Raw genomic sequence first — 57,671 nt, forward strand, 5'->3', positions numbered from 1 at the left:
CCCGCGACGCTGTGGCTGATCACGCACGGTGTCTTCGAGTCGGCCACCGAGTCGGCGCTGCGTCAGAGCCCACTGTGGGGGCTGGCCGGTGTCATCGGCGCCGAGCAGCCGCAGCTGTGGGGCGGTCTGATCGACATGCCCGACGCCGACACCGACGCCAGTGCGCTGACGGGGCTGATCTCCAGCCCGGTCAAGTCCGTGGCCGTATGGCGCGACGGCGCTCTGCTGACCCCGACGCTGGCCGAGATCGCCGAACCGCCGACACGTGCGGCGCTGCACTGCCGGCCCGACGCCGCCTACCTGATCACGGGCGGTATGGGCGCGCTGGGTCTGCTGATGGCCGACTGGCTCGCCGACCGGGGTGCCCGCCGCATCGTGCTGGCCGGCCGCACCGCGCTACCGCCACGACGTGAGTGGGCTGAGGCCACCGAGCCCGACCTGCGGCACAAGATCGACGCGATCCGAGCGCTGGAGCTGCGTGGAGTCAGCGTCGACACCGTCGCAGTCGACATCGCCGATCGCGATGCGGTGGCCGCGGTGCTGGATCGCCGCGACGCCGACGGCGCGCCGCCGATCCGCGGCGTCATCCACGCCGCCGGTATGACCGAGGCGCAGCTGCTCACCGAGCTGGCACCCGAGCGCGTGCACCGCACGGTGTGGCCGAAGATCGCCGGCGCCCAGGTGCTCGCGGATCTCTTCCCACCCCAGGCTCTCGACTTCCTGTACCTGGCCGCCTCGGCGGGTGCGGTGTTCGGTATCCCGGGTCAGGGCGCCTACGCCGCGGGCAACGCCTACCTCGACGCGCTGGCCCGCGCCCGGCACGCCCAGGGCGACAACACGGTCAGCCTGGACTGGGTCGCCTGGCGCGGCCTCGGGTTCGGCAGCGAGGCGCAGGTCGTGGTGTCCGAACTGGAGCGGGTGGGCTCGCGTCCCGTCGCAGCCGGCGAGGCGTTCGCGGCGTGGGACCACGTCACCCGGTTCGACATCGACCAGGTCGTGATGGCCCCGATGGACTCGGCGCAGGATGCGGCCGCGGTCACCGCAGACCGCCCGGCCGCGCCGACGCGGAACTGGGCGGCGCTGGACCGCGACGAGTTGCTCGCCGAGCTGCGCGACGGGCTGCGCGGCATCCTCGCCACCGAGCTGCGGCTGCCGGAGAGCGACGTGCTGACGGATCGGCCGTTCGCCGAGATGGGGCTGAACTCGGTGATGGCGATGTCGATCCGCCGGGAGATCGAGCGGCTGGTCGGGCTGGAGTTGTCGGCGACGATGCTGTTCAACCATCCGACGATCGACAGCTTCGCGGGCTATCTGGCGCAGCAGCTGAACCCCGACGCCGGTGGCGACGATGCCGCGGCCGACGACGATGACGACGAGGACAGCCTGCTGGACTCGCTGTTCGACAGCGTCGAGTCGAACTGACCGCACGAGCGTGCCGATGCGACCGAACCACCAGAATTTCCCGGATCGACCCGACACGCGAGACCATGTCGGGAGATGTTTGCGAAAGGACCACTGATGCCAGCACTGACGGCGCCCACCGTGACGACCATTCCCGCGCTCCTCGCCGACCGTGCGCAGCAGCAGCCCGACGATGACGCCTACACGTTCTTCGACTACGAGGCCGACCCCGCGGGCATCGCCGAGACGCTGACCTGGTCCGAGGTGCACCACCGGGTCCGCGTGGTGGCCGCGAAGCTGGCCACCCTCGGCTCTCCGGGCGACCGCGCCGTGATCCTCGCGCCGCAGGGCCTGGAGTACATCATCGGCTTCCTCGGCGCCATCGAGGCCGGGTTCATCGCGGTGCCACTGACCATGCCGCAGCTGCGTCAGCACGACGAACGTGTCACCGGCGCGATGAAGGACTCTCAGCCCGTCGCCGTGCTGACCACCTCGGCCGTCGTCGACGACATCCGTCACTACGGTCAGCTCGACCGCCAGCGCGCGCCGAAGTTCCTCGAGGTCGACACGCTGGACTTCGATTCGCCGCTGCGGCCGGCCGCGCCGGTGGCCCTGCCGAAGACCGCCTACCTGCAGTACACGTCGGGCTCGACCCGGCTACCCGCCGGTGTGGTGGTCAGCCACCGCAACGTGCTGGTCAACGTCGCCGAGCTGCTCACCGACTACTACGAGGCCTACCCGGACGGGCGGGCGCCCGAAGACACCACGGTGGTGTCGTGGCTGCCCTTCTATCACGACATGGGCCTGATCGTCGGCGTGTTCATCCCGATCATGCTGGGCACCCCGGCCGCGCTCATGAGCCCGATCTCGTTCATGCAGAAGCCGTCCCGGTGGATGCAGCTGCTCGGCTCGCACCCCAGCGCCTTCACCGCGGCCCCGAACTTCGCGTTCGAGCTCGCCGTCAAGCGGACCAGCGACGACGACATGGCCGGCAAGGACCTCAGCACCGTCGCGGTGATGATCAACGGCGCCGAGCGCGTGCACGGCACCACCGTGCGTCGGTTCAACGAGCGCTTCGCCGCGTTCGGGCTGTCCGATGCCGCGATGCGGCCGTCGTACGGTCTGGCCGAGGCGACGGTCTACGTGGTGGCCACGGCGGGCGGGCGGCCTCCGACGTCGGTGCGGTTCGACTACGAGAAGCTGGCGGCGGGGCAGGCCGTGCGCAGCGAGGTCGCCGATGACGGTACCGAGCAGATCGGGCTGGGCGTTCCGCGGACCACCACGGTACGGGTGGTCGATCCGGAGACTCTGACGGAGAACCCGGCAGGCACGATCGGCGAGGTGTGGCTGCACGGTGAGCACGTCGCCGGCGGCTACTACCAGAACCCCGAGCTGACCCAGAAGCTGTTCTCCGGGCAGCTGGCCGAGCCGAGCGCAGACACCCCGAAGGGCCCGTGGCTGCGCACCGGCGATCTCGGCGTGATGTTCGACGACGAGCTGTTCATCGTCGGTCGCATCAAGGACCTGCTGATCGTCGACGGCCGCAACCACTACCCGGACGACATCGAGGGCACGGTCGCGGAGTTCACTGGAGGCCGCGTCGCGGCGATCTCGGTGCCCGACGGCGCGAGCGAGAAGCTGGTGGTGATCGCCGAGCTGAAGAAGCAGGTCGATCCGGCGCAGCTGGATGCGGTCACCCAGCAGGTCACCTCGGCGATCTCGATGACCCACAGCGTGCGCCTCGCCGACTTTGCGCTGGTGCCGCCGGGTTCGCTGCCGCTGACCACCAGCGGCAAGGTGCGCCGCGCGATGAGCGCCGACCTGTACCGCGACAACAAATTCAACCGGTTGGACGCCACTAGATGACCTCTGCTTTCGACGAGGCTGCTGTTCGTCGCTGGTTGACCGACTACCTGGTTGAGAACAACGGTTGCAGTCCTGAGCACATCGCGCGCGGCGCCTCCATGCATGACCTGGGGGTGGGCTCGCGCGACGCCGTGGTGCTGACCGGGGTCCTGTCGGAGTACCTGGGCAGGCCGGTGTCCCCGGTGGATTTCTGGCAGTACCCGACGGTCGATGCGTTGGCGAAGTTCCTCACCGGCGGCGAGGTCGAGCCGGTCGAGGATGCTGTCGGCGCGCGTGCCGGGGCCTCGGCCGACGAGCCGATCGCCGTGGTCGGGCTCGGGCTGCGGCTCCCGGGCGGCGCTGAGTCCGACGGCAACATCGAGGGCCCGGATGCGTTCTGGGACTTCCTGACCGAGGGCCGGTCCTCGGTGGTCGAGGTGCCCGCCGAGCGCTGGGCGCCGTTCGACGACGGCACCGCCGACGGCGCCTCCGCGCTGGCGAACACCACCCGCTGGGGTTCCTATCTGCGCGACGTCGACGCGTTCGACGCCGAGTTCTTCGAGGTGATCCCGCGCGAAGCCATGCGGATGGATCCGCAGCAGCGGCTCCTGCTGGAGGTCACCCACGAGGCGCTGGAGAACGCCGGCATCCCCGCCGACACGCTGGCCGAGACCCGCACGGGCGTGTTCGCGGGTGCGAGCGCCGCGGACTACGCGCAGCTCGGCGCTGCGGACCTGAGTGCGATCGACGCCTGGTACAGCACCGGCGGGTCGATCAGCATCATCGCCAACCGCGTCTCCTACTTCTTCGATTTCCGCGGCCCGTCGGTCACCGTGGACACCGCGTGTTCGTCGTCGCTGGTCGCGATCCACCTGGCGTGCCAGAGCCTGCGAACCGGCGATTCGGATGTTGCGCTCGCCGCGGGTGTGAACCTGCTGCTGTCGCCGGCGGGCACGCGCAGCCTGGACCAGGCCGACGCGATGTCGAAGACCGGGCAGTGCCATGCGTTCGACGCCTCCGCGGACGGGTTCGTGCGCGGTGAGGGCTGCGGGGTGGCGGTGCTCAAGCGGCTCTCGGATGCGCAGCGCGACGGCGATCGAGTGCTGGCGGTGATCCGCGGCTCGGCGGTCAACCAGGACGGCCGGTCCAACGGTCTGATGGCGCCGAACCCGTCAGCGCAGATGGCGGTGCTGCGCGCCGCGTATGCCGCCGCCGGAGTGGATCCCCGCGAGGTGGACTACGTGGAGGCGCACGGCACCGGCACGCTGCTGGGTGATCCGATCGAGGCGCGCGCGCTGGGCACTGTGCTCGGCAAGGGCCGGCCTGCCGACCGTCCGCTGCTGGTGGGCGCGGTGAAGTCGAACCTCGGGCATCTGGAGGCCGCGGCCGGTATCGCCGGATTCGCCAAGGCGGTGCTGTCGCTGCAGCACAACGTGATTCCCGCCAACCGCGGATACGAGACCCCGAACCCGCACATCCCGTTCGACAAGCTGCGGCTGGCCGTGGTCGCCGAACACACCGACTGGGCGCCGGCCGGCCGGCCCCGCCGGGCCGGCATCTCGTCGTTCGGTTTCGGCGGCACCAACGCCCACGTCGTCATCGAGCAACCGCCGGTTGCCGCGCCCGTCGAGCCCCCGGCCGAAACTGCGGTGACCACGCTCGTCGTGTCGGGCCGTACGCCCGAGCGCGTCGCTGCACAGGCGGGGATGCTGGCGGAGTGGATGGCCGGTGCCGGCGCGGAGGCGTCGCTGGCCGAGGTCGCGCATTCGGTGAATCACCACCGCTCGCAGCATCCGACGTTCGCGACCGTGGCAGCGCGTACCCGCGCCGATGCGATCGCGGGTCTCGAGGCGCTGGCCGCCGGTCAGTCCGCTGCCGGGGTGGTCCCCGCCGGCGCCGCCGTTCCGAAGCCGGGCACGGTGTTCGTGTATTCGGGTCAGGGGTCGCAGTGGGCCGGGATGGGTCGGCAGCTGTTGGCCGATGAGCCGGCGTTCGCGGCGGCGGTGGCCGAGATCGAGCCGGTGTTCGTGGAGAAGGTCGGTTTCTCGCTGCACGAGGTGATCGCCGAGGGCCGTGCGGTCAGCGGAGACGCCGAGGTGCAGCCGGTGCTGATGGGTCTGCAGCTGGCGTTGACCGAGTTGTGGCGCTCGTACGGGGTGCATCCGGATGCGGTGATCGGGCATTCGATGGGCGAGGTCACCGCGGCCGTGGTCGCGGGCGCGTTGAGCGTGGCCGATGGTTTGACGGTGATCGCGGCCCGCTCGTCGATCATGTCCCGGCTCGCCGGCCAGGGCGCCGTCGCGCTGCTCGCCGTCGACGAGGACACCGCGGCCGCGCACATCGCGGCCCATCCGAGCGTCGAGATCGCCGGCTATCTGTCCCCGCGCCAGACCGTGGTCGCGGGCCTACCGGACGAGGTCGACGCCGTGATCGCCGCCGTCGGCGCGCAGAACGCGTTCGCGCGCCGCGTCAACATGGTCGTCGCCTCCCACACCGCGCTGATGGACCCGGTGCTCGCCGACATCAAGGCCGCGCTGTCGGGCATCACGCCCGCCGCGCCGACACTGACGTTCCTGTCGACGGTCACCGATCCCGGTCAGACGCCGGCGCTGGACGCCGACTACTGGGTGGCCAATGTGCGCCGGCCGGTGTGGTTCAGCCGCGCCGTCGCGGCCGCGGCTGCCGACCACGGCACGTTCGTGGAGATCAGCCCGCACGCCACGATGGGTCAACCGATCGCCACGACCCTGGCCGACGAGGCCGGCATCCTCTCGATCGGCACGCTGGCCCGCGACGCCGATGACACCGTCACGTTCCACACGAACCTCAACGCGACCCACACCTCCCGGCCGCCGCAGACCCCGCACCACGGCGAGCCGCATGTGGTGCTGCCCGCGACCCCGTGGCAGCACACCCGGCACTGGGTGGACGTGCGGCCGCTGCGGCGCGCCACCGAGGGGGTCCAGGGCACCCTCCCGGCCGACGCCACGGTGCCGGCGGAATGGTTCTGCGATCTCACCTGGCCGGTGAAACCGCTTGTTGCGCAACCCCATACGGCTGAGCAAGGCCGGTGGTTGGTGGTCGGTGACGTCCGCGTCGGAGACGCGATGGCCCACCTGCTGGGCAGCCCGGTCACCACCCGTGCCGCCGCCGACGACGGTCTCGCCGAGGCCATGGCCGCTGCCACCCACGTGCTCTACGCGCCGGACGCCGGCGACGCGGGCGACCTGGGTTACGGCCTGTTCGAGACCGGGCGCGCCATCGCCGCGGCCGCTGCTGAGAGCACGTCGCCGCCGGCGGTGTACCTGCTCACCCGCAACGCCCAGCCTGTCAACGAGGGCGACCGGGCCGATCCCGCCCAGGCGGTGCTCTGGGGGCTCGGCCGCACGCTGGCCCTCGAGCATCCCGACATCTGGGGCGGCCTGATCGACGTCGACGCCTCGGTTCCGGCCCCGGTGGCCGCCCGCTGGCTGCTCGCCGAGGCGCACGCCGGCGACGGCGAGGACCAGGTGGTCTACCGCGCCGGGGCACGGCGGGTCGCGCGGCTGGTGCACCAGCTGCCCACCGCCCCGGCGAGCGCCGGACTGAACCCGGACGTGGCGCACCTGGTGATCGGCGCCACCGGCAACATCGGGCCCCGGCTGATCGAGGAGCTCGCCCGGATGGGCGCGAAGACCGTCGTCGCCGTGTCCCGGAACCCCGGCGGCCGGCTCGACGAGCTGACCGCGCGGCTGGCGGCGTCGGGCACCACGGTGGTCACCGCGGCCGCCGACGCCGCCGACGAGGCGGCGCTGAGCGCACTGTTCGACCGGTTCGGCAAGGATCTGCCCCCGCTGGGCGGCATCTACCTCGCCGCGATGAGCGGCGGACCGGTGACGCTGGCGGACATGACCCACGACGACGTGGTCGCGATGTTCCGCTCCAAGATCGACGCGGTCGCACTGCTCGACACGCTGTCGCTGGACCACCCGGTCGAGCAGTTCGTGCTGTTCTCCTCGATCTCGGGCATCCTGGGCTCGCGGTGGCTGGCCCACTACGCGGCGACGACGACGTTCCTGGACACGTTCGCGTTCGCGCGGCGCGCCGCGGGGTTGCCGGCGTGCGCGATCAACTGGGGGCTGTGGAAGTCGCTGGCCGACGTGCAGACCGGTTTCGAGAAGCAGGCCACCGCCGAGTCCGGTCTCGAGCCGATGCCCGATGACGTCGCGATCTCGGCGCTGCGGCTGTTCACCGGGCCGGGCGCACCCGCCCGGGCGACGGTGGTCGCCGCCGACTGGCCGCGCCTGGCGGCGGCCTATCACACCCGTGCGCAGCTGCACATCCTCGACGACCTGCTGGCCGAAGATCCCACGACGACGGCGTCAACCGGGGACACCGCGTTTCGGACCGCGTTGCGTGACGCGCGGCCCGAGCAGCGCAAGGATTTGCTGGCCGACCACGTCGGAGCGCAGGTCGCGGCGGCGATGGGCCTGGCCTCGGCCCACACGCTGGACCCGACGGTGGGCTTCTTCCAATTCGGCATGGATTCGCTGATGAGCGTAACGTTGCAGCGCTCGCTGAGCGAAAGTCTGGGGGAGGTGCTGCCCGCTTCGGTCGTCTTCGACTATCCGACCATCGAAGCGCTCACCGATTATCTGGCGTCGGTGCTGCCTGAGATAATCGAGACCGCCGGTAACGACGACGAGGTCGCCGGCGCCCCCCAGGACGGTGACCTGGACGGGGATGACGAAGACGCCTACGACGACCTGGCCGAGGACGAACTGCTGGCCAGGCTCTCGGAACGACTGAATTGAGTGTGATGACCGCAAGCTCAGGATCGCCCGGTTCGGGCGCCGCGCCGGACCGTCGGGCGATCATCACCGAGGCGCTGCGCAAGATCGACGACCTCACCGCGAAGCTGGCGGCGGCCGAGAAGGCCGAGACCGAGCCCATCGCCGTGGTCGGTATCGGCGCGCGCCTGCCCGGCGGCGTCGACGATGCCGACCAGTTCTGGCAGTTCCTGCTCGACGGCGGCAACGGCGTGATCCGGGTGCCGGCCGACCGCTGGGACGCCGACGAGTACTACTCGCCCGACCACAGCGTCCCCGGCACCATCTGCAACCGCGAGGGTGGCTTCCTCACCACGTGGGCGCCCGGCGAGTTCGACGCCGAGTTCTTCGCGATCTCGCCGCGTGAGGCCGCAGGCATGGATCCCCAGCAGCGGCTGCTGATGGAGGTCGCGGTCGAGGCGCTGGAGAACGCGAACATCAGCCCCCGCAGCCTGCGCGGCTCGTCGACCGGTGTGTTCGTCGGCCTCACCGCCAACGACTACTTCCGCTCGATCATCGGCAAGCTCAACCCCGACGAGATCGACCCCTACATCCCGTTCGGCAACGCGCCCAACTTCGCGGCGGGCCGGCTCTCCTACTTCCTCGGCGTGCGCGGTCCGGCCGTGGTCAGCGACACCGCGTGCTCGTCGTCGCTGGTGTCGATCCACCTCGCCTGCCAAAGCCTGCGCCGCGGCGAGAGCGACCATGCGCTGGCCGCCGGGGTGAACCTGATCCTGAGCCCGGAGAACAACATCGCGTGCTCGCGCTGGGGCATGCTGTCGCCGGCGGGCCGGTGCGCGACGTTCGATGCCGGCGCCGACGGCTACGTGCGCAGCGAGGGCTGCGGGGTCGTGGTCCTCAAGCGCCTGTCCGACGCGCAGCGCGACGGCGATCGGGTGCTCGCGGTCGTCCGCGGGTCGGCAGTGAACCAGGACGGCGCCAGCAGTGGGCAGACCGTGCCCAACGGGCCGGCCCAGCAGGAGCTGATGCGCACGGCGCTCAAGAACGCCCGGCTGAATCCGTCTGACGTCGACTACGTCGAAGCGCACGGCACCGGCACCGGGCTGGGCGATCCGATCGAACTCGACGCGCTCTCGGCGGTCTACGGCGACCGCAAGGACGCCGCCCCGCTGGTGCTGGGCTCGGTGAAGACCAACCTCGGCCACCTGGAGTCCGCGGCAGGCGTCACCGGCTTCATCAAGACCGTGTTGAGTGTGCAGCACGGCCACATCCCGAAGATGCTGCACTTCTCTGCGCTCACCCCGCAGGCCGGCGAGGGTGCGAAGAAGTTCCACATCGCCGCCGAGGAGATGCCGTGGCCGGCCCACGACGGGCCACGCCGCGCCGCCGTCTCGTCGTTCGGGGTCAGCGGCACCAACGCCCACATCGTCATCGAGCAGGCGCCCGAGCCGAATGCTGTTGAGGCGCAGCCGGAACCGCCCGTCAGCACGCTGGTGGTGACCGGCAAGAGCCCGGCGCGAATCGCGTCGCTGGCCGGTGTCCTGGCCGACTGGCTGGCCAGCCCGGCGGCCGACGGCGTCAGCCTGGCCGACGTCGCCGAGACGTTGAACCACCGCCGCGCGCAGCACCCGCGGTTTGCCACCGTCGCCGCTACTGATCGCGCCCAGGCCGTCGCCGGTCTGCGCGCGCTCGCCGAGGGCTACCCGGCGCCGGGGGTCGTGCCCGTGCACGACGGCGCCTGCGGAACCGGCGCCACGCCCGGCACCGTGTTCCTGTACTCCGGGCAGGGCTCGCAGTGGGCCGGCATGGGCCGCCGCCTGCTCACCGAGGAGCCCGCATTTGCCGCGGCGGTCGACGAACTCGAACCCGACTTCGTGGCCCAGGCCGGTTTCTCGCTGCGTCAGACGCTGGAGTCCGGGGAACCGGTGGTCGGCATCGACCGGATCCAGCCGGTGCTGGTGGGGGTGCAGCTGGCACTCACGGCACTGTGGCGGTCTCACGGCGTCGTTCCCGATGCGGTGATCGGGCACTCGATGGGTGAGGTGACCGCCGCCGTCGTGGCCGGCGCTCTGAGCCCGGCCGACGGGCTGAAGGTGATCTCCACCCGGTCCCGGCTGATGAAGCGGCTGTCCGGGCAGGGTGCGATGGCGCTGCTCGAGCTCGACGCGGCGGCCGCCGAAGAGCTGATCGCGGGCTATGACGGGCTGACCGTCGCGGTGTACGCGTCGCCGAACCAGACCGTGATCGCCGGCCCGCCCGATCAGGTGGACGCCGCGATCGCGGTGGTCGACGCGCAGGACAAGCTGGCGCGCCGCGTCGACGTCGACGTGGCCTCGCACCACCCGATCATCGATCCGATCCTCGACGAGCTGCGCACCGAGCTCGCGACGCTGACACCGCGCACGCCGACGATCCCGGTGCTCGTCACCACCGACGGCAGGCCGACCGACGGCACCAATGTCTTCGACGCCGACCACTGGGTGGCCAACCTGCGCAACCCGGTGCGCTTCGCCCGTGCCGTCGCGACGGCGGGCGCAGACCACAGCGTGTTCGTCGAGGTCAGCCCGCACCCGCTGCTGGGATATGCGATCAAGGACACGCTCGCCGGCCTCGTCGCAGACGAGAAATCGGGCCTGAGCCATCACCACAGCCTGGGCACGCTGCAGCGCGATGCGAACGACACGCTGACCTTCCGCACCAACCTCAATGCCACGCACACGACGCGGCCGCCGAAGACGCCGGTGCGGCCGGGTCCGCGCGTGCAGATCCCGACCACGCCGTGGCATCACGCGCATCACTGGATCCAGACCAAGGCGATGCGTGCCGCCGACGGTGCGCCGGTCCAGCCGCCGGCCGCCGCCGCCGAGGGCGGCCACCACGAGTGGCTGCACGAGCTGGCCTGGCCGGTGCGCGACCTGGGCGGCGAGCGTTCCGACGCCACGTTCGCCGTCATCTCGGACGACAGTGACGACAGCGCGCAGCTGGCGGCCGCGCTGGGTGCTCGGGCACTCGGTCTCGACGAGGTCACCGGTGTGGGTGCCGCCGATGCGGTGGTCTATGCACCCGCTGTCCCGGCGCGGCGCTTCGACGCTGCTGCCGCGTACCAGATGTTCGACGAGCTTCGCCGGATCGTCGTTGCGCTCGCGGGAATGGATTCCGCGCCAAAGCTTTTCGTGGTCACCCGCAACGCCCAGCCGGTCGCCGAGGGCGACCGGGCCAACCCGGCGCATGCGGTGCTGTGGGGTCAGGGCCGCACGTTGGCACTGGAGCACCCCGAGTTCTGGGGAGGGCTGCTCGACGTCGACGAGACGCTGCCCGCCGAGCTGCTGGCCGCCTATGTGCGCACCGAGGCCGCGCACGCCCTCGTGGCGACCGGCACCGATCGTGACGATCAGGTGGTCTACCGCGCCGGTGAGCGGCGGGTGCCCCGCCTGCAGCCGCGGGCCCTGCCCGCCGTCGCGGTCAACCGGTTGGAGAGCAACACCAGCCATCTCGTCGTCGGTGCCACCGGCAACGTCGGCCCGTACCTGATCCGCCAGCTCGCCGACATGGGCGCGGCGACCGTGGTCGCCGTGTCACGGCGTGGCAGCGGCCTGGCCGATCTCGCCGCCGAGGTGGCGGCCACGGGCACCACGCTGGTCGAGGTCGCCGCCGACGCGGGTGACGACGCGGCGATGGCCGCGGTGTTCGAGCGTTTCGGCCGTGACCTGCCGCCGCTGGACGGTGTCTACCTGGCCTCACTCGCCGGCGGCGAAGCGCTGCTGACCGACATGACCGACGACGACCTGCGGCCGATGTTCCGGGCCAAGGTCGACGCCGCCGCCGTGCTGCACAAGCTGTCGCTGACCACGCCGGTGCGTCGCTTCGTGCTGTTCTCCTCGATCACCGGGCTGCTCGGTTCCCGCGCGGTCGCCCACTACACGGCGGCCAACGCGTTCGCCGATGCGTTCGCCTACGCGCGGCGCGCGCTCGGTCTGCCGGCCACGGTCGTCGACTGGGGCCTGTGGAAGTCGTGGTCGGACGCCCAGCCGCAGATGAAGGCCGCCGGGCTGGAACCGATGCCCAACGACGTCGCGATCCGCATGCTGCCGACGGTGCTCAGTCCGCAGGCCGGTACGCAGATCGTGCTCGCCGGGGCCGACTGGCCGCGGCTGGCCGAGGCCTACCGGATGCGTGCCGCGGTCAAGGTGCTCGACCGGCTGGTCAGCGGACGCGGCGAGGATGCCGATCTGTCCGCCGTCGCGGCGCCGCAGTGGGGCACGGTGCTCGGCGAGCCGGTCGAATCGGCCGACCACGAGCACCTGTGGCGGGCGCGGTTGCTGCCCGGGGAGCGCACCTGGTCGAATGCGCACCGTGTGCGCGGCGTGGAGGTGGTCCCCGTGTCGGTGGTGCTGCAGACGCTGTCGGCCGTGGCCAAGAGCATCGGCGGCGGGAAAGTCGCCGGCGACGTCCGGTTCGAGTATCCGATCCTCGCCGATGCCCCGAAGGTGATCCATGCTGTCGCTGACGGCGACACGCTGACCATCTGGTCGAGCGCCACCGCCGACGCCGCCCCGCAGCGCTGGACCCGGCATGCGAGCGCCACACTGACCGCCGCCCCGCAGCAGGCGCCCCACGGTGATCAGAGTCCGGTCGGCACGGTGTTCGACGGTGCGGCGATCGAGGACATGCAGCGCGCCTGGGGCGTGGAGGGCCGGCCGTTCACCTGGACCGTCGCCGACGCCACGGCAACCACGGCGGGCTCGCGCGGCACCGTCGAGGTGCCCGACACCGAGTCGCCCGCTGCCGCCCTGCTCGACGCGGCTGTACACGTGGCGCGCCTCGCCGACGCCGACAACGCCGCTCTGCTGTTGCCCGCGGGTGCGGAGAGCCTGGCCGAGTCGGCCGACGCGGTGGCGGGCACCGCCACGATCGAGGTGTTCCGGCGCAGCGGCGACGGGCCCGTTCTGGTCGTCGACGCCCAGGTCACCGGCCCCGACGGCACCGTATGGGTCGACGTGCGCGGGTTGACGTTCGCGCCGGTGGAATCCGCACCGGCGCCCGCGGCCACCGAAAATATGGCTGCCACAAGCGAATTCATCGACTGGTCGACGATGTCGGCCAAGGACACGGTCGAGACGCTGCGGGTGCGGTTGCGCGCCATCCTGGCCCGCGAGCTGGGAATGCCCGAGGCCGCGGTCGACGTCGACTCGGCGTTCCCCGAGCTCGGCCTGGACTCGATGATGGCGATGAACCTGCTGCGTGACGCCAAGGCGCTGGTGCGCATCGACCTGTCCGCGACCATGCTGTGGAACCACCCGTCGATCGCGCAGCTGTCGCAGTTCGTGGCCGAGTTGCTGGCCCCGACCCAGCAGGCCGCACCCGAACCGGAGGAGGAGCCCGAGGAGGCCGACGACTCCGACGAATTCAGCCTCGACGACCTCTTCGACAGCATCGAATCTTCCGTCGAGTCGGCCAACGCCGGCAGTGAGGGCACCATCTGATGACGACCCCCAAGCCAAAAAACCCCACCATCAAGACCACCTTCGACCGGATCTCGGCGATGTCCGCCGAGCAGCGGGACAAGCTGGCCGAACAGTTCGAGAAGGCCTCGCGGGTCGCCGGGGCCGAGCCGATCGCCGTCGTCGGCATCGGCTGCCGGTTCCCCGGCGGGGTCACCGGACCCGACAGCTTCTGGCAGCTGCTGGAGAGCGGCACCGACGCGGTCACCGTGGTGCCCGCCGACCGCTGGGACGCCGAGGCGTTCTACGACACCGACATGAGCGTGCCGGGCCGGATGCCCACCAAGTGGGGCGCCTACCTCAACGACATCACCGGCTTCGACGCCGACTTCTTCGGCATCACCCCGCGTGAGGCGATGTCGATGGACCCGCAGCAGCGGATCGCTCTCGAGGTGGCGTGGGAAGCGCTGGAGAACGCCGGTTACGCCCCCGATCAGCTGGGCGAATCCCGCACCGCGGTGATGCTCGGCGTGTACTACAGCGAGTACCACAACGCGTCGCCGGAGAACGCCGACGCGATCGACGCCTACTCGGCCACCGGCAACGCGCACAGCGTCACCGTCGGCCGCATCGCCTACCTGCTGGGCCTGAAGGGCCCGGCGGTCGCCGTCGACACCGCGTGCTCGTCATCGCTGGTGTCGATCCACCTGGCCTGCCAGAGCCTGCGCATGCGCGAGAGCGACCTCGCGCTGGCCGGCGGCGTCAACCTCAACCTGCGCCCGGAAACCCAACTGGCGCTTGCCAAGTGGGGCATGCTCTCACCGCACGGGCACTGCTATGCGTTCGATTCGCGTGCCGACGGGTTCGTGCGCGGCGAGGGTGCCGGCGTCGTGGTGCTCAAGCGCCTCACCGACGCGGTGCGCGACGGGGATCGCGTGCTGGGCGTCGTGCGCGGCTCGGCGGTCAACCAGGACGGCCGGTCCAACGGGCTCACCGCCCCGAACGCGCCGTCGCAGCGCGACGTGCTGACCCGCGCACTGAAGTCGGCGGACGTCGCCGCGGGCACCGTCGACTACGTCGAATGCCACGGCACCGGAACGGCATTGGGTGATCCGATCGAGTTCGACGCGCTGGCCGCGATCTACGGCAAGGGCGATGTGCCGTGCGCGCTCGGCACCGTGAAGACCAACATGGGCCATCTCGAGGCGGCCGCCGGCATCGCCGGGTTCATCAAGACCGTGCTCACGCTGGCGCACGGCACGATCGCGCCGAACCTGAACTTCGACAAGTGGAACCCGCAGATCGATCCGAAGCCGACGCGCCTCTACGTGCCCACCGAGGCGACGCCGTGGCCGGCCAGCGATCACCCGCGCCGCGCCGCGGTGTCGTCGTTCGGCTTCAGCGGCACCAACGCCCACATCGTGCTCGAGCAGGGCCCGGAACCGGCGCCCGCGGCCGTCGACCCCGTCCCGGCGGTGACCACGCTCGTCGTGTCCGGCAAGACCCCGGCGCGGCTGGCCGCCTCGGCGCAGTCGCTGGCCGACTGGCTGGCCGGCGACGGTGCTTCGGTGCCGCTCACCGACGTCGCCTACACCGTCAACCACCACCGCAGCCGCTACTCGACCATCGCCACCGTGTGCGCCCGCACCCACGCCGAGGCCGTCACCGGTCTGCGCGCGCTGGCCGCGGGTACGCCGGCGCCCGGCGTGATCGGCGCGCACGACGCCCGCCTCGGGAAGGGCACCGTGTTCCTGTACTCCGGGCAGGGCGCGCAGTGGGCAGGGATGGGCAAGGCGCTGCTCGCGGAGGAGCCGGCGTTCGCGAAGGCCGTCGACGAGCTGGAACCCGCGTTCGTCGACAAGGTCGGCTTCTCGCTGCGCCAGACCTTGGAAGCGGGGGAGCCGGTCGTCGGCATCGACCGCATCCAGCCGGTGCTGGTCGGTATGCAGCTGGCGCTGACCGAGCTGTGGCGCTCCTACGGCGTCGAACCCGACGCGGTGATCGGCCACTCGATGGGGGAGGCCACCGCCGCCGTCGTCGCCGGAGTGCTGACCCCCGCCGAGGGGTTCGACATCATCGCGACCCGCACCCGGCTGATGAAGCGGTTGTCCGGCCAGGGCGCGATGGCGCTGCTGGAGCTCGACCCCGCCGCGGCGGAGAAGCTGATCGCCGACAAGCCGGACGTGACGATCGCGGTGTACGCCTCGCCCAAGCAGGTCGTCGTCGCCGGCCCGCCCGAGCAGGTCGACGAGCTCGTCGCCACGGTCGACGCGCAGGGCCGGCTGGCCCGCCGGGTCGAGGTGGACGTCGCTTCGCACCACCCGACCATCGACCCGGTGCTGCCGGAGCTGCGGGAGGCGCTGGCGTCGCTGACGCCGGCCGCCCCGAAGATCCCGCTGATCTCGACGGTCGCCTACACCGGCGATGCGCCGATGTACACCGCGGACTACTGGGCGGCCAACCTGCGCAACCCGGTCCGGTTCAGCCAGGCCGTGCACGAGGCCAGCGCCGAGAACAGCGCGTTCATCGAGATCAGCCCCCATCCGCTGCTCGCCCACGCGATCAGCGACACGCTGGCCGCCCAGTCGGTCAGCAAGCGGTTCCACGTCGGGTCCACGGTGAACCGGGACAACCCGGAGACGCTCGCCTTCCACGCGCAGCTCGCAGCGATCCGCCCGCCCGCGATCAGCGCCGAGGGCGCGGCCGGCCGGCTCGTCGACGTCCCGCCGACGGCGTGGCAGCACGTGCCGTTCTGGCTCAGTGACCGCGCCGGCGCGCCGCAGTACGCGGGTGCGCACCCACTGCTCGGTGTGCATGTCGAGCTGCCGTCGGGCAACGGGCACGTGTGGCAGTCCGATGTCGGCACCGACGCACATCCGTGGCTGGCCGACCACGTCGTGCACAGCCTGCCGGTGATGCCGGGCGCCGGCTTCGCCGAGATCGCGTTCGCCGCAGCGCAAGAGGCGCTGGGCCTGCCCGCCACCGGCGTGGCGGTCTCGGTCGAGGTCGAGGCGATGCTGCCACTGGATCCGCAGACGAAGCTGACCACCCAGGTGAGCACCGGTGAGGACGGGGTGGCGCGGGTCGAGATCCACTCCCGCTCCGAAGCGGGCGGCTGGACCCGGCACGCCGTCGGCACCGTCGCGGTAGCCGAGCCCGAGACGCCGGCCAAGGTGCTGCCCGCCGCGGGCGCCACCCCGGTGTCCCCGTCGGACTTCTACACCGCGCTGCGGCGCACCGGCGCACACCACGGCCCGGCGTTCCAGGCGCTCACCCGGATCGCCCGTGCCGCCGACGCTGCCGACACCGAGATCGAGCTGCCGGAGTCGGTGACGCCGCAGCGCGGCATCACGCTGCATCCGGTGCTGCTCGACGCGGCGCTGCAGGGCCTGGCCGCCGCGATGAGCGATGCGACGCTGGCCGATTCGGGCGAGGACACCTACCTGCCGGTCGGCTTCGGCACGATCCGGGTGTTCGGGGATGTGGGCCGCCGGGCGCACTGCCGCGCCGAGCTGGTCAGTGTCGCCGACAGCGGGGACGCGACCGGTCGGGTCACGCTGACCGACGACACGGGCACCGTAATGGCCCGTGTCGACGACGTGCACCTCAAGCGCATTCAGCGCCGCACGGTGCCACTTCCGTTGTCGCAGAAGATCTTCGACTCCCGCTGGGTGGAGTCCGCCGCGCCCGCCGCGCAGGCGGTCACCGGCAGCTGGCTCGCGCTGGCCGACGGCGCCGCGGGCCAGGCGGCGGCGCAGGAGTTCACCGAGCGGTTCGGCGGCCCGACGCGACGCGTCGTCACCGCCGACCTCGGCGACGAGTCGGCGGTGCGGGAAGCGTTCGCCACCGCGACGGCCGACCCGGATCTGCCGCCGGCCGGCGTCATCGTGTTCGGCGACTTCGGGACAGCGACCGAGATCGAGACCGGTCTCGCGCACGCCCGCGACGTGATCTGGGGCGTGGCCGGCACGGTCCGCGCCATCGTGGGCAGCTGGCACGGCAAGGCGCCGCGGCTGTGGCTGGTCACCCAGGGTGGTCTGGTCACCGCGCCGGCCGACGGTCCCGGCAACCCGGCCGCCAACAGCCTCAAGGGGCTGGTCCGGGTGCTGGCCTACGAGCATCCCGACCTGAAGGCCACGCTGCTCGACGTCGGCACCGACGATCCGGCCGGCGCGCTGAGCACGGAGATCGAGGGCAACTCGGCCGACGACGTGGTCGCGTGGCGTGGCGGCACCCGCCTCGTCGAGCGGCTGGCACGTGCCGCGCTGCCGGCCACGGCCGGGCAGCTGACGGTCCGCAAGGACGGCAGCTACGTCGTCACCGGCGCGCTCGGCGGTGTCGGTATGGCCGTCGTGCGCTGGCTGGTCGGCCATGGCGCGGGCCGGCTCGTGCTCAACGGTCGCAACGGACCCTCCGAGGAGGTGGCCGCCGAACTCGACACGCTGTCGCAGCGCGCCGAGATCGCCGTCGTCACCGGCGACATCGCCGACGCGGGCGTGGCCGGCCGGCTGGTCGCGGCCGCCGAGGAGACGGGCAAACCGCTGCGCGGGCTCATCCACTCGGCGGCGGTGCTCGAGGACGAGATCTTCGTGGGCATGACCCGGGAGAGTCTGGACACCATCTGGGCGCCCAAGGCCCTGGGTGCGCTGCGCCTGCACGAGGCCACCGTCGGCAAGGACCTGGACTGGTGGGTCGGCTTCAGCTCGATCGTGTCGCTGCTCGGCTCGCCCGGGCAGGCGGCCTACGCGGCGGCCAACGCCTGGTTGGACGGTCTGGTGTCGGCGCGGCAGGCGGCCGGATTGCCGGCCATCGCGGTCAACTGGGGTCAGTGGGCCGACGTGGGTCTGGCCAGCACGCTGCGGTTCTCGGTGCTCGACCCGATCAGCCCGGCCGAGGGCGTCGACGCGCTCGGCGGGGTGATGGCCGCAGGTCTGCCCCGTGTCGGCATCGCCCGGCTGCGGCTGGACCGGGCCGCCGCCGCGTTCCCCGAGATCCACCAGATCGGGTTCTTCACCGACATGGTCGGCGAGCTGCAGACCGACGACATCGACGAAGACTGGGGTGGCGCCGAGGCGCTCAAGTCGATGGACGCTGCCGAAGTGCACCGGGTCGTCGTGGCCCGGCTGCGCCGCCGCATCTCGGCCATCATGGGGTACTCCGACGACGGCGCGGTCGACGTCGCGCAGCCGCTCACCGAGCTGGGACTCGACTCGCTGATGGCGGTGCGGATGCGCAACACGATCCGCGGCGACTTCGGTGTCGAACCGCCCGTCGCGCTGCTGCTGCAGGGCGCGTCGCTGACCGACCTCGCGGTGGACCTGATCCGTCAGCTCGGCCTGGAGGAGCAGGAGTCCGCCGAGCGTCCCAACGCCCTGCGCGAGCGTGCTCAGCAGCGCGCGGCCGCGCGTCAACGTGCCGCATCGCGGCGAAAGGTAGGACCACGATCGTGACGAGCAGTACGGGCGAGCAGGAAATCCCGGACAACGCGATCGCCGTCATCGGCATGGCCGGGAAGTTCCCCGGCGCGGATTCGGTGTCGGCGTTCTGGCGCAATCTGCGCGCCGGGGTGGAATCGATCGTCGACCTGTCGGAGAGCGAGCTGCTGGCCAACGGCGTCACCGAGCGGGCGCTGGCCAACCGCGGCTATGTCCGCCGGGCCGGCTTGATGCCGGGCATCGAGGAGTTCGACGCGGACTTCTTCGGGTTCACGCCGTACGCGGCGCGGATGCTCGACCCGCAGCACCGGCTGTTCCTGCAGGCGGTGTTCCACGCGCTCGAGGACGCCGGCTACGACCCCCACGGTCTCGAGTCGACCGTCGGCGTGTTCGGCACCAGCAGCTCCAGCGGCTACCTGCTGCACAACCTGATGTCGAACTTCGATCCGATGATGGTGATCGGCCAGGGCGCCAGCTTCGAGATGGTGAACCTGAGCCTACAGAACGACAAGGACCACCTGGCGACCCGGGTGGCGCACCAGTTCGACTTCCGCGGCCCCGCGCTGTCGGTGGCCACCGCGTGCTCGTCGTCGCTGGTGGCGGTGCATCTCGCGTGCCAGTCGATCCTCAACGGCGAGTGCGACATCGCGCTGGCCGGCGGGTCGTCGCTGCGCATCCCGCACCACGTCGGCTACTGGTACGAGCAGGGCGCGATGGTGTCCCCGACGGGGCAGTGCCGCCCGTTCGACGTGCGCTCGGACGGCACGATCTTCGCCAGCGGTGTCGGTGTGCTGGCGCTCAAGGCGCTGCCCGACGCGATCGACGACGGCGACCGCATCCACGCGGTGATCCGCGGGTCGGCGCTGAACAACGACGGCGCGACCAAGATGACGTATGCCGCGCCGAACGCGCTGGGCCAGGCCGAGGTCATCGCCGAGGCGCACGCGATCGCGGGCGTGGACGCGTCGTCCATCACCTACGTCGAGACGCACGGCACCGGCACCCCGCTGGGGGATCCGATCGAGGTGGAGGGTCTGCGGCAGGCGTTCGAGCTGGCCGAGGAGACCCGCAGCGCACCGTGCTATCTGGGTTCGGTCAAGTCCAACATCGGCCACCTGGAGACGGCGGCCGGTATCGCGGGGCTGATCAAGGCCATCCTGTGCCTGGAGCACAAGGCGATCCCGGCGACGCTGCACTACACCAGCCCGAACCCGGAGCTGCACATCGACCGCGGGCCGTTCCGGATCCGCAACGCCGACGGGCCGTGGGAATCCGACGGCATTCGGCGCGCCGGCGTCAGCTCGTTCGGCGTGGGCGGCACCAACGCCCACATCGTGCTGGAAGAGGCGCCGTTCCGGCCGGCCCCGACGCCCAGCGCGAAGCCGCAGGTGCTCGTGCTCTCGGCGCGCACCCAGGAGGCGCTGGCGCAGTCACGCGCAGCGCTGGCGGCCCACTTCTCGCCATCGGCGGACGACCTCGACGACGTCAGCCTGCCCGATGCCGCCTACACGCTGACCCGCCGCCGCAAGGATCCGTTCCGGCTGGCCGCGGTCGTGCACGACCAGGCCAACGCCGCGACGGTGCTCTCGGCGACCGAGACGGACAACGTGTTCGAGGGCCAGGGAGTCACCGATGCCGAAGAGTCCGGCGACCGGGTGGCGTTCCTGTTCCCGGGCCAGGGCGCTCAGCACATCGGGATGGCTCGCGGCCTCTACGACACCGAGCCGGTGTTCGCCCGCCACTTCGACGAGTGCGTGACCGGTTTCAACGAGCTGATGGGTTACGACCTGCGCGCCGAGATCTTCGACGGCGTGGGCCGCAACCTCGAGCACACCGACCGCGCGCAGCCCGCGCTGTTCACCGTCGAGTACGCGCTGGCGAAGCTGCTCCAGTCGTACGGCGTGGAGCCCGCGATCATGGCGGGCCACAGCATCGGCGAATACGCCGCGGCCACGATCGCCGGGGTGTTCGACCTCGACACCGCGATCAAGGTCGTCGCCAAGCGCGCCCAGCTGATGCACGCCGCCCCGCGCGGCGTCATGGTCGCGGTCCCGCTGAGCCCGCAGGCCGTCGCCGAGTACCTCACCGGCGACGTCGATGTCGCGACCATCAACGATCCGGGCAGCTGCGTGGTGGCCGGAAGCGACGAGGCGATCCGCACGTTCCAGGCCGCGTTGGCCGAGAAGGGCGTCGCGGCGCGGCGGGTGCGCACCTCGCACGCGTTCCACTCCCGGCTGATGGACCCGGTGGTCGCCGAGTTCAGCTCCTTCCTGTCCGGCGTGACGCTCAACGAGCCGCGAATCCCGTTGCTGTCCAACATCACCGGCACGACGATGTCGGCTGCCGAGGCCACCAATCCGAACACCTGGGCGCGTCAGATCCGCGCCACGGTGCGCTTCGCCGACGAGCTCGACCTGCTGCTGTCCGCCCCGGACCGGGTGCTGGTGGAGGTCGGTCCCGGCGGCACGTTGACCTCGTCGGCGGGCCGGCACCCGCGCTGGTCGGAACGCCACCGCGCGGTGCGGATGATGCGGCACCAGGCGCAGAACCGCAGTGACGGCGACACGTTCCTGCTCGGGCTGGGCCAGCTGTGGGCCGCAGGCGTCGATGTGGATTGGACGCCGGCCTGGACTCCAGGGGCGAACTCTGACGCCGAGCCTCAGCTGGTCATGCTGCCCGGCTATCCGTTCGCCAAGCAGCGGCACTGGGTCGAGCACAACGCGAATGCCGCGTGGCTTGGCGGCGCACCCAACGGGGTCGCCCTCGACGCCGCGGCGCCCGCGGCCACGCCGGCCGCGGCGGGCGGAGCTTCGTCGGTGGAGACCGTGCTGGCGCAGGTGTGGGCGCAGTGCCTCGGCCTGCCCGACATCGACCGCAACGCGAACTTCTTCGAGATCGGCGGTGACTCGCTGATCGCGATCAGCGTCGCGATGACCGCGGGACACCGCGGACTGGACCTCACCCCGCAGGATCTCTACGAGAACCAGACGGTGTCGTCGCTGGCGAAGGTGTTGTCCGCCCGCTACGCCGAGGGTGGTCTGGCCCGGCAGTCGCTCGACGACGTCGTCACCCCACCGGTGCCGCCGAACGTCGCCTACTTCCTCGAGCACGGCCTGCGCGACGTCGGCCGCTGGCGGACCCCCGTGGTCCTCGGCCTGCGTGCCGACATCGGCGAGGACGACGTGCGGGCGGTGCTGGCCGCGGTCAGCACGGCCCACGACGCACTGCGGGTGCACCTCGTGGAGCGGGCCGGCACGTGGGAGCAGCACATCGCCGAACCCGGCGAGTTCACCGAGCTGATCGTGCGCGCCCTGCCCGACGGGGTGGCGGCCGGTAGCCCGCAGGAGCGCGAGGCCGTCCAAGCGGCGCTCGACGAGCAGGTGCGCGAGCATCAGCTGCTCACCGCGCCGCTGACCGCGACGTTCCTGCGTGGCGCGCACGGGAGCCGGAGCCACCTGGCGCTGACCCTGCACGGGGTGGCGAGCGGACCGGGTGACGACGGCACGTCCCGCGACGTCCTGCTCACCGATCTGGTCACCGCGTTCTCGCAGCGGATGGCGGGGGAGGAGATCACCCTCGCGCCGGTGCCCACGTCGTGGCGCGAGTGGTCGCAGCGCTGCGCCGGGCTGGCCACCCACCCGGCGGTGCTGGACAGCCGCGACTACTGGCTGCAGGTCGCCCGCGCGGCCACGGTCACCGTGGCCGGACCCGAACCGAGCGAGCGACCCGGCGCCGACGATCTGGTGCGCCTGTCGAGCGCGCTGACACCCGCCGAGACCGGCGAGATCGACGACACCCGGCGGCGGTTGCGGCTGCCCGTCGAGGAGATCCTGCTGGCCGCGCTGGCCCGGACCGTGGCCGCGACGGTCGGCGACGGCACGGTCGCCGTCGACCTCGGGGGCCGTGGCCGGTCGGTGCTCAAACCCGACGTCGACCTGCAGCGCACCGTCGGGTGGTTCTCCACCCTGCACCCGGTGGCGCTGCCCGCCGCGCAGCAGACGAGCGCGCCGGCGCTGCTCGACGACGTGCGGGAGACGCTGAAGGCGGTGCCGCACTACGGCATCGGCTACGGGCTGTTGCGCTACCTGTACGCGCCGACCGCCCGGGCGCTGGCCGACACCCGCTCGGCGGACATCCTGTTCACCCACGTCGGCGCCATCCCCGACGTGCCCGCCGAACAGCCCGACGACGCCGCGGTCCGGTTCGACGCCGACACCGCGATGCCGATCCGGGACGCGCTGCCCGGGTTGGGGCATGCGCTGGAACTGCGGGTGTACCGCTCGGCCGGGGTGCTCTACCTCGACTGGTGGTACGACAGCCGGCGGCTGGGACCCACCGATGTGGAATCCTTTGCCCGGCAGTACTCGACCGCGCTGCTGGAGATCACGCGGGAGGCGCAGGCCGCCGAGGACGCCGACGCGGCCGGAGACGAGCTGGCGCTCGTCGACCTCTCGTGACACGACGCAACCGGGCAGGAGGAGCACATGTCTCGCTCTGACAAGGCGGTCGTCGTCGCCGGTATCCGCAAGTCGTTCGGCTCCGTGGTGGCCCTGCGCGACGTCAGCTTCGAAGTCGGCCGAGGCGAGGTGCTGGGTCTGCTCGGCCCCAACGGTGCGGGCAAGACCACGACGGTCAACATCCTGTCGACGCTGATCACGCCCGACAGCGGGCGTGCCCTGATCGCCGGGCACGACGTGGTCGCCGATCCGGCCGGTGTGCGGCGGTCACTGATGCTGACCGGGCAGTACGCGGCGCTGGACGACATGCTGACCGGCCGCGAGAACCTGCTGATGTTCGGCCGGCTGCAGGGTCTGAAGAAGAAGGTCGCCAAGGAGCGCGCGCTGGAGCTGCTCGAGCAGTTCGATCTGGTCGAGGCCGCCGACCGTCCGGTGAGCACGTACTCCGGCGGGATGAAGCGGCGCATCGACATCGCGTGCGGGCTGGTGGTGCGCCCCGAGGTGGTGTTCCTCGACGAGCCCACCACGGGTCTGGATCCGCGCAGCCGCCAGGCGATCTGGGAGCTGGTCACCGACTTCAAGGAAGCCGGGATCGCCACGCTGCTGACCACGCAGTACCTGGAAGAGGCCGATCTGCTCAGCGACCGGATCATCGTGATCGACAAGGGCACCGTGATCGCCGAGGGCACCGCCGACCAGCTCAAGGAGCGCACCGGCGGAACGTACTGCGAGATCGTGCCGCGCCACATCCAGGACCTCCCCGAGGTGGTGCGTGTCCTCGGCCCGCTGCTACCGCAGGCCAACCGCGCCGCGCTGACCGAGACCTCGGACCGCATCTCGATGCCGGCGCCGGAGGGCCCGCGCACACTGATGGCGGCCCTGACCAAGCTCAACGAGGCCGACATCGAGCTGATGGACATCGCGCTGCGTCGCCCGTCGCTCGACGAGGTGTTCCTGGCGCTGACCGGCGACCACGCCCGTGATGGGGCCGAGCGCACCGATGTCCCGGCGGCGGGCGCCTACGCGTGAGCGGGGCCGTCTCGACCGCACCCGCCCGGTCCACCGTGCCGGCGGCGTCGCGGCCGCCGGTGCGCGCGCTGCAGCAGTGGTGGGTGCTGACGGTCCGGATGATCACCCCGACGCTGCGCAACGGCGAACTGGCCACGCAGATCATCGGGTCGATCGTGTTCACGATCGGCTACTACCTGCCGCTCAAGCAGATGATGGGCGCGGTCCAGCCGCTGTCGAGTTACGCGCAGTACCTGACGCCGCTGATCATCCTGCAGGCCATCTGGTTCGCCGCGGTGTCGGCCGCGTTCCGCTCGGCGACCGACTCCATCCAGGGCATCAACCGCCGGTTCCGCGCGATGCCGATCCCGGCGATCATGCCGCTGGCGTCCCGCCTGACCGCGAGCATGTACCGCTGCGTCGTCGCGCTGGTCGTGTCGGTGGCGTGCGGTCACGTCATCGGTTTCCGGTTCCACGGACCCGTGTGGCACATCCTCGGCTTCGCCGGCCTGGTGCTGCTGATCGGCGCGACACTGGCCATCATCGGTGACCTCATCGGGATCGCCACCCAGAATCCGGAGGCGACCGCGCCGATGATGCTGGTGCCGCAGCTGACGCTGGGGCTGGCGTCGGTGGGCCTGCAGCCGGTCGAGCAGTTCCCCGACTGGATTCAGGGTTTCGTGCGCAACCAGCCGCTCTCGCAGTGGGTGTACGGGCTGCAGGCGTTCGCCGGTGACACCACCGACGCGGCGCCGAAGGTCACCTGGGCGGTCCTCGCGCCGGGGTTGGCGTGGGCGTTGGGCGCCGGGGTCGTCGCGGTCGTGCTGCACCGCATCGTCAGCAGGAGGAGACGCTGATGGCCCGCTCGGCGGCCGCGCAGGAACCCGTGGCGAAGGCGCCGTACCGCCCCGGCGGCCGGCACCGTGACGCGCGGGTGTGGGAGAACTCGCCGAGGCGGCTGGTGCCACAGGTGCTGCTGCTGACGTTCCGCATCCTGCGGCGCTGGAGCCGCGACCCGGCCACGCTGGTGCAGTCGTTCGTGATGCCCGCCGGCTTCCTCGCCGCCCTCGACGTCGTCTTCGGCGACGTGATCAAGCAGGTGAGCGGTCAGAGCGGGTTGTACGGCCAGGTTCCGCTGGTGGCGCTCGTCGGCGGCATGACCGGTGCGATCATCGGCGCGATCAGCGTGATGCGGGAACGCGACGTCGGCCTGCTGTCGCGGTTCTGGGTCGTGCCGATGCACCGGGCCGCCGGGCTGCTGTCCCGGATGCTGGCCGAGTGGGTCCGCATCGTGGTGATCACGCTCGTCGTCATGTGCGTCGGCTTCGCGTTGGGCTTCCGCTTCGAGCAGGGGTTGCCCGCGGCGATCGCGTGGGTGTTCATGCCCGCCCTGTTCGGGGTGGCGTTGTCGGCGGCGGTGCTGACGCTGGCGCTGTACTCGTCGAGCACGCTGGTGCCGCAGGCCACCGACATCGTGGTCGCGGTGCTGATGTTCTTCTCGATCGGATTCGTTCCGCTCGATCAATATCCGAAGTGGTTGCAGCCGTTCGTCGAGCACCAGCCCGTCAGCTATACGATCAAGGCGATGCGTGGGCTCTCCATCGAGGGTCCGATCGCCCGGCCCATGGTGTTCGCCGTGCTGTGGTCGGTGGGCATCCTCGCGATATGCGCGGTTCCGCTGGCCCTGGGCTACCGGAAGGCCAGCCGCCGTGGCTGACCCAGCCGTGCTCGTCCGAACCGTGTGAGAGGGAGTCTGATTCCGATGTTTCCGTCCTCGGGGATTCGTAAGCTCGCCCGAAGCGAGGAGATGTTCGCCGAGACGCACAATTTCATCGGGTTGGCGGCGCACGTCAAGGGGCCGATGGATGCCGATGCGCTGTCGGACGCGTTCGACGCGCTGCTGGAGGCGCATCCCGTGCTCGGCGGGCATCTCGAGCAGTTGCCCGACGGCAAGTGGGAGATCGTGCTCGACGATCTGATGCACCCGGGTATCGAGGTGGTCGAGCTGACCGGTGACGAGCCGGCGCCGCCGCTGATCTTCGACCAGACCCAGTCGCTGGTGCATCTGCGCCTGACGGTCCGCGACGGGGTGGCCCAGCCGACGCTCTACATCCACCACAGCCTGGCCGACGGCCACCACCAGTTCAGCCTCGTCGAGGAGCTGTTCTCCACCTACACCGATCTGGTCACCACGGGCACCACCCGGCCGGTGAAGGTGCATCCCGCACCCGAGCCGCTGGAGACGATCCTGGCCAGTCGCGGCGTCGAGAAGAGGACCCGCTCCGGTCTGGAGCGTCTGCTCGCCGCGATGTTCGCCTACGAGCTACCGCCGTCGCGCCGGGCTCCCTCGGAGACCAATCCGGTGCTGCCGCAACTGGTCCCGATGGAGTACTGCACGCTCTCCGAGCAGGACACCGAGAAGATCATCGCGTTCTGCCGGGCCAACAAGCTGGGCCTGAACAGCCTGCTGTCCGCGGCGGTGCTGATGGCCGAGTGGCAGGTGCGCAACACGCCGAACATCCCGGTGCCCTACGTCTACCCGGTGGATCTGCGCTACCTGCTGACGCCGCCGGTGTCGGCGACCGAGAGCACCAACCCGGTGGGCATCGCGACGTACCTGGCCGAGATCCATCCCGGCACGGACGTGGCGGCGCTGGCCCGCGACATCAACGACACGTACAAGAAGGACATCGCCGAAGGCGTCATCCAGCAGAGCTTCCTGCACTTCAGCCCGCAGTACGTCGGCAACCCGCCCGGCCTGCCCGATGTGGTGATGTTCACCGACAACGGAATCGTGCCGCCGCTGCGCACCCCGGCGGACATGGAGGTGGCCGCGAGCCACGGCGAGTTCTACTTCGCGGTCGGCGCCGGCATCGAGATCTACACGTCGAAGATCTTCAACGGGCAGTTGATGATCGAATACCACAGCCATGGCCCCGATCGCGACAAGTCGATCGCCGCGATCGAGGCCCAGCTGCGCAGCATCGCGGCGAAGCAGGCCGCGAGCGCCTAGGCGCCGTACGCGTAGCGATGGTATTGCAACGAGGTCCGCAGCGGCGGCACGGCGGCGACGAGGCGTTTGAGCGCGTGCATGCCGCGGCCGGTGCGGGCGTAGGTGCTGGCGTCGAAAAACGTTGCGGCCGCGAGCAACCGGATGTCCGGCAGCTTGTCGAGGATCTGCTGGGGGCTGTTGACCGCCCAGTACAGCACCGAGCCGGAGGTGCGCACCAGCGATTGGCTCTTCTGCGATTTGATGGCCAGCCAGTTGAAGAAGTCGATCTGCAGCTCGCCGGTGCCGAAGCGGTCGATGAACCGGCGCAGCAGCGCGATGCCTTCCTCCTCGGTCAGGTACATGCTGATGCCCTCGGCGATCAGCAGTGTCGGCCGGTCGGCGGGAATCTGCTCGAGCCACTCCGGTTCGGTGGCCGGCGTGGCGATCAGCTCGTAGTTGTCCCGGCTGGGGTAGATCTGTTCCCGCAGCGCGATCACCTGCGGGAAATCGACGTCGTACCAACGAACGCCGGGGCCGGGGTCGACGCGGAAGACACGGCAGTCCAGTCCGCACCCCAGGTGCACGACGGTGCACTCCGGATGCGCGGCGATGAACTGCCGCACCCAGATGTCGTACTGTGCGGTGCGAACAGTGAACAGCGGCGCCCATTTCGGGGTGATCTCCAGCTCGCTCCAGTCGAAGTCGAGCTTGCCGATCGCGGCCTTGGCGAATCGGTCGCCGAGGATGGGCGCCTCGAAGTCGGCGTCGAGCGCCTTCAGGTACAACGTGGACAGCATCGTCTTCGCGGGGCCGCTCAGATTGACCGCAACTTTGTCGTTCACGTGTGTGAGGCTATGCGCTTGAGGCCCGGCGTGGCACGTCGGGTTGCCCAGGCCACGAAAGGATGTGCCGGAGTTGGCTGATTCACCGAAGGTGCTGCTGCTCTACTACAGCTACACCGGGCAGGCCAAGAAGGTGCTCGACGCCGCGGCCGAGGTGTTCCGTGCGCGCGGTTGCGAGGTCACCGAGGCGCCGATCGAGTTCACCGACCCTCGGTATGCCGAGCGCTTCTCCCGATTCCCGATGCGCAGCGTGTGGCCGGAGTTCCTCGGCATGCTGCCCGCGCAGACGCTCAAACGCACCGGCGACATCCGCACACCGGAGGCGGTGCGCACCGGTTCCTACGACCTGATCTGCATCGGGTCGCCGACGTGGTGGGACACCGTGTCGATGCCGCTGCGCACGTTCCTGATGTCCCATGAGGCTCGGCCGGTGTTGGACGGCAAGCGTTTTGCCGTGTTCGTCGTCTGCCGGCGCAAGTGGCGCAAGAACCTGGCCGGGGTCCGCAAGCTCGCCGAGAAGAAGGGCGGGCGCTACGTCGACGGCATCCACTTCACCTATCCCGGCGGTGAGCTGCCGTCGATGCTGTCGCTGACCAGCTACCTGGGCACGGGGGAGTACCGGGACCGCTACCTCGGCATGAAGCTGCCCCCCACCAACATCAACGACGAACACCTCGAAGAGGCGCGGCGATTCGCGGGCCGGGTCGCCGACAAGGTGTTCGGCCGGGCGCCTTCGGAGCGTCCGTAGTGGCGCGTCCGTTCGACGTGAGCGCCGAGGCGGGCGCCGCGGTCCCCGACGTGCTGGCCGCGTTCGCCACCAGGGATTACTGGCTGGCCCGGCTGGCCGCCTACGGTGGCGATTCGATGACGCTGGATTCGTTGACCGTCGAGTCCGACGGCGGCGTCGTCGTGCAGACCACGCAGGATCTGCGCCAGGACATGCTGCCCGGTCAGATCGGGCGGATGTTGCCCGGAGACACCTCGATCACGCGCAGGGAAACGTGGCGGCCGGGCGGAGTCGCGGGGGAGGCGCACGGTGACTTCGCGATCACTGCCCGGGGGGTGCCCAGCTCCGGGTCGGGAACCATGGTGCTGCAGGCGATTCCGACGGGCTCGCGGCTGCGGGTACGCGGCACGGTCGAGGTGCGTATCCCGATGATGGGTGGCCGCATCGAACGCTATGTCGCCGAGCTGATCGCCCGCGACGTTCCGCAGATGCAGCAGTTCACCGCCTCGTGGATCGCGGAGGAGGCATAGCGATGCCCGAACCGATCCCGAGCGCCGAGGAGGCGCTCGCCCGGCTGACCATGCCGCTGGTCGAGACGATGATGACCCAGCGGGCGATCCGTCGGGTGCGCCCCGATCCGGTCGACGACGCGATCGTGCTCAAGTGCATCGAGCTCGCGTTGCGGGCCCCGACGGGCGCCAACGGGCAGAACTGGGAGTTCGTCGTCGTCAAGGATCCGCGGGTCAAGAAGAAGCTGCAGCGTCGATACCGGTTGGCGTGGCGCGCTTTTCACCGGACGTCGATCCGCGACATCGCGTCCTACGACGAGGAGATGGCCAAGAGCGTCAAGGCCATCGAATGGCAGCTGGAGCATTTCACCGAGATCCCGGTCCTGGTGATCGCCTGCTTGAAGTTGGGTAGCCGCGACGGCAAGGTGCCGTTCGTGCCGATGCCGCACGCGGCCGCCTCGGCGTTCTTCGGGTCCATCTACCCCAGCGTGCAGAACCTGCTGCTGGCGGCCCGCTCGATGGGACTGGGCGCCTCCCTCATCACGCTGCCGCTGTGGAATCTGACGTCTGCGCGCCGGATCCTCGGGCTGCCGATGGACGTCACGCCGTGCGCGGTGGTGCCGCTCGGCTGGCCTAAGGGCCGCTACGGCCCGACCACGCGCAGGCCGGTGGACGAGGTGGTGCACCTCGACCGGTACGGCAACCGCGCGTGGTTCGGACCGCGCAGGCGGTAGTGACCGTCAGGCGGCCTTGTTGCTCGTCAGCGCCAGCGCGCCGGCCAGTCCGATCATCATGGTGCCCCCGGCGGCACGCACTGCCGCCAAGCGCTTGCCGGAGGTGGCGAACCAAGCTCGTGCGGTCCCTGCCGCCAACGCCCACACGCTGTCACCCGCCAACGCGATCAGCGTGAACAGCACGCCGAGAACCATCATCTGGGTGGCGACAGCGCCGGCATGGACGTCGACGAACTGAGGCAGCACCGCGACGAAGAACACGATCGTCTTGGGATTCGTGACGCCCACGATGAACCCCTGGCGAAGGCTCTGCCATGACGACGCCGCGTGCTCGCCGGAGGCGAGCACAGTGTGGTCCCGCCGGCCTCTGATCGCCTGCACGCCGAGGTACCCCAGATAGGCGGCACCGGCGAGCTTGATCAGTGTGAACAGCAGGATCGACTGTGCCACCACCGTTCCCACGCCGAGGGCGACGGCGGCGACCAGCGGGAGAGCGCCGAGTTCGTTGCCCACCACACTCAACAGGCCGGCTCGTCGTCCCGAGGAGAGGGAACGGCCGATGACGAACAGCACGCTCGGTCCGGGGATGGCGATGATGACGACCGACGCCACAGCGAACGCTGCGAGCGCCTCCCATGTTGGCATCGGCGAAGGCTAACCGCCGACGGTGGGAATCGCCACCTTATTCCTGGCTGCCGGAGTCCTTCTTCGAGGTCTTCGCCGAGCTCGCATCCGACGACGAGGAACCGCCCGACTTCTCCGCGCGGTCACCGGTGCGCTTCGACGTCGTGTCCGTCCCCTTGTCGGCCTTGTCTGCCTTCTCGGTGGCTTTCTCGGTCGCGGCGGCGAACTTCTTCTGTAGGTTCGCCACCGTGTCCTGCACGCTGAAAGACCCTGCGCGACGCGGTGTGGCGGAGGGCTTTTCGGCCGGCGCGTCGGAAGTGGCCTGCTCGGCCGCATCCGTGCCCTCGGTCGCCTCGGGCGCCGGAGTCTCCTCGACGGTCTTCTTCACGGAGTCGACCACCGACTCCGCGGTGACCGCGGGCTTCGGTGCGACGGTCTCCGCCGGCGCAGTCTCAGCCGGGGCCTCGACATCGGCATTGGCGGCCTTGGCGACCTTCACAGTGTCGAGGCTGACCAGGTTGGTGGTCGCGGTCTCGGGAGCGCCCCCGGGCCAGCCCGTCGGATTGTCCGGGTAGTCCTTGTCCTCGACGACGGGGTTCGCCGGCTTGGGGATGAACAGCTTGACGAAGGTCTCGATCTCGCGGACGGCGAGCCAGTCCGGTACGTGTCCCGTGACCTGCAGTGCGGCAGCGAGATTCGCGCTGGCGGTGACGAAGTCGTACATCGTCACGGGCTTGAACGCCTGCGGCTCACCGGTGAAATAGTCGGCGACGGACTTGATCACCTCGAACCGGTCCAACTTGACCGTCTGCCCGGACCACGCGGTCGGCTTGCCGTCCACGGGGTTGATGACCTCGCCGAACGTGTAGCCCTCGGGAGAGTAGAACTTCCACATCGGCACGGTGAACATCGACTTCAGCATGCCGATGGGGTCGGTGCACTCGAACGCACAGCCCTCGTGCATGGGGAGATTCGCTGCAGCCCACCAGTTCAGGTGCTCACCGAGCGGACGCGACAGCGCCGGGAACGGCACCAGCATGTCGACGAAGCCCTCGAGCATCTCGGGGTTGGCCGGATCCCAGCCCCAGACGTTGTTGGGTTGGGAGACTTCCCAGCTGCCGCTGGCCGCCATCGCGTCGGCGAAGCGCTGGATGCCGAACACGAGGTTCGCCGGGGTGTTGAGCGCAGCGAGGAAGGCGTTGGCGGGGATGTTGGCCACGGAGCCGGTCAGGGCGACATCGGCATCGCGGACCATGGTGGTGTGCGGCGTCGGGGTGACGGGGCCGACGGCGATGAGGCCGGCCCCCACCAGCGCGACGCCCGCGGTGGCATACGGACGCAAAGCTGTGTGCATCGAGAATCCTTCTGTGGTCGACGTGACGACGGCGCTGTACCCGCTCCCCGTATGCGGCGGACAAACGTGACCGTAGCAAAGTAACGATAAACGGTGTAGGCACCGCCGTGTGCAAAGACCCCGAAAAGATTCACGACGAGTTGGGTGAGACCACGCAGGGAGCGCAGACGCGGCTGACCTGGAACGCAGGTCCCGCAAAATTGACCCGCCGGCAAATAACCCCCGGCTGCGCCGGTGCGGCCCACGTCACGCCGACCGCACGTAGCTATGTAACGAAAACTTCCGCTGTGGCGAAGTCAGCTAACTCACCGGATGCGAGACGGTGCGAGATGTCGGTGCCGCACCGCCGGCGGATCAGAGCTTCTTGAGTCCGCGCAGCACGGTTCCGAACGGCCCACTGGCCGTGACCGCCTTGCGCAACCGGGGATTCAACTGGCTCGCGTTGAGAACCAGGAGGTACCGCAGCCCGTGGTCGCGCCACTCGGCGATCTGACCGAGCACGTCGTCGGCGGTGCCGGAGAACGTGATCTCGCGCATCAACGACGGCGGGACGGCCTTGGTGTACGCGAGCGCGCTCTCGTAGTCGATCGTCTGGGGGACGAGGTCCTGCACTCCGGAGAAATCCGCGCCCAGCGGGTGCACCGCTCCGTGGCGCGCCCACACCTCGGCCGGCGCGGCCAGCGCCGACGATTTGAGGATGACCCCGTCGAGCGCCTCGTCGACGTCATCGCGGCTGCGGCCCACCACCACCGCGCGGTTGAGCGCAGGCACGATCACGTCCGGGTCGCGGCCCGCGTCCGAGGCGACATCGCGCACGGTGGCGAGCGAGCGGGCGTAGTCGGCCGGGCGGGAGATCGTGAACGGCACCCAGCCGTCGGCGTGCCGTCCGGTGATGCGCAGCATCCGGGGGCCTTGCGCGGCCACCCACATCTCCGGCCAGGTGCCGCGGTAGGGCGGCAGGTCGAACACGGCGTTGTGCAGCGGAAAGAACTCCGAATCCCGGGTGATCGCCTCGCCGCCGGAGTTCCACAGCGCCCGGATCGTCGCCACCGCCTCTTCGAAGCGGGCCACCGGCTTCTCCCACGGCACGCCGTACGGTTCGTTGCCCTCGCGCTCGCCCACCCCGATGCCGAGCATGGCCCGGCCCTTGGTGAGCAGATGCAGGGTGGCCGCCGCTTGGGCGGTGACCGCGGGATTGCGTCGGCTGGCGTCGGTGACACAGACACCGAGGCGCAGCCTGGTGAACCGGTTGCGCGCCGCGAGGTGGCCGAGCATCGTCCACGGTTCGAGGATGGCGTCGACCCTGGGTACCAGCTTGGCCCCGACGCCGAGGTGTTCGGGCGTGGCCAGCGAGCGGGGGATCAGCGAGTTCAGGTGATCGCCCACCCACAGTGAATCGCCGCCGTTGAGCGCGACGGTGGCACCGGCGAACCGGGTGGCCGCCGTCGGCGAGAAGCGGGTGTTGACGATCCCGTCGAGCAGGCCGAATCGCAGCCCGCCGGTGGATGTTCCGCCTCGTCGGGCGCTGGACCTCATAGCAGGAACCGTACTATCAGGGGCGCTGCCAACCCGTCCACGCGGACGCTGCCCCCACCCGCCCGATGCGAGGAGACCATGCTCGAGGTTGTCGACCGGGGGCAGGTGAGCGCCGCCCATCCTGCCCCGCTGCTGTTCGTGCACGGCGCCTGGCACGCAGCGTGGTGCTGGGACGAGCACTTCCTGGGCTGGTTCGCCGACCGCGGCTACCACGCGCTGGCGCTGAGCCTTCGCGGCCACGGCGGGAGCAGCACCGACAAACCTCTCAACGACTGCACGTTCGACGACTACGAGGCCGATGTCGCAGCGGTCGCCGCCACCTTGGCGACGCCGCCGGTTCTGATCGGGCATTCGATGGGCGGGTTCGTCGTGCAGAAGTACCTGGAGTCCCATGAGGCGCCGGCGGCGGTGCTGATGGCCTCGATGCCGCCTCAGGGTTATCTGCGTTCGGGGCTGCGGTGGCTGCGCCGGCACCCCTGGCACTTCGCGAAGATGTCGGTGACGCGCAAGACACTGCCCTACGTCAGCACCCCCGAGCTGGCGCGCGAGCGGTTCTTCTCCCCGCACACCCCCGAGGACCTGGTGCGGCGCTCCATCGAGCGGCTGGGGGAGGAGAGCGCGCGGTCGGGTACCGACGGGATCTTCAACCGGCCCCGCCCGGACCGGATTCACACGCGGATGCTGGTGCTGGGGGCCGACGACGACGGCGCCGTCACCCGCGACGAGGTGGAGGCCACTGCGAAGGCCTACCGCACCGAGCCGGAGTTCTTCCCCCGGATGGGGCACAACATGATGGTGGAGCCGGGTTGGGAGGCAGTGGCGACCCGGATCGACGCCTGGTTGGCCACAGAAAGCCTCTGAGAGCTCCGACTCGGGCGCCGACTACTCTCCGGCAAAGCTTTCTCGGTAGGACGATCGACGCGGCTCTTTGCGCTTTCACATTGCTGACGGGGGTTTGTGCGGCGCCCATATTGACGCTGCCGACAGGCGCAAACCGCGGTCAGCCAGGGCATTTCGACGGAACGACCTGCGCATGACGAAGCGCCCGCCGAGTGCGCCAGGCGGGCGAATCGGGCATATCTTCGCGGATGCATGTGACGGCGCAGCAATTTCCCATTAGCTGGACACCTGCATCACACTTCGGTACTGTCATCGTGATCTCGTCGTGACCCGTTACGCGAGACCTCCAATCACGTACGACGAGAGGGATGCATACATGCAGTCAGCGTTGCGGCCGTATGCCACGACAGGGATTGCGCTTGTCGGGGCCACGTTGATCGCGGCGGGATCGGTGCTTCCGGTCGAGGCCGCAGTGAGCGCCGCTCAGGAGCGCACGATCTCGTCGATGGACGTGAGCCTGGTGGCCGCGTCGACGGGCCTGAAGCCCGGGCAGTCCTACGCCAACATCATCCCGAACCTGTTCAACGCGGTGCTCAGCATCCCGCAGGCCGAGATCAATGCGATCAACCGGTTCTCCGCCGCCATGGAGGAGAGCAAGAGCTGGTGGGTCTACAGCGACGTCAACGTCCTCGGGTGGGATCCGCCCAACGAGGAGATGACCAAGGGCTTCGTGGACATGCTCCTGCCGTTCAAGCCCTACTCGGAGCAGGCGGGCATCGCCACGTTCTACTTCCTCGCCGCGAACCTGCCGATGGACGCGGGCTGCTCCGGCTTCCCGCCGTGCCCGCACCCCGAGAGCATTCTCAGCCACATGTTCACCGTGGCACCGTGGGAGTTCTATCTCGGTAACGGCTATACGTTCCCCGAGGTGATCAATCCGATCAGCGCCAACGAGACCTACTGGGGCCAGGAGCTCGGCGAGACAGGCTTGCCCACCAACTGGTCAGGCCAGACCGTCAAACTCGATCCCAACGCCGGCTGGAACGCGACCTGGGATTACTTGCTCAACGATCCCGAGGCGGTTGACTTCCCGTCCGGTAAGGAGATCTGGGACACCACGGTCCGGCTGACGTCGGCATTGTGGAAGAGCTGGTACCCGTTCGTGCCGCAGAGCACGCTGTGGAACCCGCAGATGTCGCTGTCGGCCTACGTCCTCCGTCCGTTCGCGAAGGTGCTGTGCCCGGATTGCAACAAGGCAGATCCGTTCATGCCGGTCGACTGGAAGCCGGGCGACGACATCCCGCCGAACAGCTACGTGCCGCCGAAGTTCAAGAAGAACTACGACGAGAACGGCCACTGGATCGGGGACCTGCCCAGCGAGACCTCGACCGGAAACGCGCTGCTCGCCGCCAAGACCACGGCCGAGGTCACGACGGCCGTCGAGGAGCCCACCAAGGACACCTCTGCTGACTCCGTCAAACCGGCCAAGAAGAACGATTTCCTGGCCAACGCGATCCAGAACCTGACCGACAAGTTCAACCAGGCCAAGACCGACGACACCAAGACGGAGACGGTCAAGGACACGGAGACGGACAAGGGCACGGACAAGGGCACGGTCGCAGAGACCCCCGCCCCCGAGGTCACCCCCGTCGTCGACAAGACCGATGACGGCAAGGCGTCCGACGACACCGCCAAGCCCGCCAAGAAGTGGTCGTTCGGCAAGGACCGCAAGGCCGCCGATACGACGAAGGCAGACACGAGTGCCGACACGACAAAGGCGGACGCGGGAAGCGCCAAGTCATCGGACGACTCGGCACCGGCCAAGAAGGCTCCGAAGTTCGGCAAGCGTGACGCCGGTGGCGACGGTTCGTCCTCGAAGGCCAGCGCGAGCAAGTCCGACGGTGGTGACAGCAAGTAGGACCGCGACTGCGGTCACGCCTGCGAGAACCCCTGTGAAAGCCCGTAGTATCGCCACGTGAGTACCGAGCAATTCGACGCTGTCATCGTCGGCGCGGGATTCGGCGGAATGGGCGCCGCGATCCAACTCAACAGGCTTGGGTACCGCCGGATCGTCCTCCTCGACAGGGAGGACGATCTCGGCGGTACCTGGCATGTCAACAGGTATCCGGGCCTGACGGTCGACGTCCCCTCCACCACGTACTCGTACTGGTTCGAACCGAACCCGTACTGGTCGCGGCTCTACGCCCCTGGCGCCGAACTCAAGACCTACGCCGATCACGTGGCCGACAAGTACGACCTGCGGCGCTACATGCGCTTCAACACCACGGTGGACGGTGCGCGCTGGGACGAGGAGTCGCAGACCTGGCAGGTGTCGCTGCAGGGCGGCGAGACGCTGCGGGCTCAGTTCCTGATCCTGGCCACCGGCTACCTGAGCCAGCCGAAGAAGCCCGACATCCCGGGTATCGAAGATTTCGCCGGCACCGTCCTGCATGCCCAGGAGTGGAACGACGACTACTCGCTGCGCGGCACGAAGGCGGCGATCATCGGCACCGGGTCCACCGGGGTCCAGCTGATCCCCAAGCTCGCCGAGGACGTCGCCGAGCTGACCGTCTACCAGCGCACCCCGATCTGGGTCATGCCGAAGTTCGACCTCACGTTCGGTCCGGCCGCACAGAAGCTGTTCGCCAGATTCCCTGTGGCGCAACGTCTTCTGCGGATGTCCAGCGATCTGTTCATGGACGTCATGGTGACCATCGCGATGTGGAAGTTCCGGCAGTTCCGGCCGGTCAACACTGCTGCGGCCGCCATCGGCGCCCTGCACCGCTTCCTGTCGATCAGGGATCGCGAGCTACGACGCAAGCTCACCCCGAACTACGACTTCGGCTGCAAGCGCCCGACGCTGTCCAACGTCTACTACCGCGCGCTCAACAAGGCGCACGTCCACCTGGAGACGACGGGCATCGAGCGGATCGAACCCGACGGCATCGTCACCAGCGACGGCGTCAAGCGCACCGTGGACACCCTGGTCCTCGCCACAGGCTTCGACGTGTGGGAATCCAATCTGCCCGCGATCCCGGTGATCGGCCGGGAGGGCCGCGACCTCGGAAAGTGGTGGCGGGAGAACGGGTTCCAAGCCTACGAGGGCATGACCGTGCCGCTGTTCCCGAACATGATCAACCAGGCCAGCCCGTACGCCTGGGTGGGCATGTCCTGGTTCGACACCGTCGAGTACCAGATGCGGCACATGAAGCGACTCTTCGGCGAGCTGCAGCGCAGCGGCGGCCGGGCGTTCGAGGTCACCGAGGAGGCCAACGATCGGTTCCTCGACCGCATGCTGACCCTGCTCGACGATTCGGTGTTCCGGCTCGGCGACTGCACCAATTCGCGGTCATACTGGTTCAACAAGTCCGGTGAGGCGCCGCTGTTCCGGCCCACATCCATCCGACAGGCCGTCAAAGAGCAGGAACATTTTCCGCTCAGCGATTACCAGATAGCCTGACGCTCCCCAGACAGCGTCTCCTGAAAGCGACGTCCCCTAGAAAGCGACGTCTCCTAGAAGCGACGAGGTGACACCATGACAGCCGCCACCACAGATCCGGTGAAGCTGCCACCCGGCCCGCCCGTGCCCAGCCTGGTTCAGGGCGCGGCGGTGCTCGCGGCCCGCTACGGATCGATCGCGGCCCTGGGCCGCCGGTACGGCTCCACGTTCACGCTGCGGGTGCCGGTGTTCGGCACCACGGTGGTGATCAGTGATCCCGCGCTGGTCAAGGAACTGTTCAGCAGCAGTCGAGAGCTGATCGGCCGGCCGCAGAACAACCTGGGCGGCGACGTGCTCGGCCCCGGCTCGATCTTCAACCTCGAGGGCGACGAGCTGCTGGCCCGGCGCAAGCTGCTGCTCCCGCCGTTCAACGGCAAGAACATGCGCGCCTACGAGACCGTGACCGAACAGGAGGTGCTGCGTGAGATCGGCACCTGGGCCGAGGGTGTCGAGTTCCCGACCGTCGACCCGATGATGCGGATCACGCTGAACACGATCCTGCGTACCGTGTTCGGCGCCGAGGGGGCCGAGCTCGACGAGATGCGCGAGCTAATGCCCAAGGCCGTCGAGTTCGGGTCGAAGATCGCGCTGATGCCGTCGATCGTGCGCAAGGACATGGGGCCCTGGAGCCCGGGCGGGAAGTTCGCCGGCTACCGGCGCCGGATGGACGAGTTGCTGAAATCCGTGATGAGCCAAGCTCGGTCGGATCCGGATTTCGCGGATCGCGGCGATGTGCTGTCGCTGCTGCTGCAGGCCCGCTACGACGACGGATCACCGCTTCCGGACAGCTACATCGTCGACGAACTGCTCACCATGTTGGTGGCCGGTCACGAGACCACCTCGACGCAGCTGGCGTGGACCATCGAGCGCATTCGTCGCCATCCCGATCTGCTGGTTCGGCTGACCGACGAGGTCGACGCCGGCGGCAACGAATTGCTGCTGGCCACCATCGCCGAGTCACAGCGCACCCGTCCGGTGCTGACCGCCGCGCTGCGTCGGGCGCGCACCCGGATTCAGCTGGGGGAGTGGGTCATTCCCGAGGGAGCCACGATCCTGGCGAGCACTCAGCTCGCGATGGCCGCCGAGAACAGCTTCGAGCATGCCGAGCGCTTCGACCCGGATCGCTTCGTCGGCAAGCCGCCCAATCCGTTCGCGTGGATTCCCTTCGGCGGCGGCATGATGCGCTGCATCGGCGCCTCTTTCGCGACGATGGAGATGGAGGTCACGCTGCGCACCATCCTGCGTGAGTTCCGCATCGAGCCGACCAGCGCGGCTGATGAGAAGCCCCACAGCCGGGGCGTCACCGTCACGCCGGCCCAGGGCGGCCGCATCGTCGTGCGCCGCCGCACCCCGGGCGCACCGCGCGCCGCCGATTCGGTCGCGGCGGGCAACGGGGACGCCCGCTAGAACCGGTAGGACAGCACCCGCGCTTTGCGCGCGATCGCCGGAATGCGATGGGAGAGCCGCGCCGCCAGGCGCAGCCCCCGGGGGAACGTTGCGGCTTCGGGCCGCTGCATGACGCTCTGCTCGTCGTGCAGCGTCAGCGCGGGGTTCCACGACTCCGGTCGGCGGGCGTCGGCGAATCCCGGGAAGTTCCACTGGTTGTGCGGCGAGTTGGTCTTGCGTGAGGTGGCCAGTCGCCCCAGCAACCGGTTGGCCCTGCTCACCGGGCCGTAGTCGTTGAACGCGAGCAAGCCCGTCGCGAAATGTGTTGTCACATCAGTCAACAACGCTCTCACCCTCGATTCGTCGAGGAAGGCGATCAACCCGTCGGCGAACACCATCGCGGGCCGGTCGGCCGGGATCTGCTCGGCCCAGCCCGGCGCGGTCAGATCGGCGGGTACCGGATGGTCGGCCGGGTGGCTCGGCAGCACGGCGGCACGCACCGCCAGCACCGCGGGACGGTCGACGCTGTACCAGTCGACGCCGGCCCCCGGACCCACGCGGTGGACGGCAGAGGACAGACCTGCGCCCAGGTCGACGACCACGGCGTCGCGGTGCTCGGACAGGAACGCGCGGATGACGTCGTCGAGCATCTTGGCGCGTAGGGCCACCAGCGGCACCACGCTGGGTGTGGCGGCAAGGCTGGCGAAGTCGTAGTCGATGGCGTCGACGGTCTCGACTGCCCACGAATCCCGGAGGATCGGCTGGGCTGCGCGCTGGTCCAGGGCACGGCAGTATTCGGTCAGCAGAGCGGTCTGTTCGAGCGGTGCGAGATGGCTGACGTCCATGACATAGAGCCAAGCACAGCTCGATTTCTCACTCCTGTGCGGATGCGCCGTCCGTGCTCGCCGCGGCGTGGGATGCCGCGCGGGTCTGCCGGTCGAAGAGCCGCGCGAACGGCCGCTTGCGCGTCTCTGTCCGGTCGACGGCCGTCTTCTGCTTCGTGGTCCTCGAGGTGGTCTTTTCGGTGTTCTCGCTGGTCTCAGAGTCCGCTGCCGACGTCTGCGCCATGCTCGTGTCGGGTGTCGTCTCGGTCGCCTCGTCCTCCGACACCTCGGGGGCGGTGACGACCTCGGCGGCGACGGGCGTCTGATCCTCATCGGCCACGGACGCAGTCCGCGCGCTGCGTGCGGTGGTCAGCGCAGTCTTGAGTGGAGTGGCGGTGCGAGTCTGCGTCGCGGCCTCGGGCTCCGGCTCCGTCGGCGGCACGATCGGGGGCAGCAGGTCCGGCGGCCAGCCGGGCGAGTCCGGCAGGTAGGACCGGTCGTATCCCTTTTCGATGATCGCCTTCAGTGGAGCGTTGAGCTCGTCGGCGAGCTTGTCGAGGCCCATCTTGCGCAGGGGATCCAAGAGCGGGATGTTCTCCGTCGGCACGAAGACATAGATGGTGTTGCCTTCTTTCCAGACGTAATTGCGCGGGTCATAGATGTCGACGTCCTCGTAATGGGTGTGGATGCCGGTCAACCCGGCGTTGGCGTTGAGGAACGCGAGCAGATTCAACGGATTGTCCGGCCAGTCGGACGCCCGGTCGTATTGCCGTGACACGTCGATGATTCCGTAGTCGGTCACGGGCGTGATCGAGCCGAGGCGCCGATGCGTGCCGCCGTACTTGTTCTCCGGATTCCCGATCAGCACGAAGCTCACCTGCTGCGGGGTCGGCGCCCCCTCTGTTCCGGCGTGATCGTCGAGCCATTGGGAGACCACCCGGGCGCCCTGGCTGTAGCCGAACACCACCAACGGCTGGGTCAGGTCGGCTGCGGCCAATGCGGCGTTCAGGTCGGCCGATCCGGTGTACCGGTCGAGGTAGGGATATTCCACCCGGGTGCACGACCGCGCTCCGGTGCACATGATGCCGCCGTGGTCGTCGCTGTTGTGCCCCGGATACAGCGCGAGCGTCGTCATCGTGAAGGGGTCGGGCACGTCGGCCGCCGCCGCGGGCGCCGCGAAGAGGCTGGAGGTTCCGACCGGCAGAACCGCTGCCGCCGCTGCCACTGCGATCCACCGGCTGGCCCGGCGTTTAGCTGACCTGCTCATGAACCGCACCCGCTTCCCCGGCGCTGCAATTTGCTGCGTAGCGCTCACCATACTCGCAGAGGAAACGGCAATAGGGATGTTCAGCTGTGAGTTTTGTGAATAGCGTGAGACGTCAAAAATGACTTAACAAAGATTGCGCGATGCCAGCGGTTTGGCACTGCGCCCAAGTGGGTACCGGCTTTGCTCCGCCGTCAGAGTTTGCCGGCGACGAAGTCGGCCGCCTGGGCGACCATCCCGTTGTCGACGTAGGCGAAATGCGCCGGCAGGCTCAGGCCCTTCGAGCAGAACAGATCGTCGAGGGCGCACATGTCGATGCTGCGCGGGCCGTAGGTGCTGCTCATCGCGGGCAGCGGACCGCCGCCCTTGACGTCGCGGAGCGGATTGCCGAACACCGCAATGGCGGCGATGTGGTCTGAGAGATGCGCGGGCAGGGGGGTTGGGGTGTAGTGGCCCAGCGGCTGTGGGTCCACGGTGATCAGATCGATGACGCCGGCACCCTGGGACATGCCGCCGAGCACCAATCTCGTCGACGGACAGTTGTCGGCCATCCACTGCACCCGGCCGGTGGCATCAGCAGCGCCCGCGGGAGCGGACTTGTCGAAGTCGAAGCCCGCCGGATAGTTGACGGCGTAAGCGCCCACGGATCGACCGCCGACCTTGGACCGCAGCGCGTCGACGAAGGCATCTCCGACGAACCCGAGGCCGGGATCTGCACCGGTGCCCCGAGCGAATATCACCTCGATGTCGGGGCAGGGTTGCGCCTGCGCCGCGGGCGCGCCGGCGATACCGGCCAGCAGCGCCCCCGGCGCCAGAATCACTGATCCGAGAACGCTCTTCGCCCGCCGCACATTCATATAGCCATGCTAGCCAACGGGTTCACAGGAACCGGGAAAACCGGTCCTGACCTGCGGCGTCAGGCGAAGGCGTAGTGACTGAGCGGGAAACTCTCGTTCTCGCGGTTGGTTTCGTTCGTCGACGCCGGCCGCACGAGAGTCTCCCCGCTGGGGCTGAAGTAGTACGATCGCGACCGCGCGCAGTCGCCCTGGCGGAACACGGTCTTGCCCAACTTCGCCGACATCCGTTCCCGGAACTCCGTATTCGCTTGCTCGGTGACCTCGAAGACGCGTCCGCCGCGCCGCTGCAGTTCACCGAATAGCCGGTCCATGTGCCGCATCTGGTACTCCATCGTGTTGAAGTACGACAGACCGCTGGATGCATAGGGCCCGGCGAGCATGAAAAGGTTGGGGAACGCGGGCACCGTGACGCCCTGATACGACTGGAACCCGTTGTCGCGCCACCACTTACCCAGGTTGCGGGCGTCGCGGCCGATCAGTTCGATGGCCGGGATGTTGGCTTCCCAGATGTCGAATCCGGTGCACAGGACCAGCGTGTCGATCGGCGTCTTGGTGCCGTCGCAGGCGACGATGCCGTCGGAGACGACCCGTTCGATGCCGGCGGTCTGCAGGTGTACGTGCGGTTTGGCCAGCGTCTTGTAGTACGAGTTCGAATAGGTGGGCCGCTTGCATCCGAAGTCGTAGTCGGGGGTCAACTTCTTTCGAAGGCTCTTGTCGCGGATGGACATGAACCGATGCCACTGCGACAGATACGACGCGAAGACGTTGAGCTGCCGGAAGTACTTGTAGTTGATGACCGACAGGATCATCATCACCTCGAGATTTGCATCCGTGGTGAAGCGGAACAGGCGCTGCAGCAACGGAACACGGGCAAACAGTCGACGAACGACCGGCGGGATCGCGAAATCCATCTTCGGCACGACGTGGATCGGGGTGCGCTGATAGACCGTGAGGTCGGCCGCGGTCTTGGACAGCTCGGGGATCAGCTGAACGGCCGTGGCGCCGGTACCGATCAGACCGATGCGCTCGCCCGCCGGGTTGTAGTCGTCATCCCAGTCCATGCTGTGGAGGATCCGCCCGGCGAAGTCGTCGATGCCGGGGATGTCGGGATTGCGCGGCTGCGACAGGTAGCCGGTCGCGGTGACGAGAAAGCGTGAGGTCAACGTCTCACCGTCGGACAGGGTGACCTGCCAGAGCTCGTTCTCCTCGTCCCATCGCGCACCGTCGACCGGCGCATTGAAGCGCATGTGCCGGCGCACGTCGTACTTGTCGGCGACGTGGTCCGCGTACTCCTTGAGCTCCGAACCCGGAGCGTAGAGCCGAGACCACCGGGGATTGGGCTCGAACCAGTAGGAATAGGTCGGCGACGGGATGTCGACGGCCAATCCGGGGTAGTGGTTGACGTGCCACGTCCCACCCAGATCGTCTTCACGATCCACGATCAGGAGATTGTCGTAACCCATCTTCTTGAGCTGGATCGCGGCACCCATTCCGCCGAAACCGGCGCCCACGACGATCGCGTCGTACTGCGGCACATCCATGGACATCAACGCTACCTCACAGCAAATAGGTCTTCGGCGACTGCAGTTTAGGCCGCACACCGGCGGTGCGCTCCCCGTCCGGCCCCTCCGGCAGATCCTCGGACACCACGAAGCCCCGACCGTGAGGCCGGGGCTTCGGGCGGGTGTCTGAAAGCTTCAGGCAACCTCGAGTTCCGGGGAGGGCTTACTCCGAGGAGCTGGAGGAGTCAGACGACCCTGGTCCATCGGACGACGCGTCGTCCGAGGCAGCCTGCTGGCGGGCTGCCTTCCGTGCTTCACGCTTTGCGGCCGCCTCCGCCTTCGCCGTGGCCCTGGCCTCGGCGCGCGCCGCCTTGGCCTCGGCCCGCTGGGCCTTGGCCTCTGCCCGAGCCTCGGCCCGTGCGTCACGGCGAGACTGTGCCGTCACCTTCGGCTCCGGCTGGGCCTGTCCGGCAGAGGCTTCCTCACCCTTCGCGCTGCCAGCATCGGACGTCTCTGCGACTGCCGTGACCTCGGGTGCGGTGAGTGCGGCGACCTTGACCGTCGAGGCGACCGGATCGTTGCGGCTGTAGCCCTTGTCGATCTTTGCCTTGAGCTCGGCCTCCTTGGGCTTGAGCCACGGCATCAGCTGCACCAGCGGGAGCGTCGTGGTGGGCACCAGGTAGTGCTCGGTGACGCCGCCCTTGGCGTTGACGGTCTCCGTGTAGTACTTGGTTCCCTTGAGCGCTTCCAGCTCCGCCATCGAGGTCGTGTACATGACGGGGACGTGCACGACGATCGAGCCGGCCATCGCGTTGGCCATCGCGAGGAAATTCCACGGGCGATCGGGCATGTCGGCCATGCCGTCGTACTCACCGGTGATCACGAGGACGTTGAACGGTGTGACGGGGGGAGGCTGGTAGGTGTAGTCGTACTTGGAGCTGTACTTGGCGTCCTTGATCAGCTGCTGGCGGCTGGAATCCTCGACGACGATGAACGTCACCTTCGAGGGATCGGGCATCGTGCCCTCTTCCATCCACTGGCGCATCACCTCGTTGACCACGAGCGAGCCGGCCGACAGTCCGACGACGGTGACCTTGTCGCCGGGAGCCGACAGATTGCCGACGGCGGTGTCGATTGCAGCGTCCAGATTCGGGATGCCGATGCGAATGGACGCACCGAGTGTCATGTCACCCTTGCCCGAGTACGGCCCCGCCTCGGCCGGCCACGTCACCGACGTTCGAACATCGTTTTTGAACGCGCCCTCGAGCAGCGGCTTCATCAACGTGTCGTCCATCGACTTGATCTTGATCCCGCCGATGATCACCGCGGTGCTCACCGCACTGGCTCCGGTGGCGGTGGTCAGCGCTATCGCGATGGAGGCAAAAGCGGTGCCACAGGCAACACCGGCTTTGCGAATGGTGTTCTTCATGACATCTCCCCGAATTGAAACGATTGTCGACTCGCCGTGATCGGCGCGACATGAGCATATTGCGCGTCCGTAAACCTCTTCGTAGCAAAAACAGCACATTTCCAAGAAACGCAATTCAAGCAAAGTGCAGTTGTATTGCTGTTACCAATCGTTTATTGGTTCTCTACAAAAGTAGAGAATTTGTACGATCGACGACAGGGAAAGGCGCCGGTTCGCACGACGGACTAGGCGTCTAAGGGTTAAGCTGGGCATAGCGACGGCATTTGTCTCAAGGTCCGGCGATAGCGGCAAAAGTTACAAAAGTGTAACTCAATCGATCTCTGTTTTTGTAGAGAATGGTTTCGAGACGTAGCTGACACCTGGGTGGCTAAAAAAAATTTTTGGTCTGTACCATCACCTCCAGCACACCTTTGCGGGCAGTTGGCCGGCTGGTGAACATTGCCTGGCTGCCTGGCCGCGCGTTCGGCACCATCAGGGCGAACGCGAATCGCACAACTGACTTCTGAGTAAGAAACTCGACCCGAGGAGCAAACCCATGTGACAGGTCCTGCCAACCAGCAACGGATCGCGAGATTGCCGAGCGGTCCCGCGGCGGCCGGCTACTCCGACCGCAAGAGTCTTGTCTGCCGCTCAAATCCGCTGTACGACAGCACTTTTGAGCAAGCCAGCCGGGTTGGGAGCCGGGTACGGTCACGGGCTCCGCGCGGCGGCTACACCCGGCACGGTGACGACATCGGAATAGCCACGTTGGCGCAAAATGCAGCCAGCGGCCCGATTTCATTGGGGCTGAGTTTGCTGTGTAGCCACGCAAAAAGTCGTTGCATACGGTAACGTCCGCGGCGGTCGACGCGCCGGTACCTGTCAGCGCAGAAGCGCCGTCGTGGCCCTCAGGCAATGGCCACGAACCCCCGCGCTCCGGTCGCTCGACCACTCCGTTGTACCGCTCCACCCCCCAGCACTTGTCCCGTCATCTGGCGACCGCATGGTCGTCTTCTCTGGAAGGAACGTGGCGTGAAACGAACGACCAAGGCAGTGATGACCGCAGCGGCGCTGCCGATCGCGGCGACGCTACCGCTGACGTTCGGCGGCGGGGCGATGCCCGCCGCGGCGGCAGCGGCGGCAGCCGAGTCGGTCGCGTCTTCGGTGATCCCGCCGGGACCCGCCACAGTCCTGCATCACGGGCCCACGCCCTGGGACATGGCCGACAATCTCGGCGGTGCCCTCTGCGAGGCGCCGAAGGTGTGCAAAGAGGTCCGTTACGACTGGATTCAGCCCTACGGCCCGATCGAAATCGGCGTGAAGGAGAACGTCGCGCGTCTGGACTGGGCGATCGACCACGTCGGAACCGACCCCAAGATCGTCTACGCCTTCAGCGGGGGAGCGCGCATCGCGTCGGTGTGGTTGCAGGATCACGCCAAGGACAAGGACGCGCCTGCGCCAGAGGATCTGTCGTTCGTGTTGCTCGGCAACGGCGGACGCAAGTACGGCGGGGTCAACGGCTGGTTCTGGGGTGATTTGTTGCGGACCCCGACCAACACGCAGTACGACGTCATCGACGTCGCCGGGGAATACGACCCGATCGCCGACTTCCCGACGAACCCGTTCAACCTGCTCGCAGTGGCCAACGGAGTCGCCGCGTTCGTCTACGTGCACCTGCGCTACGACCAGGTCGATCTCGACGATCCCGACAACATCGTCTGGAAAGAGGGCAAGACGACCTACGTCTACGTGCCGACCGAGCATCTGCCGCTGCTCCAGGGCTTCTACGACATGGGGCTCGGCTCACTGGTTGCGGACATCGAGCCGAAGCTGCGGGCGATCGTCGACAAGGCCTACGACCGGACCTGGCTGGAGGGCAAGCCCACGCTGGGCGAAGTGGCGGCGGGTGCGACGGAAAAGGCCTCCCGGTCCGTCGCGACCGCCGAGGCTCGCCCACTGGTCCGCGCCGTCGACACCGAAAAGACAGACACCGGCAAGACTGACACCGGCAAGGCAGACACCGAGAAATCAGACACCGACAAGACGGACACCGACAAGACAGCCACCGAGAAGCCGGTGACGGGTGATGAGGGGGCCGAGCAGCCCGAGACGGCGCCGGAGGTGACCCCCAACGACGAGGCGGAGGAGACCACCACCCCGGACACGTCACCGGCATCGGATTCGCCGACCCAGGCGTCTGACGCGGGTGGGGACACCGACAGTGCCGCCGCGCCGCGGGCCAAGCACCGCATGCCGCTGCGCGGCATCCTCAAGGCCGCCGCAGCCGAGAAGGCGGACAAGGCTGCCACGGCGGGCGCGTCTGACAAGGGCGAGACCGCCAAGACCGCCAAGGGCGAGACCGCCAAGACCGCCAAGGCGAGCGCGGCGGCCTCGGCGTCCACCGGGGGCGGCACCGACTCGGCGGACTGACGCGGCGCCCTGGCCGTTATCCTTCGGGCGTGGCATCACACGGCACGGCGCTGACGGGCAAGGTCGCTTTCATCACCGGCGGCGCTTCAGGAATCGGAGCCGCCCTGTCGGAAGCGCTGGCAGCCGCGGGTGCCGACGTGTGGATCGCGGACCGGCAGGTCGAGACCGCCGAGAACGTGGCCCAGCGTCTGCGCAGCACGGGCGCGAGCGCACACGCGGTGGCGCTCGACATCCGCGATGCCGCCGCGTTCGAGGCCGCCATCGCCGAGACCGTACGCACCAGTGGGCGCATCGACTTCTTGTTCAACAACGCCGGCATCGGAATCGGCGGCGAATTCGACGCACTCACGCTGGAGGACTGGACCGACATCATCGATGTCAATCTGCGCGGCGTCGTGCACGGCGTGCAGGCCGCCTACCCGACGATGATCGCGCAGGGCAGCGGACACATCGTCAACACGGCGTCGATGGCGGGCCTGATCACCACGTCCGCCCAGGCGGGCTACGCGGCCACCAAGCACGCCGTCGTCGCACTGTCGAAGACGTTGCGGGTCGAAGCGGCCGCGCACGGCGTGCAGGTGTCGGTGCTGTGCCCCGGTGTGGTGCGCACGCCGATCCTGTCCGGCGGAGAGTACGGCCGCAATCGCACGCTGAGCCGGGAGAGCCTGATCAAGCTCGGTGAGACGCTTCGCCCCATCGAACCCGACCAGTTCGCCTCTGCGGCGTTACGCGGTGTGCTGCGCAACCAGGCCATCATCGTCGTACCGCGGTGGTGGAAAGCGCTGTGGTACCTGGAGCGTCTGTCGCCGACGCTGTCGATGAAGACGGCCGCAGTCGCCCTCAAGCGCACGCGCGACGTCGCCTCAGCCCCGCTGCAATAACCGCTGCGCGTGACGTGGCCGCAGCGCGGCCAGTCGGAGGTCGCCCCGGTAGTGGTCTCGCACCCGGCGGTCCATGACCCACCGCCACAGCGGCGGGCACAGCGCCAGCACCACCATGGCCGCATAGCCCGCCGGCAGCTGAGGGGCCTCGTCGGCATGGCAGAGCGCCTGGTAGCGGCGATGCGGGTTGGCGTGGTGGTCGGAGTGCCGCTGCAGGTGGAAGAGGAACACGTTGGAGATCACCGAGTTGCTGTTCCAGCTGTGCGACGGGCGCACCGGTTCCCAGCAGCCGTCGGGGCGGCGCTGCCGGCGCAGGCCGTAATGCTCGAGATAGTTGATGGTCTCGAGCAGGAAGACGCCGAGCAGCGCCTGACCGATCAGCCACGGCACCACCTGGACCCCGAAACCGGCGATCAGCGCGCCGAACAGCACGACGGTCATCACCCATGCGTTGAGTACGTCGTTGTGCAGCGTCCAGACCCGGCGCCCGTGGCGGCGCAACCGCCGGCTCTCCAGCGACCAGGCCGATCGCAGGCTGCCCAGGATCGAACGCCAGTAGAACGCATAGACGTTCTCGCCGAGGCGTGCGCTCGCCGGATCGTCGGGGGTCGCCACCCGCGCGTGGTGGCCCCGGTTGTGTTCGACGAAGAAGTGGCCGTAGCCGGTCTGCGCAAGCGCGACTTTGCTGAGCCAGCGTTCCGAGCGGGCGCGCTGGTGACCCAGTTCGTGGGCGGTATTGATCGCGACACCGCCGATCCCGCCGACGGTGAGCATCAGTCCCACCTTGTCCGGCGGCGTCATCGTCACGCCGCCACCACCGGCCCACAACCAGCACGCCAGCATCAGCGACAGGTATTGGGCGGGAAGGTAGAGGTAGGTGGCCCACCGGTAGTAGCGGTCCTGCTCCAGGTACGCCAGCACACTGTCCGGCGGGTTCTCCGAGTCCGGTCCGACCAGGTAGTCCATCGCGGGGATGATCACCAGCATCATCGCCGGACCCGACCACCAGAACAGTCCTGAGCCGGTCAGCAAAACGGCCGCCCACGAGGCGGGCACCAGAATCGGGATCACGATTCCGAGCAGCCAGACGTAGCGTTTGCGGTCGCGCCAGTCGCGCGGTGCTGCGGTGGATCGGGTGTGACCGGGCCGTTGGGTCGGCATCGTGCGCTTGCTCCCCCTCATCGCCGTACTGTTAGCTGATCTTCGCATCCCCACGCGTCGATCGGGTAACGCCGTCATATCATTGTTGCTCGTCAGTGGGCAATCTCGGGAGCGAAGTGAGTCGTGTCAGACTGCTCACCGACCCCTTTCGAGCAGTTGCTCGCTACCGAATCTAGCTTGGCTGCGTGCCGTGCCGCGCCAGGCTCACCCGCGGCGCGGGCGCCTCTCCGGAAATGTTGCGCAGCACGACGTCCGACAGCGTCGTCGTCGAGTCGATCACCTCGCACCCGGCCGTGGAGAACGTTGCTTCACGGTACACGCCGGGGTCGAGCAATGGGTTGGTCAGCGCTTGGGAGAAGGCGTCCACGGCCACCATCGCACTCATCAGCGGCGGCAGCGTGCTGCCGCGCCGGATGTCTTCGGCGAACAATCCGACGAACAGCTCGACACGGTCCATCCCGTCGGTGCCATCGGTGCCGTAGCACGCCTTCAACTGCTCGCGCATCCGCCGATCCGAGGTCAGATCGTCGATGGTTGTCAGCGCGGGGAAGCCACACAGTTCCCGGTAGGCGTTGTAGGGCTGCAGCCTGGTGTCGCGGCCGATCCTGATCGACTTCTCCTCGATGGCGAGCAGGCTCGGGTCGGTGTTGCCGAGGGCGATCGTGCTGCAGGGTTGCCGCGACGCCTCGTCGAACAGCGCCGACAGCCCGTGCTCGGTGACCGGGCGGGTGTCCCACCACATGTCGGCGAAGCGCCGCTGCTGCCCGCCGACGGTGACCTCGGTCGGCACCAGGGAGTGCCAGCGATAGAGCAGATTGAACTCGACCGACATCCAGTTCTGCCGGTACCACCTCTCTTTCGCGCCGATCCCCGGCTTCACGAACAGCGGGAACTTGATCGGCGTGATGTGGTTGATGTAGTCCTCGATGACGATGTTCAGCAGCACCACGGTCAGCGTGTTGCGGGTGGTGTCGAACACCTGGTTGTCGGTCCAGTCCGGGTGTCGCTCGCTGATCAGGCCGGCGATGCGGTTGTGCTCGCGCAGGAACAGCGTGCTCATCATCACGAAGCCGTAGTGGATGTTGCCGCGGGGGATTCCGAGCGCGAAGAGCTTCGGCGTCAGTTCATCCGGGACCCGGCCGCCACCTTCGACTTTGACGTCTCGCCCCCGGAACTCGGTGTGCAGACCTTCGAATTCAGGCTTCACGGTGCCGTGGGGGTCGCACAGATATGGCGGGAATTCTCTGCCGCCGATGCGTTGGCTCTTCAGCCTGCCACCGGTGCCCTCGCGCAGCAGCCGGGTCACATCGGACGTCTGGCCGTAGAGCTGGCTCAGGTCGATGTCGTGCGTGGAGGTGTTTCGCTTGTCGTCGCACGGGTCGGTGCGGAGGAATCCGTCGACGAACCATTGCGCGAAGATCGGGAAGAGCAGCGTCGACTTCGGCGACTCCGGACACTGCGTGCCAGGACGGGCGAACAGCTGCGCCACCGTGGCCGGCGTGGGTAGGTCGGCCGGGCAGCTGGGCAGCGGCGGCAGATGACGCTGGCTGAATTCGCGGTCGTGCAGCGACTCCCAGGAGATCCACTCTTGTTTCGTGCTCAACGCACCGGTTCGGGTGGGCATCGTGTAGATCAGCGAGTTGATGAGCCATCGGTTGACCAGGTTGGACACCCGCGGCCTCGCGCGCAGCGCGCGCCAGACCGGCGCGAAATTCGTGGTGGCCAGGATCCGGACACCATGCGAGACGCCGTTCTTACGCCAGAACCCGCTGGTCACGGACGTCAATATACGGCCAGACAGCGCGTGCGGGAGGGTCTCAGCCCATCATCGCAGCGATGGCCGACGCCAGTTCCGGACCCGACGAGCTGGACAGGTTCTGGTAAGTGCCGCCTGTCGTCTGGGAGACCGCCTCCCAGGTCGACCGGTCGGGGTCGTCGCCGAAATCGATCACGTTCACCGCGACGGGCGTGGCCTGATTGAACGCACCGCTGATGTACTGCCGCAGTCCGTCGGCACCCAGCGACTGGTCGGTGTGCGGGCCGGCCGTGATCACGAGGACCGAATTCTTCTGCCCCTGACGGTATTTCGCCGACGCATCGGTGTAGACCAGCCGCAGCGTGGTGAACGACACCGCACCGCCGTTCGACGGCGACTGCTCGTCGAGCGCGGCGGTCAAGGCTGCCGAGCGGGACCGGCCGTCCACCTGATCGGTCAGCGCACCCAGCGGCACTTCCGAGCGTCCGGACACCCCGTCGAACGTCCACAGCCCCACTCCGGAATCGGGGGGCAGGGCCTGCAGACGCGCCTTCAGCGCGTCCACGACGTTGCTCAGCCGGGCCTTGCCGCCCTCATCGGTGGGCATCGACTGGTCGAGCATCACCGTGACGGTCGGACTCTCGGCCGGGCTGGCCAGCGTGTCGGCGATGGTGGCGCGCAGCGCATTGTCGCCCAGGTCGACCGGCGTGCCGATCGGGCCGAAGTCCACCACGTCACTGGCCGGTGGCTGCTGTCCGTCCACCCGGAACCCGGCCTTGGCGAACTCGGCGAGCTGATCGGGCTTGCGCATGAAGCGGGCGAACTCGCTGGCCGCCGAGACCTGCTCCTGAGCCAGCCAGTCGCCGGAGAGCAACACGGTGGGGAAGTCGGCGACCGCAGTGGGTCCCGGCGGCAGCCACGCCGCCAGCTTGGTCTTGGCGTCGGGTAGGCCGGCGGCCTTCTGGAACAGTCCCTGCTCGGTGGTCACCACGGCGTGCACCGGCGCGGTGGCCGCATTGTCGGCGCCGACGAGCGCGTCGAGCGCTGTGCCGGCGTTGGCGTCGTCGAGTTTGGGGGCCGCGGCCATCAGGGTGCTGACGGCGCCCAGTCCGGCGCTGGGCGGAGAGCCCGCGGGTGCCGATTCGGCGGCGATCGCCTCGGCGGCCAGATACGACGCGTCGCTGTCCTGGCCCAGGGGCAGGGCGAGCCGGAATCCGCCCCAGCCCTGCAGCCCCAGCCCGTCCAGGCCGGCAGGATCGGTCTGCAGACGCGGCAGCGTGCCCCAGTTCTGGTCTTTGAGCGCGTCCGCGAGTTGCGGCGAGGTGGCCAGCACGACCGGCGACGTGACGAGGGAGCGGCTGTCGCTGACGGTGCGCGGGCCGGTCTTGGCCTCCAACCGGGCTTCAGAGGCCGAGCTGGCAGGGATCCACAGGGCCGGGCGCTGGCCCAGGTCACCTGGCCAGTCCCCGGACAGGCCGTTGAACACCTGGTCGGAGTCGCCGGCGGTGACGTTGACCTTCACGCATTTGTCGCCGACGGGCTCGGCGGTGTCGTTGTACCGCTGGGCAAGCGCGGTGACGGGCTCGGTGATCGAGGGATCGACCACGACCGCAACCGCGACCTCGCCCTCGACACAGCGGGCGGCCGCCGTGTCCGACCGGCTCGACAGCGCGTCGCCGAAGAAGCGCCACAGGATCACGGCGCCGACGATGACCACCACGCTGATCAGGGCGACGATGACGCCGACCGAGAGGCCGCGGCGACCCGGGGTGATGGCCCGGTGGCTACCGGTCCACTCACCGTTGTCCCAGCCGCCGCTGCGCTGTCCGTCGGGTCGCTGACCGTCCGGCTGCGATGCCGCATCGAAGCGTTCGGTCTGCGACTCGTCGGGCGCAGGTCCTCCGCGCCTGGTCGAATCGGAGTCGTCGGGATCGGGGAGGCTGTGTCTACCCAATGTGGTCCTGTACCTGCCTTGCTGGTTGACCTGGTCTGTCGCGGGAGATCAGTGCGCGCTGTCGGCGGCTTTAAACTCGCGCCGGCGGCGATGCAGGATCGGCTCGGTGTAGCCGTTGGGCTGCGCGCCGCCGTCCAGGATGAGTTCCTGGGCGGCCTGGAACGCGATGCTGCCCTCCGGGTCGGGTGCCATGCGCCGGAAGTCGGGGTCCTTGGCGTTCTGCTCGTCGACCACGGCGGCCATCCGGCGCAGGCTGGACTTGACGTCGTCGGCGGTGATCACCCCGTGTCGCAGCCAGTTCGCCAGCAGCTGGCTGGAGATGCGCAGCGTGGCCCGGTCCTCCATCAGCGCGACGTCGTGGATGTCGGGCACCTTGGAGCAGCCGACGCCCGCGTCGATCCAGCGCACCACGTAGCCGAGGATGGACTGACAGTTGTTGTCCACTTCCTCGCGGATCTCGTCGGACGCCCACGCCAGCTCCTTGGCCAGCGGCACCGTGAGCAGGTCGTCGATGCTGGAGCGGCGCTTGCCCTCCAGTTCTTTCTGCACCGCGAACACGTCGACCGCGTGGTAGTGCATCGCGTGCAGGGTCGCCGCGGTCGGCGACGGCACCCAGGCCGTGGTCGCGCCTGCCTTCGGCTGGCCGATCTTCTGTTCGACCATGTCGGCCATCAGATCGGTCATCGCCCACATGCCCTTGCCGATCTGCGCCCGACCGGAGAGCCCGGTCTCCAGGCCGATGTCGACGTTCTGGTTCTCGTAGGCCTGGATCCACGCGGTCGACTTCATCGCGCCCTTACGGATCATCGGGCCCGCTTCCATCGACGTGTGGATCTCGTCGCCGGTGCGGTCCAGGAAGCCGGTGTTGATGAACACCACACGGTCGGCGGCGGCCTTGATGCAGGCCTTGAGGTTCAGCGTGGTGCGCCGCTCCTCGTCCATGATGCCGACCTTGATGGTGTTCTGCGGGAGGCCGAGCACGTCCTCGACCCGGCTGAACAGCTCGCAGGTGAACGCGACCTCGTCGGGTCCGTGCATCTTGGGCTTCACGATGTAGATCGAGCCGGTGCGGCTGTTGAGCAGCGGGCCGTTACCGTCGTCGTCGCGGAGGCCGTGGATCCCGATCAGGCTGGTGAACAGCGCATCCTGGATTCCCTCGGGCACCTCCGCGCCGTCGGCATCGGTGATCGCGTCATTGGTCATCAGGTGACCGACGTTGCGCACGAACAGCAGGCTGCGGCCCGGCAGCGAGATCTCCTCGCCGTCCGGCCCGGTGAAGGTGCGGTCCTCGTTGAGCACGCGGGTGAACGTCTTGCCGCCCTTGTTGACCTCTTCGGAGAGGTCACCGCGGTTGAGGCCGAGCCAGTTGCGGTAGCCCAGCACCTTGTCGTCGGCGTCGACGGCGGCCACCGAGTCCTCGAAGTCCATGATCGTGGTGATCGCCGACTCCAGCACGACGTCCTTGATGCCGGCCTTGTCGGTGGACCCGATGGGGGAGTCGGCGTCGATGAGGATCTCGATGTGCAGGCCGTTGTTGACCAGCAGCACCGCGGTGGGGGCGTCGGGCTCGCCGAGGTAGCCGACGAACTGCGCGGGGTCCTCGAGGGCACCCTCGGCGTCGTCCAGCGTGACGGTGACGGCGCCGTCGGTGACGGCCAGTCCGGTGATGTCGGCCCAGGAGCCTTCCGCCAGCGGCGCAGCGCCGTCGAGGAACGTCCGTGCGTAGGCGATCACCTTGTCGCCACGCACCTTGTTGTACGACGTGCCGGGTTCCGCCCCGTCCTCGCTGGAGATCACATCGGTGCCGTAGAGCGCGTCGTACAGCGAGCCCCACCGGGCATTGGCGGCGTTGAGCGCGAATCGGGCGTTCAGCACCGGCACCACCAGCTGCGGGCCGGCGGTGCTGGTGATCTCGTCGTCGACGCCTGCGGTGCGGATGGTGAAGTCGGCCGGCTCGGGCTCGAGGTAGCCGATGTCGGTGAGGAACTGCTTGTATTCCTCTGCTTCGAACCCGCCGATGATGCGGGCCCGGTGCCACCGGTCGATCTGGGCCTGCAGTTCGTCGCGGCGGGCCAGCAGTTCCTGGTTCTTGGGGGTGAGGTCGGCGACCACCTTGTCCACGCCGGACCAGAACGTGTCGGGATCGATACCGGTACCCGCGAGCGCCTCGTTGGTGATGAAGTCGTACAGCACCGGGGCAACGCGCAGGTTACCCACCGTCACGCGTTCGGTCATGATTCCTCCCTCGGCGGCATACGCACGCTGTGAGCGCGCGCTGCCTGTCGTGAAATCCGTCGATCCAGCTTACCCGCCGGTAATCGCCCGACCCGTCCCGGTGACGGCGGCCGCCCCGGCAAGCGCGACGCAGGCCTCGATGAGCCGTGCCCGCAGCGGAGTGGCGCGGAGGCTGATCGCCTCCTGCTCCGCCACGTATTGCGCTCGGCCCGCTGATGTTTCGACCGTGATCGGCGCGAAGCCGAAGTCGCGCAGATCGTACGGGCTGGCCCGCATGTCCAGCACCCGCGCATCGACGGCGAGAGCGAAACAATCCAGCAGCAGCGAGGATTCGATCAAAGGTCCCAGCTTTGCCGCCCACTTGTAGAGGTCCATGCCGGCGTGCACGCAGCCCGGCTGTTCCTCCTCGATCTGTGTGGCGCGGGCCAGGGGACGGGCGTTGCGCGGCGCAGCCGCCGGGGTGAAGAAGCGGTAGGCGTCGAAATGGCTGCAGCGCAACGGCATCGACTCCACCACCGCATCCGTGCCTGCCGCCCCCAGGCGCAGCGGAACAGCGCCGTGGCGCACCTCGGGGGTTCGGTACACCATCGCCCACTCGTGCATGCCGAAACAGCCGAACCTCGGTGGCCGCGACGCCGTCGCCGCCAGCAGATCCGCGATGAACCTCACCGTGTCCGCTCGCGTCATCAGATGGTCATGCCCGACGGCCACCCCGGCGCCGTCGCGCTGATAGCCGGCCCGGGTCAGGTAGGTCTCGGCGCCCGCGCCGGTCAGCACGACACCGTAGCCGGGATGCCACACGCGCAGATGCCGTGGTCGCAGCCGATAGTAGGTGAACAGGAAGTCGAACACCGGATGGGTCACCCCGGCCTGCCGACGCTCGACGTGCGGGGCGAGCAGGGCGTCGGCGCGCTCGCGATGCGCGGCGGCAACATCGCGCCAGTCGCGGCCCTGCCACATCGTCGGCGCTGCCATCGAGATCACACCCGGTGGGTGCCGTCCCGGACCGTCCCGACCAGGTCCTCGACGAGGTCCTCCAGAGCCACCATCGCGGTGATCGTGCCGTCGCCGGCGGTGACCAGCGCGAGGTGGCTGTTGGTGCGGCGCAGCCGGGTGAGCGCGTCGGGCAGCGGCATCGAGGCCGGCACGCGGGGCAGCGGTCGCACCATCGACGATTCCAGTACCACCGAATCGTCCTTCGGACCGTCGAGCAGCGGGAGCACGTCTTTGATGTGCAGGTAGCCGGCGTACGCGCCGGAGGGGTCGGCGACGGGGAAGCGGGAGTACCCGGTCTCCTTGAGCGCCTGTTCCAGCGCGCCGATCGTCGGCCCCGCCCCGGAGCGCGCGGCGGGAACCGCGCGGATCTGGTGCAGCGGCAGCGCGACGTCGTCGACGACCCGGTTCCGGATCTGCAGGGCACGGGTCAGCCGGGTGTGCTCCTCGGGGTCGAGCAGGCCCTCCGACAGTGATTCGGCGATCATCTCCGACAGCTCGACCGTCGACACCGTGACGTCGAGTTCGTCCTTGGGTTCGACGCCGAACGTCCGCAGGGTGGTGTTGGCGCACCAGTTGTAGAACGCGATGAACGGCCGCGCGGCGCGGATCCACACGAGGTAGATCGGGATCAGCAGCATCGCCGTGGACTCGGGGCCGGCGATCGCGATGTTCTTGGGCACCATCTCCCCGAGCAGCACGTGCAGCGTCACCACGATCGACAGGGCGACCAGGAACGAGACGGTGTGCAGCAGCGCGGTGGGGATACCCAACAGCTCGAACGGCTTCTCCAGCAGATGCGCCACGGCGGGTTCGGCGACGCGACCCAGCAGGATCGAACACACCGTGATGCCGAGCTGGGCGCCGGCGAGCATCAGCGACAGGTTCTCCCCGGCCCTGATCACGGTGACCGCACTGTTCTTGCCCTGCTCGGCGAGCGCCTCGAGCCGGTCGCGGCGAGCGGAGATCAGCGCGAACTCCGAGGCCACGAAGAAGGCGTTGGCGGC

34 protein-coding genes (2 of these 34 cut by a window edge) are annotated in these 57,671 nt (G+C 68.9%); 19 read left to right on the forward strand and 15 right to left on the reverse strand.

Annotated elements, in window-relative coordinates:
* The 10 genes from DMB80_RS04900 to DMB80_RS04945 all read left to right on the forward strand — a co-directional run.
* Positions 1 to 1,422 carry the end of a type I polyketide synthase gene (locus DMB80_RS04900; RefSeq protein ID WP_111508798.1) on the forward strand. Its footprint begins 4,065 nt before the window's first position, so only the last 1,422 of its 5,487 coding nucleotides appear in the window; its start codon lies beyond the left edge, outside the window; its stop codon occupies positions 1,420 to 1,422.
* A gap of 96 nt (positions 1,423 to 1,518) precedes the next feature.
* Positions 1,519 to 3,267 (forward strand): AMP-binding protein, encoded by a 1,749-nt coding sequence (locus DMB80_RS04905; RefSeq protein WP_162938411.1) that lies wholly within the window; start codon positions 1,519 to 1,521, stop codon positions 3,265 to 3,267.
* Complete coding sequence (locus tag DMB80_RS04910; protein ID WP_111508799.1) at positions 3,264 to 8,039, forward strand: type I polyketide synthase; 4,776 nt, start codon at positions 3,264 to 3,266, stop codon at positions 8,037 to 8,039. Before DMB80_RS04905 ends, DMB80_RS04910 begins: the two co-directional genes overlap by 4 nt.
* A 5-nt stretch (positions 8,040 to 8,044) precedes the next feature.
* On the forward strand, positions 8,045 to 13,498 hold the full coding sequence (locus DMB80_RS04915) for a type I polyketide synthase (protein ID WP_111508882.1): 5,454 nt from the start codon (positions 8,045 to 8,047) through the stop codon (positions 13,496 to 13,498).
* 29 nt (positions 13,499 to 13,527) lie between these two features.
* Entirely contained in the window at positions 13,528 to 18,906 is a 5,379-nt protein-coding gene (locus tag DMB80_RS04920) for a type I polyketide synthase (RefSeq protein ID WP_111508883.1), read from the forward strand.
* 53 nt (positions 18,907 to 18,959) lie between these two features.
* On the forward strand, positions 18,960 to 23,348 hold the full coding sequence (locus DMB80_RS04925; protein WP_240431021.1) for a type I polyketide synthase: 4,389 nt from the start codon (positions 18,960 to 18,962) through the stop codon (positions 23,346 to 23,348).
* Positions 23,349 to 23,375: 27 nt separating this feature from the next.
* Positions 23,376 to 24,377 carry an ATP-binding cassette domain-containing protein gene (locus DMB80_RS04930; RefSeq protein WP_111508801.1) on the forward strand — a complete coding sequence of 334 codons (1,002 nt, stop codon included), beginning with the start codon at positions 23,376 to 23,378 and terminating at the stop codon, positions 24,375 to 24,377.
* On the forward strand, positions 24,374 to 25,213 hold the full coding sequence (locus DMB80_RS04935; protein ID WP_046362903.1) for an ABC transporter permease: 840 nt from the start codon (positions 24,374 to 24,376) through the stop codon (positions 25,211 to 25,213). Before DMB80_RS04930 ends, DMB80_RS04935 begins: the two co-directional genes overlap by 4 nt.
* Entirely contained in the window at positions 25,213 to 26,073 is an 861-nt protein-coding gene (locus tag DMB80_RS04940; protein WP_111508802.1) for an ABC transporter permease, read from the forward strand. Before DMB80_RS04935 ends, DMB80_RS04940 begins: the two co-directional genes overlap by 1 nt.
* Before the next feature lie 45 nt (positions 26,074 to 26,118).
* Positions 26,119 to 27,369 carry a phthiocerol/phthiodiolone dimycocerosyl transferase gene (locus tag DMB80_RS04945; protein ID WP_111508803.1) on the forward strand — a complete coding sequence of 417 codons (1,251 nt, stop codon included), beginning with the start codon at positions 26,119 to 26,121 and terminating at the stop codon, positions 27,367 to 27,369.
* Here the strand turns inward: DMB80_RS04945 and DMB80_RS04950 are convergent.
* Positions 27,366 to 28,190: a class I SAM-dependent methyltransferase gene (locus DMB80_RS04950; protein WP_048424195.1), complete on the reverse strand. Its 825-nt coding sequence runs from the start codon at positions 28,188 to 28,190 to the stop codon at positions 27,366 to 27,368. The two genes, DMB80_RS04945 and DMB80_RS04950, sit on opposite strands and share 4 nt — an antisense overlap.
* Positions 28,191 to 28,263: 73 nt before the next feature.
* Between DMB80_RS04950 and DMB80_RS04955 the strand changes: the two genes are divergently transcribed.
* The 3 genes from DMB80_RS04955 to DMB80_RS04965 are packed head-to-tail and all read left to right on the forward strand — an operon-like array spanning position 28,264 to position 30,160.
* Positions 28,264 to 28,938, forward strand: coding sequence for a flavodoxin family protein (locus DMB80_RS04955; protein ID WP_236694311.1), 675 nt, complete (start codon positions 28,264 to 28,266; stop codon positions 28,936 to 28,938).
* Entirely contained in the window at positions 28,938 to 29,447 is a 510-nt protein-coding gene (locus tag DMB80_RS04960) for a DUF2505 domain-containing protein (RefSeq protein ID WP_111508804.1), read from the forward strand. The genes DMB80_RS04955 and DMB80_RS04960 overlap by 1 nt, the downstream gene beginning before the upstream one ends.
* Positions 29,448 to 29,449: 2 nt before the next feature.
* A complete protein-coding gene (locus DMB80_RS04965) occupies positions 29,450 to 30,160 on the forward strand; it encodes a nitroreductase family protein (protein ID WP_111508805.1) in 711 nt (236 codons plus the stop codon).
* A 6-nt stretch (positions 30,161 to 30,166) separates the two neighbouring features.
* Here the strand turns inward: DMB80_RS04965 and DMB80_RS04970 are convergent, their stop codons facing one another.
* The 3 genes from DMB80_RS04970 to DMB80_RS04980 form a co-directional block, all read right to left on the reverse strand.
* Positions 30,167 to 30,805, reverse strand: coding sequence for a LysE family translocator (locus DMB80_RS04970; RefSeq protein WP_111508806.1), 639 nt, complete (start codon positions 30,803 to 30,805; stop codon positions 30,167 to 30,169).
* Positions 30,806 to 30,842: 37 nt separating this feature from the next.
* On the reverse strand, positions 30,843 to 32,138 hold the full coding sequence (locus DMB80_RS04975) for a hypothetical protein (RefSeq protein WP_111508807.1): 1,296 nt from the start codon (positions 32,136 to 32,138) through the stop codon (positions 30,843 to 30,845).
* A 354-nt stretch (positions 32,139 to 32,492) separates the two neighbouring features.
* Positions 32,493 to 33,674 carry an LLM class flavin-dependent oxidoreductase gene (locus tag DMB80_RS04980; RefSeq protein ID WP_111508808.1) on the reverse strand — a complete coding sequence of 394 codons (1,182 nt, stop codon included), beginning with the start codon at positions 33,672 to 33,674 and terminating at the stop codon, positions 32,493 to 32,495.
* Between the two features lie 78 nt (positions 33,675 to 33,752).
* Between DMB80_RS04980 and DMB80_RS04985 the strand changes: the two genes are divergently transcribed.
* From DMB80_RS04985 to DMB80_RS05000, 4 genes are all read left to right on the forward strand, one after another.
* Complete coding sequence (locus tag DMB80_RS04985) at positions 33,753 to 34,535, forward strand: alpha/beta hydrolase (protein WP_111508809.1); 783 nt, start codon at positions 33,753 to 33,755, stop codon at positions 34,533 to 34,535.
* A gap of 355 nt (positions 34,536 to 34,890) precedes the next feature.
* On the forward strand, positions 34,891 to 36,432 hold the full coding sequence (locus DMB80_RS04990) for a hypothetical protein (RefSeq protein WP_111508810.1): 1,542 nt from the start codon (positions 34,891 to 34,893) through the stop codon (positions 36,430 to 36,432).
* Positions 36,433 to 36,489: 57 nt separating this feature from the next.
* Positions 36,490 to 37,974 (forward strand): flavin-containing monooxygenase, encoded by a 1,485-nt coding sequence (locus DMB80_RS04995; protein ID WP_111508811.1) that lies wholly within the window; start codon positions 36,490 to 36,492, stop codon positions 37,972 to 37,974.
* A 75-nt stretch (positions 37,975 to 38,049) separates the two neighbouring features.
* Positions 38,050 to 39,420, forward strand: a complete 1,371-nt coding sequence (locus tag DMB80_RS05000; protein WP_111508812.1) for a cytochrome P450 — start codon at positions 38,050 to 38,052, stop codon at positions 39,418 to 39,420.
* Here the strand turns inward: DMB80_RS05000 and DMB80_RS05005 are convergent.
* From DMB80_RS05005 to DMB80_RS05025, 5 genes are all read right to left on the reverse strand, one after another.
* Positions 39,417 to 40,244, reverse strand: a complete 828-nt coding sequence (locus DMB80_RS05005; RefSeq protein ID WP_111508813.1) for a class I SAM-dependent methyltransferase — start codon at positions 40,242 to 40,244, stop codon at positions 39,417 to 39,419. The genes DMB80_RS05000 and DMB80_RS05005 overlap by 4 nt on opposite strands.
* A 28-nt stretch (positions 40,245 to 40,272) precedes the next feature.
* Entirely contained in the window at positions 40,273 to 41,490 is a 1,218-nt protein-coding gene (locus DMB80_RS05010) for a PE-PPE domain-containing protein (RefSeq protein ID WP_162938412.1), read from the reverse strand.
* 191 nt (positions 41,491 to 41,681) lie between these two features.
* Positions 41,682 to 42,344 (reverse strand): cutinase family protein, encoded by a 663-nt coding sequence (locus tag DMB80_RS05015; RefSeq protein WP_111508815.1) that lies wholly within the window; start codon positions 42,342 to 42,344, stop codon positions 41,682 to 41,684.
* Between the two features lie 59 nt (positions 42,345 to 42,403).
* Entirely contained in the window at positions 42,404 to 43,885 is a 1,482-nt protein-coding gene (locus DMB80_RS05020; RefSeq protein ID WP_111508816.1) for a flavin-containing monooxygenase, read from the reverse strand.
* Between the two features lie 184 nt (positions 43,886 to 44,069).
* The gene (locus tag DMB80_RS05025) at positions 44,070 to 45,275 is read right to left on the reverse strand and encodes a PE-PPE domain-containing protein (RefSeq protein ID WP_111508817.1); all 1,206 of its coding nucleotides are present in this window, start codon (positions 45,273 to 45,275) and stop codon (positions 44,070 to 44,072) included.
* A 1,011-nt stretch (positions 45,276 to 46,286) separates the two neighbouring features.
* Between DMB80_RS05025 and DMB80_RS05030 the strand changes: the two genes are divergently transcribed.
* Together DMB80_RS05030 and DMB80_RS05035 are read left to right on the forward strand one after the other, a co-directional pair.
* Positions 46,287 to 47,684 (forward strand): PE-PPE domain-containing protein, encoded by a 1,398-nt coding sequence (locus tag DMB80_RS05030; RefSeq protein WP_240431015.1) that lies wholly within the window; start codon positions 46,287 to 46,289, stop codon positions 47,682 to 47,684.
* A gap of 29 nt (positions 47,685 to 47,713) precedes the next feature.
* Positions 47,714 to 48,565: an SDR family NAD(P)-dependent oxidoreductase gene (locus DMB80_RS05035; RefSeq protein WP_111508818.1), complete on the forward strand. Its 852-nt coding sequence runs from the start codon at positions 47,714 to 47,716 to the stop codon at positions 48,563 to 48,565.
* Here the strand turns inward: DMB80_RS05035 and DMB80_RS05040 are convergent.
* The 6 genes from DMB80_RS05040 to DMB80_RS05065 form a co-directional block, all read right to left on the reverse strand.
* On the reverse strand, positions 48,548 to 49,726 hold the full coding sequence (locus DMB80_RS05040) for an alkane 1-monooxygenase (RefSeq protein ID WP_111508885.1): 1,179 nt from the start codon (positions 49,724 to 49,726) through the stop codon (positions 48,548 to 48,550). The two genes, DMB80_RS05035 and DMB80_RS05040, sit on opposite strands and share 18 nt — an antisense overlap.
* Positions 49,727 to 49,898: 172 nt before the next feature.
* The gene (locus DMB80_RS05045) at positions 49,899 to 51,503 is read right to left on the reverse strand and encodes a peroxidase family protein (RefSeq protein ID WP_111508819.1); all 1,605 of its coding nucleotides are present in this window, start codon (positions 51,501 to 51,503) and stop codon (positions 49,899 to 49,901) included.
* 40 nt (positions 51,504 to 51,543) lie between these two features.
* Positions 51,544 to 53,436, reverse strand: a complete 1,893-nt coding sequence (locus DMB80_RS05050) for a substrate-binding domain-containing protein (RefSeq protein ID WP_111508820.1) — start codon at positions 53,434 to 53,436, stop codon at positions 51,544 to 51,546.
* Positions 53,437 to 53,484: 48 nt separating this feature from the next.
* Positions 53,485 to 55,671: a malate synthase G gene (locus DMB80_RS05055; RefSeq protein WP_111508821.1), complete on the reverse strand. Its 2,187-nt coding sequence runs from the start codon at positions 55,669 to 55,671 to the stop codon at positions 53,485 to 53,487.
* 69 nt (positions 55,672 to 55,740) lie between these two features.
* Positions 55,741 to 56,646, reverse strand: coding sequence for a 3-methyladenine DNA glycosylase (locus tag DMB80_RS05060; protein ID WP_240431016.1), 906 nt, complete (start codon positions 56,644 to 56,646; stop codon positions 55,741 to 55,743).
* 5 nt (positions 56,647 to 56,651) lie between these two features.
* Positions 56,652 to 57,671, reverse strand: the 3' portion of a protein-coding gene (locus tag DMB80_RS05065) for a hemolysin family protein (RefSeq protein WP_111508822.1). 42 nt of this gene lie beyond the right edge of the window; 1,020 of the gene's 1,062 nt are visible here — the last part of the coding sequence; its start codon lies off the right edge, out of view — the gene reads right to left on this strand; its stop codon occupies positions 56,652 to 56,654.

The organism is Mycobacterium kyogaense (genome assembly GCF_003254575.1).
GTDB lineage: Bacteria > Actinomycetota > Actinomycetes > Mycobacteriales > Mycobacteriaceae > Mycobacterium > Mycobacterium kyogaense.

Bases quoted from the DNA above. Each gene is read 5' to 3' on its own strand.
- DMB80_RS05000 (WP_111508812.1), top strand. From the start codon at position 38,050: ATGACAGCCGCCACCACAGATCCGGTGAAGCTGCCACCCGGCCCGCCC.
- DMB80_RS05025 (WP_111508817.1), bottom strand. From the start codon at position 45,275: ATGAAGAACACCATTCGCAAAGCCGGTGTTGCCTGTGGCACCGCTTTT.
- DMB80_RS04940 (WP_111508802.1), top strand. From the start codon at position 25,213: ATGGCCCGCTCGGCGGCCGCGCAGGAACCCGTGGCGAAGGCGCCGTAC.
- DMB80_RS05040 (WP_111508885.1), bottom strand. From the start codon at position 49,726: ATGCCGACCCAACGGCCCGGTCACACCCGATCCACCGCAGCACCGCGC.
- DMB80_RS04965 (WP_111508805.1), top strand. From the start codon at position 29,450: ATGCCCGAACCGATCCCGAGCGCCGAGGAGGCGCTCGCCCGGCTGACC.
- DMB80_RS05015 (WP_111508815.1), bottom strand. From the start codon at position 42,344: ATGAATGTGCGGCGGGCGAAGAGCGTTCTCGGATCAGTGATTCTGGCG.
- DMB80_RS05005 (WP_111508813.1), bottom strand. From the start codon at position 40,244: ATGGACGTCAGCCATCTCGCACCGCTCGAACAGACCGCTCTGCTGACC.
- DMB80_RS04925 (WP_240431021.1), top strand. From the start codon at position 18,960: ATGGCCGGGAAGTTCCCCGGCGCGGATTCGGTGTCGGCGTTCTGGCGC.
- DMB80_RS04945 (WP_111508803.1), top strand. From the start codon at position 26,119: ATGTTTCCGTCCTCGGGGATTCGTAAGCTCGCCCGAAGCGAGGAGATG.
- DMB80_RS04910 (WP_111508799.1), top strand. From the start codon at position 3,264: ATGACCTCTGCTTTCGACGAGGCTGCTGTTCGTCGCTGGTTGACCGAC.
- DMB80_RS04975 (WP_111508807.1), bottom strand. From the start codon at position 32,138: ATGCACACAGCTTTGCGTCCGTATGCCACCGCGGGCGTCGCGCTGGTG.
- DMB80_RS05010 (WP_162938412.1), bottom strand. From the start codon at position 41,490: ATGAGCAGGTCAGCTAAACGCCGGGCCAGCCGGTGGATCGCAGTGGCA.
- DMB80_RS04970 (WP_111508806.1), bottom strand. From the start codon at position 30,805: ATGCCAACATGGGAGGCGCTCGCAGCGTTCGCTGTGGCGTCGGTCGTC.
- DMB80_RS05060 (WP_240431016.1), bottom strand. From the start codon at position 56,646: ATGGCAGCGCCGACGATGTGGCAGGGCCGCGACTGGCGCGATGTTGCC.
- DMB80_RS05055 (WP_111508821.1), bottom strand. From the start codon at position 55,671: ATGACCGAACGCGTGACGGTGGGTAACCTGCGCGTTGCCCCGGTGCTG.
- DMB80_RS04930 (WP_111508801.1), top strand. From the start codon at position 23,376: ATGTCTCGCTCTGACAAGGCGGTCGTCGTCGCCGGTATCCGCAAGTCG.
- DMB80_RS04980 (WP_111508808.1), bottom strand. From the start codon at position 33,674: ATGAGGTCCAGCGCCCGACGAGGCGGAACATCCACCGGCGGGCTGCGA.
- DMB80_RS04915 (WP_111508882.1), top strand. From the start codon at position 8,045: ATGACCGCAAGCTCAGGATCGCCCGGTTCGGGCGCCGCGCCGGACCGT.
- DMB80_RS04905 (WP_162938411.1), top strand. From the start codon at position 1,519: ATGCCAGCACTGACGGCGCCCACCGTGACGACCATTCCCGCGCTCCTC.
- DMB80_RS04985 (WP_111508809.1), top strand. From the start codon at position 33,753: ATGCTCGAGGTTGTCGACCGGGGGCAGGTGAGCGCCGCCCATCCTGCC.
- DMB80_RS05020 (WP_111508816.1), bottom strand. From the start codon at position 43,885: ATGGATGTGCCGCAGTACGACGCGATCGTCGTGGGCGCCGGTTTCGGC.
- DMB80_RS04990 (WP_111508810.1), top strand. From the start codon at position 34,891: ATGCAGTCAGCGTTGCGGCCGTATGCCACGACAGGGATTGCGCTTGTC.